Consider the following 57,671-nt stretch of genomic DNA (forward strand, 5'->3'; position numbering starts at 1 on the left):
CGTGACCTTCACGGGGCCGGTCAATGTTGTCGACTATATCGGCCGCATAGATGTGCTGGTTCTGACCAGCATCAGCGAGGCGCTTCCCCTGGTGATCCTTGAGGCCGGTGCAGCCGGAATCCCCTGCGTTGCCACCGATGTCGGGGCCTGCCGGGAAATCATCGAGGGCCGGTCCAACGAAAACAACGACATTGGCCCCGGCGGCATGGTGGCGCCGGTCGGCGCCAATGACGAGATGGCCGAGGCCATCGCCCAATTGCTCGAAGACCCCAAGCGTGCCCGCTCTTACGGCCAGCGCCTGCAACGGCGCATTAGCCAAAGCTATCGGTCCGAGGCCGTTTCGGCGGCCTATGGCGCCCTCTACGCGCGCAATTTCGCGCCCCAGTTCAAGGTGGTGGCATAATGGCCGGGATTGGTTTCTCGCTGAAAAAACTCAGCAGCCAGGACAATCTGGCTTCACGATCACTGGCCGGCGGCCATGCAATATTGATCTCGTCCGGCCCATGGATCGTCATCATGTGCGGGCTGGCGCTGCTGCATGTGCTTGGCCGGCCAATCCTCGACCCCACCGAGCTCAAGGTATTCAGCATCCTGGTCATCTACAGCTTCGCCCTGTCACTGGTGATCACCTCGCCGATCTCGCTCGAAGTCACGCTGCGCGTGTCGCGCATCCTGTTCCAGCGCCAGTTTCATGAGGTCAGGGGCGTCTATCTGGCGGCGCTGTTTATCACCACCGTGCTCTCCCTGGCCGGGGGCATGATCGTGTTCTTTGGCCTCATCCGGCTACCGCTTGGCCTTGGCCTCGCTGCCCTGATCTGCGTGATTCAGGTGTCCCACCTTTGGCTTGCCATGGCGTTCGTCGCGGCCATCAAGCAATATGCGGCGGTAACGACCGCCTTCGCCCTGGGGCTGAGTTGTTCGGTCGTCTTTGGCACGGCGGCCGCCTCGCTGGGCTATGGGTCGGACGGCATGCTGCTCGGGTTCAGCGTCGGCCTCACCATCTCCTTCTGCATTCTCAATTTCCTGATCCTCAGGACATTTCCGGGTCCCCTGATCCCCCTGTACGAATTGCCTTCCAAGCTCAGATCAATCCGCCCGACCTCGAAAGTCTTTTTGGCGGCAGGTGTTGTCAGCGCCCTGGCAGTCTGGATCGACAAGCTGATCGTCTGGAACTCGGGGGAGGCCACTGCCGTCGGCGAAGGACTGCTTTACGCCGTCCGCTACGATAGCCCCATGTTCATGGCCTATCTCTCGGTCGTGCCGGTGATGTCCATTCTGGTGGTCTGGCTGGAAACCAACTTCTTCGACAATTACCGCCATTACCGGGACATCGTGCACTCGGGCGGCACTCTGCGCCAGATCGAGGCGCAACGTGCCAGCCTGGCGCAGGACACTGTCGATACCGTATTCACGGCTTTCCTCGTCCAACTGACGATCAGCGCGGTATTGGCCGTCATCGCTCCCTTTCTCGCCAGCCTTCTCGGATTGCCCTACGACGCCATTTCGGTGCTGCGCCTGGCCTTGATCGGCGCTGCCTTTCACTTCCTGTTCCAGGCCAGCTGCGGCGTCACGCTCTTCGTCCAATACGGCAAGGCCTACCTTTGGTTGCAAGTGCTGTTCCTGGTGCTGAACGCCGCGGGCACCGCCCTCATGCTGCGCAATCCAGATTATCTGGGATTGGGCTATGTGCTCGCCGCCATGATCAGCGGCATTCTGGCCTACGCCGCGATGCGCCATACCCTGGGCACGCTCAATCGCCTCACCTTCGTCGTCAACAATCCGGCGGTCTCGGGTTGAGCCTTTACGGAACCCATCCACGAGGACTCCATGATCAACGACAATTCTGCAAATCCGGGCAGTTCCCCAGGGCCGGCCCCAGCCTCATTCCTGCCCTATCGCTCCAACGGACTGGCTATTGCGGAAGGTGTCTTGCTGCTCGGCGGGCTGGCCGCCCTGCACTATTTCGACCTTCTCCCATTCTCGACCTGGCCCGTGCACCCCTGCCTGTTCGTGGTCATGCTGCTGAGCGCCCAATACGGCGTTCAGGGCGGCGTGCTGGCGGCGCTGGGCGCCATTGCCATTTCCCATCTCGATGGCTGGCCGGTGCGACCGATGGACATGACCTATGCCGAGTATTTTCAGGCAGCCTGGGCGGAACCGCTTGCCTGGGTGATGGCCGCCCTGATGGTCGGGCTTGTGACGTCTCACCGAAATCGGCTGCTGCAGGAGCAGGCCGTCAGGCTCCACAAGGCAGCGCTGGCGGAGTCTCTCATCGCCGAGCAATACCAGGTATTGGCGCAGCGCACGCATGATCTGGAACGCAGCCTTGCTGGTCGTGCGGTTACCCCCGAGGCCGGACCTGAGAAAGAAGCCCCACAGGACAGCAAGAGCCCCCGCCGCCGACAATCCGCACGCACGCGCAAACCCGAAAGCGCTGGCCCCTGGACTGTCGACAGTCCCTGAAGCCCTTCCAGCAAAACTGGCGCCGGATTGTGGTGAAATGAGCCGGTGATCCCTGCGGCCCACCAGGACCGACCTAGGATTTCAGATCAGGCCAGATCCGTAGCGCCGTCATGCTCGCCTCGACGCGGTTGCGAACCTTGAGCTTGGCAAAGGCATTCGACAGGTGGAACTTGATCGTCCGCTCGGTTACGCCGAGCTGGTCGCCGATCTCCCGGTTGCTGAGACCACGCGCCAATAGATGCAACACCTGCGTTTCCTGCCGCGACAGGCTCGCGCTAATCGCATCGTCCTCTGGCCCTGAACTGTCCTTGAGCACGTTGAAGAGGCGGCTGACCAGGTCCTTGGGAAGATAGTTCTCGCCGCCCATGACGGAGCGGATGATGCCCCGCATCTCCGGGCCTGTCGCGCCCTTGAGCACGTAGCCTGATACTCCCGCCTCCAGGGCCTGGGTAATATCGGTCTCGTTCTCCGACGCGGTCACGATAATGATGCGGATTGGTGGGTGGGCGAGCAGGATGTCGCGGACGCGCGCAATGCCACTGTCACTCATATGCAGGTCGAGCAGCACGATGTCGGGCCGAAGCGATCGAACCAGCTCGACAGCCTCATTGGCACTATCGCCCTCCGCCACAACCGAAATATCGCCCTCTGCCGATACCGCCTGGATCAGCCCGGACCTAAACATGGGGTGATCGTCAACGACCACGACCCTGATCATATCAGCGGCAACCGGCGCCATTCAGACATTTCGTAGCCACATCTCCAATCGTGTCTTTCCATCGCCTTGCACAAAGGTGAACTTGCCACCAATACTTTGTACGCGGGCGCGAAGGCCATAAAGCCCTATGCCCAGATGGTCGGCAGGTGTGCCTTTTGGATCTTCGACATACCCATTGGTAATCGACAATTTCAGCAACCCTCCATGCAACATGGCAGTCAGGGTCGGTCCGTCGGGCAGACCATGGTGAAACGCGTTGTTGAGGCCTTCCTGGATGAAGCGATAGACGCACACCGCAACCTCGGGAGCAACATGAACCGGTTCCACCGCGCTGTCCACGGCAATGACGGCGCCGGTTCTCTGCACGTGCTGCTTGATTGCCCGTTCGACCACCTGTGATACATCGAGTTCCTCGATGTCGGGCAGCACCAAGGCCATTGCGATGGACCGAATTTCGGTCGCGGCATTGCCCAGGATTTCTTCGACATCCGCAACGATCACATTTCTCTCGGCTGCCTTGGGCAGCCGGCGGATCGCGTCGAGCCGAAGCACGGCATATCCGATGGCCTGTGCCGGACCATCGTGCAGATCGGTGCCGATTGCGCGTAAATGCTTGTCGGTCAATTGCGTGACGACACGCGACGCCTGCTGCGCCTCGGCCTTGAGTTCCCGATGGTGCGCTGCACGCGCGTGGGAGTGCGCCAGCCGCCGGGACAGCACCCGTCCCTGCCGTTCGATCTTACGGCTGCCTTCGAGCACAATGCTGAAAAGGCCAGCCATGACGACCGTTGCGACCAGCATAACAATCACCCAGCTCGACAGGGTGAGCGACCACAGATCCTGCTCAAGGTCGGTGGTCACTTCCCTCATCTGGGCCACCGCCACAATGTCTCCATCCACGCGCAGGGGAAAATGGATCTCGATATAGGCCCCCTCGAGATGATGGTGCTCATAATCGTCGGAGCTGACATCAGTGAAATCCACCGCGACCTGCCCCGAAAAGGCGCTCTGCACGGGCGGAGGAAGCGCGATCTGTTGTCCGGCAAGGCCGGCAACGTTGGAATAAAGAATGGTGCCGTCGGGCAACCAGATATCGAGATAGGGAAATTCCGAACTCAGGGGCTGCTGGCCCATAATTGCGTCGAGTTCAGCCGTTGCGCGCGCCCCCGTCTCGCCATCAGATTGCAGCGCCTGGACCCGGTCTGCCAGCATATGGTGGATGACCGCAGCCACGACCCCGCCACGGCGCGCCAGCACAATTTCGGTCAGCGCAGTGGTTGTCAGCACACCGCTCAGGATCATCGCAGCCACGGTTATGGTAGCGCCGGACAGGGCAAATTTGTTGGCAAGCGGGAGCTTGTTCCACCGCTGCAACAGACCCTTCAGACGATCGCCCCACCCGACCATCGCGAACACCCCTCTCCAGCGACTGTCTCGCCGCCTGGAGTAAATTTACGCAGGGACACAGCCCCAAACCCGGATTATTTGCCCACATGACCTGTTTGTGAAATGAAATCTGAGATTGGCCTGAAACAAGTGTTTGATCCACGCGATCCAAATGAGAAATCCCGTCAAATTTTGCTGACGGCAGGACTGTCCTAAAGTCCAGGTTTCATACCCCCATAGGTCCCACAGCCGTTCAGACCTTGATACCCTCAATTGACCCGACGTTCTGACCTGACGTTCGGCCTCCCCATTGGGCACTATCATTCCAATGTCGAGCGCTACGGCGTCCCCGCCGTGGCGTATTTGATGGCCAACCCCGAGCTGCTTTGGGAGCGCCGTTGGAGGGGGTGTCATGGTTATCCATATCAAGACCGACCTGGCGGATTGTCCGGCAATCGTTACCGGCGACGATGACGACGCTCCGGCAGCGCCCATATTCAGGCCTTTCACCGGCACACCGATGAATGACGTCCTCATGGGCACCTCGGGCGCTGACCTGGTGTTCGGTTTTGCCGGAACGGACTTCATCATCACCGGGACGGAGCAGACGCGGCACTCGCTGGACCCGGCGATGGAGACCTGCGCGGCGGCATGGGCAACGACATGATCCACAGCCGCGACAGCGACGCTCCCATCTCGGGGAATACGGCCAGGGACACCGCACCCAGGGTCCGCATCTGCCTCGCGGGCAACCATGCGCCAACGGCCCACGACTTCAATCCTTAGCCTCCAACTTCCCGGCCGGTGTCCCATCGGCCGGGGTTTTTATTCAAGTCATTTCATGGGGGGCTGAAATCATGGCATTCACATCAAAGGCATTGGCTGAGCACCACGGTGACCAGCAGCTGCGCCAGGCGTTCAAGGGGATCGCGGTCTTCCTGTTCTGGATTTCCGGCATCATCAACCTGCTGGCTCTGACCGGTTCGTTCTACATGCTGCAGATCTATGATCGCGCGCTGACCAGCGGCAGCATTCCCACACTGGCTGCCCTGTCCGTGCTGGTGATCGGGCTCTATCTCTTTCAGGGATTGTTCGACATCGTTCGCAGCCAGCTGCTGGTGCGCATCGGCGCCCGCTTTGATCGGTTGCTCGCGCCCATCGCCCACCGCGTCAGCGTGGACATGCCACGCTTCGGCTTTTCCACCGGGGAAGCCCTGGAGCGCGGACGCGATGTGGACACCATCCGCTCGTTCATGGGCAGCCAGGGGCCAGTCGCCCTTTTCGACCTGCCCTGGGTGCCGCTCTATATTCTCTTTGTCTATTTCCTGCACCCGGTTCTGGGCGCCGTCACGCTTGGTGGCGCTGTCGTCCTCACCCTTCTGACAGTGCTCACCGAACTCAAATCCCGAACGCTCGCCTTGGCAGCGCAGCAGGCCTATCTCGCGCGCAATGCCGTAGCCGACTCTAATGCCCGCAACGCCGACATCATAAAGGCAATGGGCTTTGCCGGACGCGCCGTGTCGCGCTTCAACGAGGTCAACCAGGATCACCTGACCCTGCAGACCAGGGCCAGCGACGTTGTGGGCACCTATGGCGCCATTTCCCGCGTGCTGCGCATGGTGCTGCAATCGGCCCTTCTAGGGGGCGGCGCTTATTTTACCATCCAGGGGCAAATGTCGGCCGGCGCGATTATCGCGGTCTCGGTCGCCTCATCGCGTGCGCTGGCACCGATCGACATGGCCATCGGCAATTGGAAGGGCGTCGTATCGGCCCGCCAGGCCTTCAAGCGCCTGCGCGATACCATGGTTGCCCTGGCCGGCATCACCAAGCCACTCGCCCTCCCGGCACCGACCAAATCGCTCAAGATCGACAAGATTTCGGTTGCTGCCCCCGGCACGGGACGCGTGCTGCTGACCGAAGTGGCATTCGAACTCAAGGCCGGTCAGGGCCTTGGCGTCATCGGGCCGAGCGGTGGTGGCAAGACCACCCTGGTTCGCGCCCTTACCGGCATCTGGCCTGCGCAGCGCGGCAACATCCGGTTGGACGATGCCGACCTCACCCAATGGGACGAAGACAAGATCGGCCAATATGTCGGCTACCTGCCGCAGGACGTGGCCCTGCTCGACGGTACTATTGTGGAGAACATCACGCGCCTGGCCCCGGAGCGCGACGCACGCGCCATCGTGGCCGCCACCAAGGCCGCCGGCGTGCATGAAATGATCGTGCACCTGCCCGATGGCTATGACACCCAGCTCGGGCCGATGGGCACGTCGCTTTCGGCCGGCCAACGCCAGCGCATCGGCCTGGCCCGCGCTCTCTATGGCGATCCGTTCGTGGTGATCATGGACGAACCCAATGCTTTCCTCGATGCCGAGGGCGAACAGGCGCTGAACGAGGCCATCCGGCAGATTCGCGCCCGCGGCGGCATTGCCGTGGTCGTTGCCCATCGACCGTCCATCCTGGCGGAAGTGGACATGGTCGCCGTCATTCAGAACGGCCGCCTGAGTGCCTTCGGTCCCAAGGACGAGATCGTGGCCGGCCAGCGCAAGGCCAGCGCAAAGGCGCTCAAGATCGTCGAACCCAGTCTCCAGTCTGGAGAACTGGCATGATCATTCAGGCCAACAGCACCCGGCCAGCATCCGAACAGCCCCGGGCCAGTGGCATTTGCGTCGCCAGACCGGCGAGGAACACGCAATGAGCACCATCGACCTGGCAGCCTTCTACCCGCGCGCCGCCCATTCACGCAGCAACACCAAAGTGCCGGATTTTTCGATGCGCGGGCGGGTCATCGTCGGCAGCGTCGCTGCAATTCTGTTGCTGGGCGGATTGGGGGGCTGGTCGGCGACGGCCAAGCTCTCGAGCGCCGTCATTTCCGGCGGCACGGTCCTCGTTGTCGAAAGTGTCAAAGTCATTCAGCACCTGGACGGCGGCGTGATCCGTGCCATCAACGTCAAGGAGGGCCAGTTCGTCACTGCCGGCGACGTGCTTCTGCGCCTCGACGACGTTCAAATTCGCACCGAGCAATCTATTTTGGGTTGGCAGCTTGCCGAGCTGCTGGCGCGCCAGGCCCGGCTGGTAGCCGAGCGCGACGGCGCCCAACAGATCACCTTCCCCGACGATTTCCTGATGCGCTTCCCCGAGGCAGGCCTGATCCTGCAAGGCGAGCAGCAATTGTTTGACAGCACCCGTCGCAACAGGAATTCCCAGCGTGAGCAGCTCCTGCTTCAGGTCGCGCAGCTCGAACAGGAAATTGGCGGCCTACATTCCCAGGCGGACGCCCTTGCCGATGAATTGGCCCTGGCGACTGAGGAACGCGGCCGCCTTGACTCCCTGTCGGCTCAGGCGCTGATCGAGCAGACGCGCATCAATGCTGCGGATCGGGAACTGGCCCGAATGCTCGGCTCGCAGGGGGCCCTGACCGCTAGCATCGCCCGCTCCAACGCGCGGATCAGCGAAGTGCGGCTGCAAATCCTGGCCATCGATGATCTGGCCTCCACCGAGTCGCAACGCGAGTTGCGTTCGGTCTCCGCCAATGTCGCCGAAGTGAGCGACAGACTGGCGGAGGTGACCGAACGCCTGGGCCGTACACTGATACGCGCGCCGGTCAGCGGCACCGTCAATGAGCTGGCCGTTTCAACGCTCGGCGGCGTCGTCAGCCCGGCCGAACGTCTCCTCACCATTGTGCCCGAAGATGCGGACCTCAGGATCGAGTTCAAGATCGCGGTCAATGACATCGACCAGATCCTGCTCGGCCAGGAAGCGCGGCTACGCTTCAGCGCTTTTGACCAGCGCACCACGCCCGAAATCCCCGCGCTGGTCTCAAGGATCTCGGCCGCCGCATTGACCGATCAGCAAAGCGGGAGCAGCTACTACATTGCCGAAGCCGAGGTGATCGGCGACATCGATCAGCTGGGCGAACGCGGTCTCATCCCGGGAATGCCGGTCGAGGTCTTCGTCACCACCCAGGAACAGCCGGCAATTGCCTATTTCGTCAAACCATTCACAGATCAGGTCGCCCGGGCCTTTCGTGAAGAGTAAGCAACGCTGCCCTTCAGGCTAATCAAAATTTCGACATAAGGGATAAGTGAATTTACCATTCGTTAGCAAAGTCGTAAACTGAGGGGTCTGAGGGAGTTGGGGCCGCAAGTTTCGCTGCGGAGCAAAATGTCAAAGCCGATCACAGTCGCAATTGCTGACGACCATCCAGTTTTACTTGCAGGCATGGTCTCGTTGTTCTCTAGCAGTGATAAACATCAAATCATTGGACAGGCAAGCAGTGCTGACACAAGCATGGCTTTGGTCTGCGACTATAATCCTGATGTTATCATCATGGACTTGAGCATGCCCGGCGATGTTTTTCGCACCATCGCCCAAATAGTGGCCACTGCGCCAAATACAAAGGTAATTGTTTTCACCGCTTTTTGTAGCATTGAGTCAGCCCTCAAGGCCCTCGATGCGGGCGCGACCGGTTTTGCACTTAAAGGCAGCCCCTCCTCCGAGCTGATCGAGGCCATCGATACCGTTATGGCCGGGCAATTGTTCGTCACGCGGCAATATGCCAGCCAGGTGATGAACGGCCTGCGTGAACGCGCCAGGCGGCAAGCCCTTGCCGAGGCCGTCAAGCTCAATGTCCGCGAAAAGCAGATCATTGGTCACCTGATGCAGGCCCGGACCAATCGCGAAATCGCGGCCCAGCTCAATATCAGCGAGAAAACCGTCAAGCACTACATGACCGGGCTGATGCTCAAGCTCAAGGCCCGCAACAGGGTCGAGGTCGTCATCGCATCCCGCCTCCGCCAGGATCAGCAACAAGACGCCAACGCCCTCAGCTAGCGATCACGGTCCCGCACCCCGCCGAGACGGTTCCTGGCCATATGCCAGCCATAGCGCCCGGACACCCTTTGGCCATAGCCCGCCATCGCGTGCAACTCGCGGGCGAAAGCCATTCCTCCGACTGAGGGGGCCGCCCATTCCATTATTCGACCGCGATGGCCACGTCATGAGGCCGCGATGCGACGGGCGGCAGGTCCTCAGCCCGGCCGGGATATTTGGGCCCGCGGCTCCGCATCATTTCGAGAAGACTATCCTCGTCCTGCCGCGAGATGGCGATCAGGTCATCGCGCTGCAGCACCTCAAAATTCGCGCTGTCGATCACCGCAATGGTGCCGCGACGTACAAGGGCCTGAATGCTGCGACTGACGCTTTCTACGGTCGTCCCCAGATAGGCCGCGAAGTCGCGCCGGTTGATGGGAACATGCACCACGCTGGACGGTGCGCCGTCGAGCAACTTGAGCAGCATGAACGTGCAGATGCGCTCGATAACGCTCTGGCAGGCCAGAACAAGAATGCGTTCATGCGCCTCATCGAGCTGGTGAAGATTTTCCATCAGGATGAGATGTTCCAGGATCGGGTCGGTCGACAATTGCGTCTCGAATGACGACCGGTCGAAACATGCCAGCACCACATCGCTGGCGGCCTCGATGGTGAATTCCATGGCCACCCCGAAGGCCCTGCCGAAGAAACCTGGCGCCTCAATCAGGCCGATAATATTGGATCGCCCATCAGGAAACAGAACCACCTGTTTGACAGCGCCAGAGACGACATAGCCGACAATATCCTCCATTCCCGGCTCATAGACCGTCTCCCCCTGCGAGAACCGGCGCAACCTTGCCTTTGTCTGGCGGCCCAATGCCACGTGCAGCCTGGTCAAAACTTCACGGCTTGAGACGCGTGGCTGCGACATGTTCCGACTCCCCGAGGATCTGTTGCTGATCCAAGTAAACCGGACAAAATCGCCCACAGCTATTTACGTTCGTCGGGTCAATATTCAGACAAAGGGCACCAAAAAATATACGACGTTGGTCGCCGCCGCATCAGACCTTGGTCCGTCCGCCGCCAACGCTGACTAGTCCGCCAGATCTGCTGAATCCCGCGAGAACAATCTGCGGAACATGGGTTTCAAGGCCGCGCCTCGCGCCGGCGCATCCGCACCCAACCGCCCGATAACCACCGTGGGCTTGTCGGACGTTAGAACCGGGAACACTGCGATGCGCTCGCGCACCTTTTCGACCAGTCGTTCGACGATATGACGCGGCATCACACCATCAACGATGGCAGTCCCGAATTCCATGACCGCAGACGTGTTGATGATCACATGGGCAAGGGCCACGCTGGCTTCATCGAGCCAGTCCGAAACGATGGGCTCCATGGCATCCCAGTCCCAGCTGGCGGGCCTGCCAGTTGGCAATGTCTGGCCGGCGGCGGCCATGCGCTTTTCGAGCGCCATGATCGACGCGGTCAGGTGAGCGAACTGCTGATTGCCGGCGCTGTCGCAAACCACCATTGAACCAAGATTGGCCGAATTCCCGGTGGGTCCTTCCCACAGGCGCCCGTCGGCAATCAGTCCCGCGCCGAGAAAGGTGCCAACCTGGAGGTAGGCAAGGTTGGCGGGACGCGGGGCGGGCCAGGCGGCCAACTCAGCCCAGCATCCGGCATTGCCGTCATTAAAGACGAACAGCGGCTGGCCGATTGCTGTTCCTAATTCCGCTGCCAGATCGAAATTGGTCCATGCGGAAACGACATGTTCGGGCGCCCCAACCAGGTTCGCATTCCGCGCAATGCCCGAAGGCATGGCCAATCCTATTCCCACGACGCGTCCCAGGTGTTCCTGCGGTACCAGACCCAGGAGCAGCTTGGTCAGTGATACAACCTCCGCGAGGATTTCTTCGGCGTCGGGATAGGCGTAATAACGCTTGTGCTCCCCAAGGATCTCTCCGCCAAGATTGCGGATGAGAATATGCATGTGCCGCCATCCGACTTCACAACCCACGCAATAGGCGCCGTCGGGCGACATATAGATGGGCACCGCAGGTTGGCCACGCTGACCTTTCCTGGCTTCGCCGCGACGGATGAGCCCTGCATTTTCCAACTCGCCCAGAATGCGCGAGACCGATTGCGGACCAAGTCCGGTTGCCCGTGCAATCTGCGCTGCTGAAGAGCCTGGCACCGACGCCACGACGGTGAGCACTGCGCGTTCGTTGTTCTGCCGCAGGCCCGACACCGCCATGCGGCGAGCCATCGGCTGAAATATATCTTGTTGTTCCACCCGCCCCCGCCCCGCTGGCCACGCACGATTCCGGAGCAGAACTTATGCAGCCAAGCCTGAACAAAGTGAAGCTAGTCAGTGGGCTTGGGCCGCTTTTCGCGAGAAGAAAGTCCGAGCTCGTCAATGCGCTCGATCAATTCAGCCTTCGATTTAGCGAGAAAGTCGATGATTTCATCATGATTCTCCAAGAGCTCACCCCGCTCCAGGTGCACTCGCAGAGCAAGGTCGAGCTGGCGCACGGCATTGGCCAGGCCTTCCAGTTCCATGGTCGCAGCGACCGCATTTCTCGCAGCAGCAATGGCGCGAAGGCGATTGAGACGGTCCGTAATGCCTGCAACCCTGGCGAGGATCGCACTTTCCCCCGGCATGGTCAGAATTCACTCCAGTCGCGTGCCAGATTGTCCGCGCGCGCCATAATGCGCTGCTTGGCCGGCGTCCGCTGCTCTCGCAATTGCGCCATTGGCGCACGCTCCGCGGGCCGTTGGAGCTGGAAGATGGAAACCAGCGCGTCCAGCGCGATGGCCTGACCCTCGGTCTGCTCGATGGCAGCATTGGTCTGCTCTACCAGGGCGGCATTGTGCTGGGTCATTTCGTCAAGTTGGCGAACTGCGGTTGTCACTTCGGCAATCGAGAAGGCCTGGTCCTTGCTGGCTCCGGCAATAACCCGCATGGACACGGCGTTTTGCTCGATCGTCGTCAGCACCTTGGCGAGCTGGGAGGCGGCGCCAGCAACCAGCTGCGAGCCGGCACTGACCTCGCGCGAACTCTGTTCGACCAGACCCTTCACCTCCGAGGACGATTCAGCGGCCGACTGGGCCAGACGCCTCACTTCCTGGGCCACAACGGCGAAACCTGCACCGGCTTCGCCCGCGCGCGCCGCTTCCACCGACGCATTGAGCGCCAGCAGATTGGTCTGGAAAGCGATATCGTCGATCATGCCGATAACGTTGAAAATACGCTGCGAAGAGGCACTGATACGGTCCATTGCCTGGCTGGCCTCGGTCATGGTCTGCCCGGTCTTGGTGGCTGCATCTGCAGCAACATTGGCCTGCTTCGCCGCCGCCTCAGCCGTCTCGGCATTGGCCGCCACAGTGGCCGCCAGCTGCTCCATCGCCGCAGATGTCTCTTCAATGGTTGCGGCCTGTCGGGTCGTGCGTTCCGCAAGATCATTGGCGCCCGACAGAATTTCGCCGGTGGCCGTGCGCAGGGCGGTCGAAGTCTCGCGCAAATCGCCCACAACCTCGCTGAGCTTGTCGGCCACAGCGTTGGTATCGCTCTGCAACTGGCCGAAGGCGCCGCCAAAATGGCCTTCGACCCGCTGATCGAGTTCAGCACGGGCAAGGGCCGAGAGAACCTTCGCGGAGGCGCTAAGTCCTTCCTCGACATTTTCGAGCAGGCGATTGACGTCATTTGCCAGAGTGCTGAGTTCCGCGTCGGCGAATGTCGTGGGAACCCGCTGGCTGAGGTCGCCGTCACTGGCCGCGCTCACCACGGAGCCAAACGCGGTCTGCAGTTGCGCCATCATCGCGGCGCGATCCGCCTCGCGGCGGGCGCGCTGGGTGGCCTCGGCCTCGGACAGTTCGACCACCTTCAGCCCGTTTGCCCTGAAGATATCTGCCGCCGCGGCCATGCGGCCGATCTCATCCTTGCGGTTTGAGAAGGGAATGACGCTGGTAAAGTCACCCGCGGCTACGGCTGTGAGGGCCGTTCCCATATCGCGCAGCCTGTTGGCAACGCTCTTGAGGATGACATAGGCGCCATAACCGATTGCGCCCAATGCGATGGCTGCAACGATCACCATCGACCACTTGATCGCCTGCATTGTGTCGGCTTGCACTGTAATTACCTCAACCGCTTCCCTTTCGAGCAGGGCCAAGTAGTCACTTACGGCCGTGCTGACCGGGTCGATGGCGGGATAGAGGCTGCTCTCGGCAAAATCGGCAAGGGCCTCGATGTCCCGCCTCTGCAGGATAGCGTCGACTTCGACCAGGGCCGCATCGGCAGCGGCCATGGTCGTCTGGATAACCTGCGCAAGCTCTTGTTCGGCATCGGTCAACTCCAGCGAAACATTGGCCTGCCACGTGGCGCTGATCTCGCCCCGCGCATCGGTCATGATCTTTTGTGAGTCCTGCCAGGACACTGTGCCGGCCCTGGTCTTGTGAACGTTGTCGACGATGGCGACCGCATAAGCATCGACCATGATCTTGAGCTCACGCATCGGCTGGATGTGTCGCACGAGAAGTCCGTTGGACTGAGCGCTCAAGACGCTGAGGGTAACGAAGCCGGCGCCTATCAACAGGACGATGATGGCAGACAGCATGGACAGCGAGATTATCAAACGTGTTTTCAGCGACATTGTGCCTGCGTCCCAAGCTGCCTTGTCACGCGCGAAAACCTGGGCAGCGGCAGGTGTGCGCGTGTGGAAATGAGGGGTAGTCCGGCGTGAGAAGCGAGACTGGGCAGTACGCAAGTCCATTAAATTCGTTCCACACCGCAATTTAATATACTGCGACGTTTAAGGAATGTTTACTCAGCGCCCACCAGCAGGGCATATGCCCACTATTTTTGAGACATCTTTAAAATCAAAGGATTGGATCAAATTTTACGGCTGGCGCGCGATCTCGTTAAGTGCGCAGAAAGCCTAAGTGGGACATCCCGTAGAATTCCGGTAAAGAATTTAATACAGGTTCGGCATCACTGGAGGCAGAAATGCGCGTCGTAATCGCCGAGGACAATTCCACCAATCTTGCGGTGCTGTGTGGCATTGTCGGCAAGATGGATGGGGTGACCTGCCAGGGCTATGCAGAGCCCGGCGAAGCCTTGGCATATCTGATGACCGGACCGTGCGATCTGGCCATTGTCGATTTTCTCATGCCGGGCATGAACGGGGTTGAACTGATCCAGGCCATGCGCGCCCTGCCGCAGCACCAGCATGTGCCCATCATCATGATCACCGCCGATGCGGACCGTTCGCTGAGGCTGGATGCGATCTGCAAGGGTGCGACGGACTTTCTTGCCAAGCCGGTCGACCCCATCGAACTGCGCTCCCGCGTTGCCAATCTATTGGCCCTGCGCGCCGCGCAAAATGAACTGGCCAGCCGCGCCAAATCCCTTGCTGAAGAAGTTGCCCTTGCCACCGCGCACCTGCAGCGCCGCGAAGAAGAAATTGTCTACCGGCTGGCCCGCGCCATCGAGTTCCGGGACAATGAGACCAGTGAGCATGTTGGCCGCGTTGCCGCTGTATCCCGCCTGATCGCCCAGGAGATGCAGCAGGACGAAGCTTTTGTCCGCGTTCTCTATCTGGCCGCGCCGCTACACGACGTGGGCAAGATCGGCGTCCCGGACGCCATCCTCAACAAGCCCGGCAAGCTGGACCCCGCCGAGCGCGAATTGATGCAGACCCACGCCGCCATCGGTGCAGATATCCTCGCCAATGGCGATTCCGATCTCGTGCGCATGGCGGCCGCTGTTGCCGCTGGCCACCATGAGCGGTGGGACGGAAAGGGCTATCCCCTTGGCCTTTCCGGCGCCAACATTCCGCTGGCCGCCCGCATCACCGCGGTTGCTGACGTCTTTGACGCCCTATGCAGTGAACGCAGCTACAAGCCCGCCTGGCCTATCGAATGCGCAAGGGAAGAAATTCAGCGCAGCGCCGGTTCGCATTTCGATCCCGGCTGTGTCGCCGCCTTCGACCGCGCCTGGCCGCGCATCGAAGCCCTCTACGCTTCTCCTCTCACGTCTGCGGCATAAGGAATGTCCATGCGCCTGCTCCTCATCACGCTTTCCACCGCCCTCGCCATGATCGCGCCCGGTCTGGTCCAGGCCGAACAGCTCGCTCTGCCGACCGACCCGGTCATACTCACGATCCGCGGCAATATCGCCAACACCAATATCGGTGACACCGCTGAATTCGATCTGGCGATGATCGATGCGCTCGAGCAGCACACGACAACCACCGAAACCCCCTGGTACGACGACGCCCGAAGCTTCAGTGGCCCGCTTGTTTCCGCCTTGTTCGACGCGGTGGGTGCGCAAGGTACAGTGGTTACCGTGACCGCGTTGAACGACTATTCAGCTGAAATCCCCATGAGCGATTTCCTGGACTATCCGGTGATATTTGCAACGCGGCTGGATGGAGAAACGCTATCGGTTCGCGATATGGGCCCCCTCTTCCTGATTTACCCTTTTGACGTCGCGCCCGGTCTCTACAACGAAGTGTATTTCAGTCGTTCGGTCTGGCAGATCACCTCGATCACCGTGCACTGACCCATGCCCCGCGGCATCATCAGAACCAGGCGAATGGTATCCCGGCGGGTCGGCGCCGGGATCATCATCCTTTCGGCAATGAGTGCCGTCCTGCTCGTCACCACCATTTCACTATTTGCGGACTTGCAGCAGCGGGGCGAATACACCGCCCAGAGCGTGCGCGAGGACGCCATCTGGGCAGCTTTCCAGGCCGACCGGGGCGCGGCCGCTCTGGTCGAGGCACTGCTGGACCAGGATGCCGCCGGCGTTGATGAGATCACCCTGCGTTTTGACCTTCTTTATAGCCGGATGGGTCTGCTGGGCAGCGGCAAATACGCAATAACCTTCGAGGATGCTACCGGCGTTGCGGACAATGCCAGGGCCGTCACCGACGGCATTCTCGATCTTGCGCCACATATGGAAAAGATCGCTGCAGAACCCGCGACCCTGGCGAGTCAGCGCCAGATGGTGCTGGCGTCGGCGCGCGCCATTCAGCAGGCCACCAGCAAGCTCCTGGTTGCCGCCAATGCCGCAATCAATGTCATCCGCGTGGCAGAACGCGAAGAAGCGCTCAACACATACTGGCATATCGGCGCCGCCGTGGCCGCCTTGACAATATTGTTTGTCCTGATCGTTTCGCTTCTGGCCGTCCAGTTGTGGCATATCTCCCGAAGCGGCCGCGAGGTCGAGTTGTTGAGCCGGCGCAATGCCAGCGTCGCCAGAAAAGCGCAGGCGGCCAACCAGGCCAAATCGACCTTCCTTGCCACCATGAGCCACGAGATACGGACACCACTCAACGGCATCATCGGCATGACAGAAATCCTTGAAACGACGGATCTGTCGGCAAAGCAGCGTGACCATCTCAAGGTCATCCGGCAATCTGGAGACGTCCTGCTCGACGTCATCAACGACATACTGGACTATTCCAAGCTCGAGGCGGGCGCCATGACCGTCGAGTCACGCACGTTCGACCTCACCGAGATCATGGAATCCGTCCGCAACATCATGGAGCCCCGCGCCCGCAGCGCCGGGTTGCGCATCACCTTTGACTATCCCCAGATCGCCCTGCGCACCGATGGCGGGCGATTGCGTCAGATCCTGATCAACTTCATTGGCAACGCCATCAAGTTCACGGCCTCGGGGAGCGTCACTGTCCGGGCAGATGTCAAAGGCGACCGTCTGGTCTGTTCTGTCCAGGATACCGGCCCGGGCATCACCGAAGGCGAGATGTCGCGCCTTTTCAGGGAATTCAAGCAGCTCGATGGCTCAACGACCAGGCCCCATGGCGGGACCGGCCTTGGCCTGGCAATCAGCAAGCGACTGGCCGAAGCCCTGGGGGGCGAGGTCGGCGTAACCAGCGAGCCCGGACTGGGCAGCAAGTTCTGGGTCGATCTGCCTGTCACCAATATCGGCACCAACGTTCAGGAAGCCCCCGGACCGGTTGCCGCGCCACGATCGGAAAACTGCTCGGGCGACGTCCTGGTCGTGGACGACAACGCCGTCAATCGCGCGGTTGCCGGCGGTCTGCTCGAACGAATGGGCTATAGCGTCAGCTACGCCCAGAATGGCGAGGAAGCGATAAATTGCGTCGCCGGGACCAGATATGCAGCGGTGCTCATGGACATGCAGATGCCCGTGCTCGACGGCATCGAAAGCACGAGGCGCATTCGCGCCTCTGGAAATGACGTTCCCATCATTGGCCTGTCGGCGAACGCTTTCGACTCCGACCGCGACGCATGCCTGGTCGCTGGCATGGATGCCTTCATTGCCAAGCCGGTTACCCGCGACAAGCTGGCCAGAACGCTTCGTGATTTTGCGCCAGCACGCGTGACCGAGATGGCGCCACAGGGGGTCGATCTGGACTATCAGGCTGCGCTCGTCGCAGAACTGGGCCAGGCAACCTTCGATGAACTGGTCCAGCGCTTTTGCGGCGACGCAATGGGCCTGCTCAACGAAGCCCAAGCCGCCGTCGCCAGAAACGACGAGGAAGCGCTGGACCGCGCCCTGCACACACTCAAGGGGGCCGCATCGACCCTCGGCTACCAGGCGCTGGCTGATCGGGCGGAAAAAATGCGCCATGGCGACTTTGACCAAGATCGCCTTCGCAACCTAATGCCCCTCGTCGCCTGAATGGGAACCAGACCCTCGTGAGCGGTCGGCGCTTTACGGGCCTGCCTGGTCTGCACACATCGCGTCGCTGTCCCCTTCCAACAGTTCGAGCGGAACAATCTCGCGAACGGTGCCGTACGGGTACATCTCGGCATATTCAGGCATGCTGGCCAGCAGGGATTCCGCCAGCGAGATGCCTAAGTCGCGCAGTGACAGGTGGAAACTGGTGAGCTTTGGCAAAAGAAAATGCGCCTGCGGACTGTCGCGGCCAATGATGGCGAGTTTTTCGCCGGGTGGCAGGCCCACCTCATAGAGTCCGTTATAGAAGCCCAGCGTCATCGCTTCGTTCGTCAACAAGAACCCAGTCGGGCGTTGCCCTTCCGGCATGGCGGCGATTGCGTGCGCAATGTCGTGACCACCGCGCTCATTGGGATGAGCGCGGAAGATAAGGTCTGGGTCGAACGCAATGCCGTGGCTTTCAAGCCTCTTGCGATAGGCGTCGATGAAGACGAAGCCGAGATTGGTGTCGTCCAGCGGCGCGAAAATGCCGATGCGACGATGCCCTTTGGCGACCAGACGTGACACACCCGTTTCGGCCATGCCCTCGAAATCAAGGTCGAGCCAGGGGTGGCCGACATCCGTTTCCGATCGCCCCAGGGCGATGAAAGGGATCTTGCGGCTGTGGAGGAAGTCAATGCGGTGATCGTGTCGCTTGGTGGCGGAGATGATGAGCGCATCCGCAAAGCCGCGCGCCACGACGCGCTGCATATAGGCGTCCGGGTCTTCTTCGGATGAGCAGAGCAGCGCGACCAGATCGAGTTTATGACGGGCAAAGACCGTCTGAACGCCGTCAAAGACGCTCATGAAGAAAACGTCGCCCTCGCCGGTGATCTGCGACCCGGTCTGCATCATGAAACCAACAATGCCGGTTGCCCCCTTGCGCAGGGCCCGACCGGCCTGATTAGGCACGTAGCCCATGGCGGCGGCGGCGTCCGAAACACGCTTGCGAGTCTCTTCATTGACGTCCGGCTTGCCATTAAGAGCGCGCGAAACCGTGCCGATGGAGAGATTCAGTCGCTGCGCCAACTCTCTGATGCCGGTCATTTTTACTCTTTCTTTTGGCGGCTCCGCATGAGCGCCGGAAACGTTTACGAAATCGTATTGACAGGAGCAATGCTCCAAATATAGCGTCGTAAACGTTTACGGGACTTGCAGTCCAATGCCGCAAAAGACGGCAAGGGCGATGCAAAGTCCAGTGGGAGGAATTCTTGGTCTATTCCGCGGTTCTGGCCGGATGCGGTGCCATGTCCAAAGGCTGGCTGTCGGCGCTTTCCGATCATGCCTTGCTCAAGGGGCGAGTGAAGATCGTTGGGCTCGTCGATCTGGACCGCGCCAATGCCGAAGCGCGCGCGGCCGAATTCGGCCTCAAAGACGCGCTCATCGGCACAGACCTGGATGCCGTTTTGTCTCAGACCAAGCCCGATCTCTTGTTCGACGTTGTCGTGCCGGTGGCGCGCGCAGGCCTGGTGGAAACAGGTCTTCGCCATGGCTGTCATGTGCTGACTGAGAAGCCCATGGCAACGAGCCTTGATGCAGCCAAGGCAATGGTTGCGCAGGCCAAAACTGCGGGGCGGGTGCATGCGGTGGTGCAGAACCGCCGCTTTATTTCCGGTGTCCGCCGCATTCGTCGTCTCATTGCAAGCGGAGCGCTGGGCGAGATCACGAGTCTCAATTGCGACTTCTTCATCGGCGCGCATTTCGGTGGCTTCCGCGAGGAGATGGACAATGTCCTGCTGCTCGACATGGCCATCCACACCCTCGATGCCGCCCGGTTCATGGCCGGCAAGGCGCCGCGCGCCGTCTATTGCCTCGAAACCAATCCGCGAAGGTCCTGGTATCGGCATGGCGCGGCGGCAAACGCGATCTTCGAATTCGAGGATGACGTGATTTTCAACTATCGCGGCTCATGGGCCGCTGAAGGCGCCAATACCAGTTGGGAAAGCGCCTGGCGCATCATCGGCACGAAGGGCACGCTGATGTGGGATGGCGAAGACGGCTTCGAGGCCCGTGTGGTTGCCGGCGATACCGGCTTCTTCCGGGACCTCAAGGACATCGAGGTGCCACCGCCCGCCAATGCCGACCAGACCCATGGTCATGCCAGCGTCATTGCTGAATTCCTGTCCGCTATCGAGAGCGGCCGCCCACCGGAAACGGCCGGCAGCGACAATATCAACAGCCTCGCCATGGTTCTCGCCGCTATCGAAAGCGCCCGAACCGGCCAGCGCATCACCATTTCAGTTTGAGGATATTTTGAGATGAGCGATCCCGCTAAATCCATCCGCGTCGGCACGATGATTTCCGCATCTGCCGGCAAGGCTGCCGAGCGTATCGGCGAAATTGCGGATGCCGGGTTCGAGAGTTTCGAGCCCTTCTTCTGGCAGACCACCAATGGCCAGGACATCGCTGAACTGGGCAAGCGCTGCAAGGACGCCATTGGCGATCGTGATATCACCATCTCGACCATCGGCATGTTCGGCAATCCGCTTGAAGACCAGGAGATGGACCGCCAGACCTTGCAAGGCTGGAAGGATTGCATCGACAACGCCCACCATTTTGGCGCGACCTGCGTGGCGGGCTTCACCGGCCGCATTCGCAACCGGCCCCTGCCCGAGAGTTTGCCCCAATATCGCCAGGTGTGGTCCGAATTGGCCAAGCGCGCCGCCGACAAGGGTGTGAAGATTGCCTTCGAAAACTGCGCCATGGACGGCAACTGGCAGACCGGCGACTGGAATATTGCCCACAATCCCGACGCCTGGGAGCTGATGTTCAACGAGACGCCGGACGACAATATCGGCCTCGAATGGGAGCCCTGCCACCAGATGGTCTATCTCATCGACCCGCTGCCGCAGATCCGCAAATGGGCGCACAAGATTTTCCACGTGCACGGCAAGGACGCCAGCATCCGCTGGGACGTGATCCGCGAGCACGGCATTTTCGGCAAGCATCCGTTTGTCTTCATGCGGACGCCCGGTTTTGGCGACAGCAATTGGACGGACATCATCTCCGAACTCCGCCTCGCGGGCTGGTCCGGGTCCATCGATATCGAGGGCTGGCATGACCCGGTCTATCGCGACGCGCTTGAAATGACGGGGCAAATTCACGCCCTCAACCACCTCAAGGCGGCCCGCGGCGGCAGCTATGTGAATATATAAGTATGACTATTGACCGTGATTGAGAAACCGTTTTATCAAGACTGAGAAAAGGGTTTACCAGTGAGGCATGCTGACGTGGCCAAGGCAGAGCGCATTCGCATCTACGATGTTGCCCGCGTTGCTGGCGTCAGCGTTGCCACGGCCTCGAAAGCGCTCAACGACACGGGGCGGATGACCGAGGCGACGCGCCTGCGGGTCAAGCAGACGGCCGCAGCGCTCGGCTTCCGGCCCAACGCGATGGCGCGGGCCCTGACACAGAACCGCAGCTTCACTGTGGGTCTTCTGACCAACGACACCTATGGTCGATTCACCCTGCCGGTCATGGCAGGCATCAACGAAGCGCTGGTCGACCAGGGCGTGTCGGTTTTCCTGTGCGGGATCGAAGATGATGCGGAGCTGGGCGCGGTCCATGTCAATGCCATGCTCGACAAGCAGGTCGATGGCATCATCGCCACCGGCAAGCGCATTGACCGGCAGTTGCCGGTGGATTTGTCCGGGCTGGCCGTGCCGGTCGTTTATGCCTTCACTCAGGGCCCTGAAGGCGCGGTTACCCTCGTCTCCGACGACGCGCAGGGCGCGCGCGATGCCACGCTACATCTGACTGCCGTCGGTCGGCGACGGCTCGTCCATGTCACCGGGCCGGACAGCTTCGCCTCCGTGAGGACGCGCGCCGGCGCATTCCGAGAGGTGGCTGGCGATGAGGCCCCGGTGCTGCATGGCGCCTGGTCCGAGGCCTGGGGACATGAGGCCGTCGCGCGCCTCTGGGCCGAGGGCAACCCGCCCGATGGGATTTTCTGCGGCAATGACCAGATCGCGCGCGGGGTCATTGATGCGCTGCGCGAGCGTGGCGTGTCTGTGCCGGACGCCGTCTCGGTCATCGGTTTCGACAATTGGGAAATCGTGGCAGCGGCGACGCGCCCGCCGCTCACCACAATAGACATGAACCTCAAGGAACTCGGCCGCGAGGCCGGACGCCTGATCCTGGAACTTGCCGAGGGCAAGCCAGTCGAGCCGGGTATCCGCACGCTGCCATGCAAGCTCGTGATGCGCCAATCCTGCGGGGGCGCAACGCCCGTCGCGGACAAACTGGAGGTGCATCAGGAGGTATGAGGAGTGCTGCCACAGGCATTGGCGTGCCTGTAGCAGCGAGGAAATGGCCGCAAGGGAAGAGGAAACCCGAGCGGCGCAGCGCGGCCGAGGCCGCAAGGGAGGATATAATGCAGTTTACCAAGATCAGTCTATTGGCGGGTCTCGCCTTAGGCGCATTAGTTGCGGCCACACCGGCTCAGGCAGAAGACGTGACCATCACCGTCTGGTCGATCGACGGCGCCAACCAGGTCGGCCCGTCCGATACCTTCTCGGCCGAATTCGACGCCATGGATAATGGGATCAATGTCGAGTACCGGGTTCTGCAGTTCGACGAGATCGTCAACGAGACGCTGCGCGCCTATGCCACCGGCAATGCTCCGGACATCGTCAGCCTGGACAACCCGGACTTCGCGCTCTTCTCGTCGCGCGGCGCCTTCCTCGACATCACGGACATGGCCGCACAGAGCGACATCATCAATCCGGAAGCCTATTTCGAGGGTCCGCTCAACTCGGTGAGCTGGGATGGCCGCCTCTATGGTGTGGGCAAATATACCGACACCATCGGCGTGTTCTACAACAAGGACATGTTCGCCGCGGCCGGTATCGAGAACCCGCCAAAGACCTGGGCGGAATTTGAGGACTATGCCCGCAAGCTCGCCAAACCGGCCGAAGGCGTCTACGGTGCCACCCTGTCGGCACGCGGCAACGAGGAAGGCACCTTCCAGTTCCTGCCGGTCATCCAGATGTCGGGTGGCGGCTATGAAAACGTCAACACCGAAGGCGCCCGTGAGTGGCTCTCCATGGTCAAGGGCATGATCGATGACGGCGTTTTGAGCCAGGACGTGCTTTCGCTCGGCCAGTGGGATTCGACGGGTACGTTCAACTCGGGCAATGCCGCCATGGCCATTTCTGGTCCGTGGGAAATCGACCGCATGGTCGAGGACGCAGACTTTGACTGGGGCGTGACCCTTCTGCCGACCTTCGGCGAGGGCGATGAGCGCTCTTCTGCACTGGGCGGCTTCAACCTGGGCATCATGTCGACGACCAAGCACCCCGAAGAAGCGTTCAAGGTGCTCGAATATTTCGTCAGCCAGGATGACCGGCTGTTCCCCGAGTTCGGCTACCTGCCCACCCGTGGTGACGTCGAGCTTCCAGCCTCCGGCATCGAGAAGAAAGACGCCGCGCTGGCAGTGTTCCAGGAACAGCTCAAATACGCCCAGCCGCGTGGTCCGCATCCGGAGTGGCAGAAGATCTCCAAGGCCATCTACGATGCCGAACAGGCAGCACTGACCGGCCAGATGACGCCGGATGAGGCCCTGAGCCAGGCTCAGGCCACCATCGACACGATCATCAAGAAGTAATCCTCCCCGACTGGGCCGGCCGGGGTTCGCTCCGGCCGGCATGTTCTTCAACGGTTTTGGAGGGTCCGGTGACGCGATTTCTCAACGCCCTGCGTGACGGGGTGGGCTTCGATATTTTGCTGGTCGGCGCAGCCTTGCTGTTTCTGCTTGCCCTTGCCGGCGCTCCGCTTGTCTACAACGTGCTGATGAGTTTCCAGCAGGTTGACATGTTCACCCTGGGCGTCCTGTTCCGGCCCTTTGTCGGCTTCGACAATTATGTTGCCGTGGTACAGCAGCCCGAATTCTGGATGGTGACCCGCAACACGCTGGTCTTCGTCTTCGGCTCGATGACGGGCCAATTCGTTCTCGGCTTCGCCCTGGCCCTGTTCTTTGCACAGGACTTCCCCGGCGCCTCGACCATACGAGGCCTGTTCCTGGTGTCCTGGGTCATGCCGGGCCTGGTGGTCGGCGCTATATGGAGCTGGATCCTGGCCGGCGACTTTGGCGTGCTCAATGTCATCCTCAAGTCTTTGGGCATCATCCAGAACAACGTGTTCTGGAAGTCGGACCCGAACTTTTCCATCTGGGCGGTGATCATCGCCAATATCTGGCTTGGCCTGGCTTTCAACATGCTGCTGCTCTCGGTGGGATTGGCAGCCATTCCGCGCGATCTCTACGAGGCCGCCGAGCTTGATGGTGCCAATGCCTTCCAGCGGTTCTGGACCATTACCCTGCCGATGATGCGCTCCACCATTGGTGCCGTCCTCTCGCTGGGCCTTATCGGCACGTTGCAGCAGTTCGACCTGTTCCCGGCGCTGACCGAGGGCGGCCCCGCCAACACATCCAATGTCGCCGGGTTCTGGTCCTGGCAATTGAGCTTTCAGCTCTACGATTTTGCCAAGGGGGCTACCGTGTCGGTGATGATGTTCCTGCTGGTCCTGTTCGCATCTGTCATTTATGTGCGCTCGACGCGCCACGAGGTGCGCGGATGACCAGGACCTATACGCCGTGGTTCCTGCTGGTCGTCGCCCTGGCGCTGGCCGCGGTCTACCTCTTCCCGCTCTATTGGATGTATGTGACGAGCCTCAAGACCGGCTCGGAAATCTTCGCCAATCCGCCCACATTCTGGCCCCGCGAGCCCAATCCCGACATCTATCCCGAGACCTGGGCACGGCGGACCATGCCGGTCTTTCTGCTCAATTCGGTGATCATTGCCGGCGGCATAACGGCGATCACCGTGATCCTGGGCACTGGGTGCGCCTATGTGCTGGCCCGCTACCGCAATGTTTGGATCGACATCGGCCTGTTCTGCGTGCTGATGCTGCAGGTGTTACCGGCCTCGGTCATGGTGACGCCGCTCTTCGTCGGCTTTAACCAGATTGGCCTCCTCAACTACCCCCGAACCGCCGTGGTGCTGGCCGCTGCCGCCAAGGCCATGCCCTTCTTTGTTGTTCTGGTCCGCGCCACCTTCATGAGCGTTCCGCGCGAACTTGAGGAAGCGGCCCTGGTCGACGGCAATTCGCGTGTTGGGGCGTTCTTCAGCATCGTCCTGCCGCTGGCGCGTAATGGCATCCTTGTCTGCGCCATCCTCACCTTCATGAGTGCGTTCGGCGAATACATTTATTCCAAGTCGATCATCCAAAGCCCGTCACTGCAGCCCGCCAGCGTTGGCCTCAGCGGCTTTCTCGGCCCCAATTCCACCGACTGGAGTTCGATCATGGCCTATTCGGCCATCTATGTGACGCCGATCCTTCTCGTCTTTGTCATCCTGCAGCGCCGCATCGTGTCCGGCCTTACCTCGGGAGCCCTGAAATGACCGCACAGATCGAGCTGATCGATATCGACAAGCATTATGGAAACTTCCACGCGCTCAAGAATGTGTCGCTCACCATCGACAAGGGGAGCTTTGTCGCTCTGGTTGGACCATCGGGCTGCGGCAAGTCCACGCTGTTGCGCTCTATTGCCGGGTTGGAGACGATAACCTCCGGCCGCATGACCATTGCCGGCAAGGAGATGACGGGGGTGCCGCCGCGTCATCGCGACATCGCCATGGTGTTCCAGTCCTATGCGCTCTACCCGCATATGACGGTCGAGGAGAACCTCACCTATTCCCTGCGCCTGCATGGCGTCAGCAAGGCCGACGCCAGGAAAAAGGCCGCCGAGGTGGCTGCCACCACCGGCCTCTCCGAACTCCTGTCACGCTACCCGCGCCAGCTTTCGGGCGGGCAGCGGCAACGCGTGGCCATGGGCCGGGCCATCATCCGCAATCCCAAAGCCTTCCTGTTCGACGAACCGCTGTCCAACCTTGATGCAGCCCTGCGCGTGCAGATGCGCAAGGAAATTCGCGCCCTGCATGACCGCCTTGGCGCCACTTCCGTCTACGTCACGCATGACCAGATCGAAGCCATGACCATGGCCGACTGGGTGGTGGTCATGCGCGCCGGCATCATCGAGCAGCAGGGTCGCCCGCTCGACCTTTATGACAAGCCGGTCAACCGCTTCGTCGCCGGCTTCATCGGCTCCCCCGCCATGAACTTCCTGCCCGGCCGCATTGCCGACAGCGGCAATTCGGTAGTGCTCGATGGTGGCGGCAGCTTGCCGCTGGCGCGCAACGTTGAACCGGGACGAACCGTGATTGCCGGCGTGCGCCCGGAGCACCTGCAGGTCCGTGGTGACGATGCCAACTTCCATCTCGAAGTTGGTGTGGTCGAGTCCACGGGGTCGGCAACCTATCTCACCTCGCGCGACGGCAATTTCCAATTGGTCCAGTCCGAGCGAACCCAACTCGCGTCGGGCGATCGTGTCGGCCTCGGCATCGATCCGACCCGTGTCCACCTCTTCGATCCCGAAACCGGCATCGCACTCTAAGGCAATCCAATGTCCCGTTACGCCCCCGTTCCCTTTCCGCAGGTCAAGCTCGAAGGCCAGTTCTGGCACGAGCGTCTTGACACCGTGCTCGACCGAACTGTCCCCAGCCAGCACAAGAAGCTCGCCGAAGTCGGCATCCTCGACTCGCTAAAACTGCCCAATCCGCCGCCGCCGCTGCGTTTTCCGCGCCATTCCAACGGTTTTACGGTGCAGGTGTTCTGGGACAGCGATGTCGGCAAATGGATCGAGGCGGCCAGCTATGCCCTGGCGCATCGCCGCGACGCCGATATTGAAGCCAAGATCGAGGCCGCCATCGACGATCTCGAAAAGGCCCAGGCGCCGGACGGCTATCTCAATTGCTGGTATCTCGGCCGGGAGCCTGACAAGCGCTGGACCAACCTGCGCGACAACCACGAAATGTACAATGCCGGCCATCTGCTCGAAGGGGCGGTGGCCTATTTCCAGGTGACGGGGCGCCGGCGTTTCCTCGATGTGATGGAGCGCTATCTCGACCATATCTATGCCACCTTCGGCACCGGTCCGGGCCAGCGGCGCGGCTATGATGGTCACGAGGAAATCGAGCTGGCGCTGATGAAGCTCTACTACCTCACAGGCGAGCGCAAACACCTCGATTTCGCGACCTACATGATCAATGAGCGCGGAAACCAGAAGCCGCACTATTTCGATATCGAGCGTGAGCAGCGCGAGGGTGGCGGCGACAAACGGCAGCCCTATGTCTTCCCGAATTACGAATATTCGCAGTCGCACAAGCCGGTCCGCGAGCAGGATAAGGTCGTCGGCCATGCCGTGCGGGCCATGTATCTCTATACCGCCATGGCGGACCTCGCCGCCGAGCTTAATGATGACGGTCTCAAGCGCGCCTGCGAGGTGCTCTGGGACGACGTGATGGAAACCAAGATGTATGTGACCGCGGGCCTCGGGCCGTCGGCACACAATGAAGGCTTCACCCACGATTTCGATCTGCCCAACCAGACCGCTTATGCGGAGACCTGTGCGTCTGTAGCCTTGATCTTCTGGGCGCAGCGCATGCTGCATCTCGATCTCGATGGCAAGTATGGTGACATTCTTGAACTCGCCATGTTCAACGGCGCGCTGTCTGGTCTCAGCCGCGATGGCGAACATTATTTCTACGCCAATCCGCTGGAAAGCGATGGCACGCCAACGCGCTGGGAATGGCACACCTGCCCCTGCTGCACCATGAACGTGTCGCGTCTGGTCGCGTCAGTGGGACAATACTTCCTCTCCACTGCGCCGGATGGCGTCGCCTTCCACCTCTATGGTGGAATTGCTTCGGACGTTGAGATTGCGGGAAACCGCGTCAGTCTGCGCGAAGTGTCGACCTATCCGTGGTCCGGCGACATCGCCATCCATGTCGATCCCGAAACACCCGCCGCCTTCGACGTCAAGCTGCGCATTCCGTCATGGTGCAAGGGCGCCAAGGTCGCGGTCAATGGCCAGGCCGTCGATGCCAGCGAGACAGAAAACGGCTATCTGACGATCCACCGGACCTGGCAGAAGGGCGACAGCATTGCCCTCGATCTGCCCATGCCGCCGGAGCGTCTCTACGCCCATCCGGGCGTCATCATGGATGCCGGACGCGTTGCCCTCAAGCGCGGACCGCTGGTCTACTGCCTTGAAGAAGTCGACAACCCGGGTGGTCGCGTGCAGCGCCTGAAGCTGCCACGCTCAGCGGAACTGCGTGTCGAAAACCGGCCGGACCTGTTCGACGGCATCGTCGCCCTCAAGGCCGAGGCAACGGCCCTCGACGAAAGCGACTTTCAGCAGCTTTATCGAACCACGCCGCCGCGCGAAAACACATCGAACCTCACCGCCATCCCGTATTTTCTGTGGGCCAATCGAGCGCAGGGATCAATGGTGGTCTGGGTGCCTGAAGCTCGGGAATGCTAGCCTGACAACGGCGCTTCAAGTCGTCACTGCCATATGACGACGTGATCCGCGTGCCACCGAATTCGCGCGATCGTGGATAGACATGGCAATGTACCCGAGCCCGTGTTTTTTTCGTCACGGCCCCACGCTTTGCCCGCCGCGTTCGCAACGGCGGGCATTTTGCGCATCCGTCGTCCCGCTGTTTTGACCAGTTCCAGCCTTAGCGGCTTGTGCTCCGGCGGGCCACAAGGCGAGGCGGCACGACGAAGTGCTCGACCGCTGTCCGCCCATTGATCCTCTCGATCACCAGCCGCGTCGCCTGAAGGCCCAACAATTCGCCGGACTGGTCAATGCTGGTCAGGCTGTTCTGTGCAAAGTCGCAATACATCGTATTGTCATAACCCACGATGCCGACATCTTCGGGCACCCTCAGGCCTAGCTCGGTAGCCACGCTGATGACCTCGAGGGCTATGAAATCCGTCCAACAGAAGATCGCGTCGGGTCGACGTGGGCCCTGCAGCAGGCGGCGTGCCGCGAATTGCACATCGCGCATGACCTGCGTGGCGCTTGCAATATTGATGGTGCCGCCCAGACCCGCCTCGATCATGCCGCGTCGATACCCCATTTCGCGCTCTGCCAGAATGGACGAAGGTTCGCCTTGCAGGCTCAGCATGGCGATTTTGCTGTAACCGGCAGCGACCATATGCCGAACGGCCAGAAGCGCCCCCTGCTGGTCGTTGTTATTGACCGTGTCGAAGTCCTCAGCCGAGGGGTCGTGATGACCGATAGTCACCAGTGGCTTCTTTTCGGCAATGGTGTTGAGGCTTTCACGTGATTCCGTCGAACCGATCAGGATGATGCCATCCATCTGCCGGTCGATCATGGATTCCACGACGCCCGTTTCGAGCTTTGACGATGACGAACTGATCCCCATCATCACCTGATATTGAGTGCGCTCCAGGGCATTGTTCACGCCGGTCATGATGTCGGCGAAGAACGGATTGCGCAGGTCAGGCAGAACCAGTCCGAGCGTATATGTCTGGCCGCGCATGCCCCGCGCCGAGGCCAGCGGACGGTAGCCCAGCTTGTCCATGGACGCCCGCACTTTGGCGCGCAGGGCATCGGATACGCCATAGGCGTCACGCAGCACCTTGGAAACAGCGGCAACGGACACCCCTGCATCCTCTGCCACCTCCCGGATGGTGACCCGCCCGCTCCGTCTCCCCTCGTCCCCCCGTGCCATCAAGCCCTCCCAAAACCCTGTTTTTCCAAATGATTTTGAACCGGGCTCACCGCGTTTATACGCGCGGATGCCCGCTCGATAAAGGGTATTGCCAAAAGATGAAAAACGTAGAACGATACACGTAGAACATTCTACAAGATCGCCCCAGGCGACTTTATTCGTGAGGAGATCCGCGTGACCAACGCCGCAGCCGTTCGCACCCAGGGCGCAGCACGGGCCCAGCACAATTGGACCGCGCGGATGATCCACCCGCTGGCCGATGCCGGCGTGGGAACCCCTGCCAGCTTTGTCGCCAAGACCTTCGTTATCGACACTCTCGGCGGCTCGGAAGTCCTGACGATCAGCGCTCTCGGCCTCTATCGCGCCTTCATCAACGGCAAGCGCGTCGGCAATGACATGCTGACCCCAGGCTGGACGAGCTATGACGCGCGCCTCAGCTACCAGACCTATTCCGTTGCCGACCTGCTGGTGCCCGGCGAGAACCGGATCGAAATCTGGCTGGCCGATGGCTGGCTGCGTTCGCAGATGATGTGGGGAAATTTCCCGATCTTCAACACCTGGGGCGACAAGATCGCCGCCATTGCCGAACTGCATGCAGCGCCCGGCACGGCCGAACCGGTCCTGGTGACCGACAATAGCTGGGAAAGCGGCGAACTGCCGGTCCGAAAGTCCGGGATCTATTTCGGCGAAATCTTCGACGCCCGTTTCGCGCCCAAGGCAAGTGCAGGCACCGAAGCGCTGAATTTCGACACCTCAATCCTGGTGGCCCACGAGACCACGCCAGTGCGTGAACTTGCTCCGCTCCCGGTCGCAAAAAGCTGGACCGACGCCGAGGGCCGCACGGTCTATGACTTCGCCCAGAATGCCGGTGGCAATGTTGCCATCACGGTCCGGGGCACAGCCGGTGCCAAGGTTACCGTTGAGCATGCCGAAGTGCTCGATCAGGACGGCAATTTCTACAACGGCAATTACCGTACGGCCGCCGCGCGCATCGAATATGTGCTGGCCGGCACCGGCGACGAACACTACCGCCCTTACTTCACCTTCCAGGGCTATCGCTATGCCCGCGTCACCATCGAGGGTGATGCCAAGCTGCTGGACATCATTTCGATCCCGATGAGTTCGGTGACCGAGCAGAAGGCCAGCTTCACCTCGGGCAATGCGCTGGTGAACCGTCTGTTCCTCAATACGCTCTGGAGCCAGCGCGCCAATTTCATCGAAGTGCCGACCGATTGCCCTCAGCGCGACGAGCGCCTGGGCTGGACCGGCGACGCGCAGGTTTTTGCCGGCACCGCCGCCTATCTCGGCGAAGTGCAGGGCTTCTTCCGCAAATGGGTGCGCGACCTGATGGTGGACCAGCGCGAAGACGGCGCCGTGCCCCATGTCTGCCCCGACCCGACCCGTCTCGACCCCACCAATTACCCCGGCTTCTATGGCTCGACCGGTTGGGGCGACGCCATCTGGATGGTGCCCTGGCAGCTTTACCTGCACTACGGCGACACTGCTTTCCTCGATGAAGTCCTGCCCTCCATGGTCAAGTGGGTCGACTTCGTCTGGTCGATCAGCGACGGCCCGATTGTATCGCCGCCGCGCGAATGGGGCGCCCGCGGCTTCTCCTTCGGCGACTGGCTACAGCCCAAGGGCCCAAGCGCCAAGCCACTGCCGACCATCGGCGACGACGCCGCCGCAACGCTCTATCTTTACATCGCCGCCAATGCCGTCAGCGAAATCGCACGCATCGTGGGCAAGGCCGAAATCGCCGCCCGCATGGCCACCATGGCCACCGAGGTGAAGACTGCCTTCGCCAACGAATTCATCACGCCGTCCGGCCGTCTCGCCTATGACGACCAGACCTCTTATGCGCTGGCCATCGTCCACGACCTGATCCCTGCGGACAAGTTCGAGGCGGCCAAGGGCTATTTCAGGAACAGCATCGAGCGTGCTGATCGCCGCATCGGCACGGGCTTCATCGGCACCCCTGCCCTGCTGCCGGCCCTCATAAAGATCGGTGAATGGGGTCTGGCCAGTGAAGTCTTCCTTCAGGAAGAGGTTCCCGGTTGGCTCTACCAGGTCAAGATGGGCGCAACGACCATCTGGGAGCGCTGGGACGCCATCCAGCCCGATGGCTCCATCTACAATCCGCAGATGAACTCCTACAATCACTATGCCTATGGCGCTGTGTGCCAGTGGCTGCTCGAAGGCGTCGCAGGGTTCCGCCCCGACAGGAGGGACCCGGCCTTCAGGACAATCGTTTTTGAACCGATCATCCTGCCCGACCTGTCACCGGTGAAGGCCCACCACGAGAGCCCTGCCGGTCTCATCCGGGCCGAATGGGTCATCGAGGGGGAAGCTGTCCGCTACGAGGTCGAAGTGCCCGCTGGCAGCAAGGGCGTCCTGCGCCTGGCCCCGCAGTACCGCGACGCAAAACTCGACGGCGCCAATGTCTCGACGGGTAGCGATGTCGCCCTCAACGCCGGCACGCACACCGTCACCTTCACTTACACCGCACCCAAGCGCGAGGAGCGCCAGAAGTCGCAGGTGAACGCCAACACGCCATAAGGCGCGCAACCACTTTAAACCGGCCGCAACAGCGGCCAAATGGGAGGAAGACCATGACCAAGACCAAACTTATTGCCCTTATGGGCGCCAGCACGCTGGGATTGATGCTGTCGGCAGGTGCCGTCAGCGCCCAGCAGTCGGGCTACCTGTCGATCCTCGTCGACAATGGCCCGCAGTCCATCGCCACGATGGAAGCCTGGGCCGAGGCCTACAAGGCCAAGAACCCGGACGTGACCATCGACATCGAAGTGCGCCCCGGCGGCGGCGAAGGTGACAATATCGTCAAGACCCGCCTCGCCACCGGCGCCATGGCCGACGTGTTCTCCTACAATTCGGGCTCGCTCTTCCAGGCCATCAACCCGACCCAGAACCTGCTGCCGCTGACCACCGAGCCCTTCCAGGCCGGCGTCCAGGAGAGCTTCAAGTCCGTGGTTTCGGCTGGTGGCGAAGTCTATGGCGCCCCCTTTGCCCCCGCCATGGGCGGCGGCATTTTCTACAACAAGCCGATCTATGAAGAACTTGGCCTCGAAATTCCCAAGACCTGGGAAGAGTTCATGGCCAACAACGAAAAGATCAAGGCAGCCGGCAAGGTCGCCGTGATCCAGACCTATGCCGATACCTGGACAAGCCAGCTCTTCGTGCTGTCTGACTTCTACAACGTCCTGGCCCAGGAGCCGGACTTCGCCGAAAAGTTCACCGCCAACGAAGCCAAGTTTGCCACCAGCCCGGCGGCCCTGCGCGGCTTTGAAAAGCTGCAGGAAGCGGCCGAAGCCGGCTTCTTCAACGCCGACTTTGGTGCTGCCACCTATTCTGACGGCGTGCGCATGATCGCTACCGGTGAAGGCGCGCATTACCCGATGCTGACCTTCGCCATCGGCGCCATCGCGGAAACCGTTCCAGATCACCTCAACGATGTCGGCTTCTTTGCCCAGCCCGGCGACAGCGCCGACAGCAACGGCCTGACAACCTGGATGCCGGACTCCGTCTACGTTGCCAAGAACACTGCCAGCCCGGATCTGGCCAAGGACTTCGTCGCCTTTATCGCCAGCCCCGAGGGCTGCGACGTGCGCAATGAAGCCGTTGGCGCCACCGGTCCCTACATGGTTGCCGGCTGCGAACTCCCGGCCGACGTGCCGCCCTCCGTCTCCGACATGCTGCCCTATTTCGAAGGCCAGGGTCAGAACGCCCCGGCACTCGAATTCCTCTCCCCTGTCAAGGGTCCTGCTCTCGAGCAGATCCTGGTGGAAGTTGGCACAGGTAGCCGCGACGCCGCCAGTGCAGCCGCCCTCTACGACGAGGACGTCCGCAAGCAGGCCCAGCAGCTCGGCCTTGCCGGCTGGTAAGATCTGACAATAGGTCGACCTGGAGTGCTGTTATCAGCATTCCAGGTCACTTCTTTGCGCAAGGAGGGGGAGACATGAGCGCTTCTACCATGGCCGGTTCACCCGGCCAGACCGAAACGCGGGCCATCAAGCGTTCGCCTTACCCGGGCTGGTTCTTCACCCCCGCTGCCATCGTCTATACGGTGCTGTTTCTGGCGCCGACCTTCGCCTCGCTCTATTTCAGCCTGACCCGCTGGACACTGTTCGACGCCACCTTTATCGGCCTCGACAATTTCGCGCAGTTCCTGCGCGAGCCCTTTCTCATCAAGGGCCTGATCAATACCGTCATCTACGCTGTCGTCACATCCGGTCTCAAGGTCGTCGTGGGCCTTTTGCTGGCCGTCATGCTGACCAGCCAGATCGTGGCGCGCGGCTATCTGCGCTCTGTCATCTTCTTCCCCGTCCTGGTCTCGACGGTTGGCGTCGGCATCACCTTTACCGTGCTGATGCACCCGACCCAGGGCATGATCAACGAGGGCCTGGCCATCTTCGGCATCACCGGCCCCGGCTGGCTCACCGACCCGAACCTGGCCCTCTATTCAGTGGCGCTGGTTGACGTGTGGAAGGGCGTGGGCCTGGCCACCGTCATCTACATTGCGGGCCTGGTTGCCATTCCCAGGGACTACTACGAGGCGGCCCGCATTGACGGCGCCACGCCCTGGCAGAACTTCTGGTATGTGACGCTGCCGCTTTGCCGCCCCGCCACATCCACCGTGATCACTCTCAGCTTTATCGGTGGTCTTCGCACGTTCGACCTCATCTGGGCCATGACCAAGGGCGGTCCAGGCTTTGCCTCCGACACCATCGCTTCGGTGATCTACAAGCAGTATCAGGCGGGCTTTTATGGCCTCTCGACCGCCGGCAATGTCGTGCTCTTCATCCTCATCGCCGTGCTGGTCGTGCCGTTGACCATGTTCCTCAACCGCAAGCAGGGTCACGAATGAAAAAGCGCGCTTCCATCATCGGCGGCGCAGCCGCCATTGCGGCGACCTTCGTCGTCTTCGTCATTCCCTTCATCTTCATCGTGCTGATGGCGTTCAAGGATCGGCAGCAGTCGGCCCTGCGCGACTTCTCCTGGCCCACTGGCTTCCACCTGTGGGAAAACGTCTTCGAGGTGGTCAAGACGCGCAACTGGATGATGATCACGGCCTTCATCAATTCCAGCATCATCACTGTGGTCAGCGTAACGCTGCTGGTGATCTTTGCGGCTATGGTTGGCTACGTGCTGGCGCGCCGCAGGACACGTTGGAACGGGCTCATCGAGTTCCTGATCCTGGCCGGGCTCATGGTGCCCCCCGCCGTCGTGCCCACCATCTGGCTCTTGCAGGGCCTCAAGCTCTTCGGCACGCTCCATGGCATGATCCTGGTGGAAGTGGCCTATAACCTGCCCTTCTCCATCATTCTCTACCGCGCCTTCGTATCCACCATTCCGCGCGATCTCGACGAAGCGGCCATCATCGATGGCGCCCGCCCGCTCGATGTCTTCTTCCGCGTCGTGCTGCCGCTGCTCTGGCCGGTGACCGTGACCAATATCGTGGTGCAGTCGGTCGGCATCTTCAATGACTTCACCAACCCGCTCTACTACCTGCCCGGAAATGCCAATGCGACCGTGCAGCTGACGCTCTACAATTTCCAGAGCCAGTTCAGCACGGCCTACAATCTGCTGTTCACCAATATCCTGCTCATCACCATACCGCCGCTGCTGGTCTTCCTGTTCTTCAACCGGCAGATCGTGGCCGGCATGACGGCCGGCGCCGTGAAGGGTTGAGCACACCAAATGATCTATTCCAGGGAGACCGACCATGGCCGGGCTTGAACTGAAGCAACTGCGCAAGAACTACGGGAAAGTCGAAGTCATCAAGGGCATCGACCTGACCATCGAGCACGGCGAATTCGTGGTGTTCGTGGGTCCGTCAGGCTGCGGCAAGTCGACCCTGTTGCGCATGATCGCGGGTCTCGAAGACATATCCGGCGGCGAACTCAGGATTGGCGACAAGGTTGTCAACGCGGTGGAGCCCCGGGACCGCGGCATTGCCATGGTCTTCCAGTCCTATGCGCTCTACCCGCATATGACCGTCTACGACAATGTCGGCTTCGGCCTGAAACTGGCCCGCACCCCCAAGGAGGTGCGCGACCAGAAGATCCGTGAAGCGGCTCGCATTCTGCAGATGGAGCATCTGCTTGACCGCAAGCCCAGTCAGCTTTCGGGCGGCCAGCGCCAGCGCGTCGCCATCGGCCGCGCCATTGTGCGCCAGCCGGAAGTTTTCCTCTTCGACGAGCCGCTTTCCAATCTCGATGCGGCGTTGCGTGTCGACATGCGCATGGAAATCTCCAAGCTCCACAACGACCTCGGCGCCACCATGATCTATGTGACCCACGACCAGGTCGAAGCCATGACCCTGGCCGACAAGATCGTCGTGCTCGACGGTGGTGTGGTGCAGCAGGTCGGTGCCCCGATCGAACTTTACCAACGCCCCGCCAACCTCTTCGTCGCCGGCTTTATCGGCTCGCCCAAGATGAACTTCGTCAGCGTCAGCGCGGACAGCGTCTCGGGCGATATCGCGACGGTGAGCGGCCCCGATGTCGTGGGCGTGCCTGTCACCCTGCCCTCACGTAAGGTGGCGCCAGGCGATAAACTCACGCTTGGCGTTCGTCCGCACGATCTGGTGGTCGCCGCCTCGGGCTCCATTGTCGGCCGGGTCGGTCTGGTGGAGCGACTGGGCAACGAGACCATCGTCAATCTCGAATTGCCCTCGGGCGCGTCCTGGCTTGCAGTGCTCGAAGGTGATCAGGCGCTCAAGCGCGGCGAGAGCCTGGCCCTTGATGTCGATCCAGCCAAGGCGCTGCTGTTCGACGACGCGGGCCAAGCAATACCGCGCTGACGAAACTGCACTCACCTAACTTCGATCCGCCCCGCCCACGGACAAGTGGGAGGGGACGAAGAATGTATTTCGACCGTGGGCTTTCGCAGGTAGTGCGCTGTCTGGATCAGATCATCCGGATCACCAGAATAGTCATTGTCGACGATGACGCGGCCCGAGGCTGGACCATGGGCCAGTTCGGCCGGTTTGCCATGCTCAGCTCCGGACCGGACGAATGCGAATGGCCAGGTGCGGGCGGCCTGGCAGTTCCACCGCAAAGGCAGCATCGGGTTTGCGGGGGCGAATATGGGCGCCATGGCGGGTGGGATGGTTTTCTGGGGCGGGGACGATTTTGGCGGGCTCGACCGTCATGGCCCAGGTGTCGATCAGGTCGACGTCATACTCGCCATCGTCCTGTGGCAGACCGCTGGCCCAGATCACCGGCTGATGCTCGCCGAAATAGATGATGGTTGTGTCACCGTCCCGTGCGCCCGAGATACGGTTCCAGGGAAAGCGCATCTGCGGGTCGATAGGATCAAAACCACCACGGACGCTCTCTTCCATGATCTGACGCAGGAAGCCGATCCGCTTCCAGGCCTGGCCATGCAGCTCCCCGCCCTTGGCCCACCAGATCAGGTCCTCGGGATGGCTGAAGGTCTCGCCGTGGCCGGCATAGCCACCGCGCATGGCCGTAGTCCAGAAGCGGTGCGTCAACTCCTCAGCCGAGATATTGCCCCAGCACTGGACAATATTGCCCTCGTATTCGGGCTCGTCATTGACCACCGGCTTGCCATAGGCGGCACGCCATTCCGCCGTCCGCTTCACATCCCAGTTCTGGATACAGACATGGGTGACCCAAGCCTTGCGATGATCGTAATTGGCGTCGGGGTCGCCATTGTGGATCGAACGCAGGTGGCCGTAGGGATCGTTTTCCTCGATGATGTGGAAGTAGCGATCCCACTGGTGCATGGGCTTGGCATCGAGCAGAAAGTCATATTCGTTCGCCAGCGACCACCAGACATTGTGGTAGGCCGCCAGACGCGCCGTCAGATAGGCGAAGAAGCGGTTGTCCTGCTCTTCGCTCATTGCGGAGTAGCCCCAGCGATCATAGGGATGCAGCATGATGATATCGGCCTGAATGCCCATATCACCCAGCGCCTTCACCTGATTTTCAAAGTGCCGGAAGCTCTCGGGATTGGGGCGATCGAAGTCGAGTTCGCCAGAGGCGTCGCGCTGATAGACGTCATGCAGCGGCTCGTTGACATTGTAGGGGTAGTCCTTGGGAAAAACTCCCATACGGATCTTGTTGAAACGCGCCTTGGCCAAAGTCTGCAGGGTCTTGTTCTGCTCGGCCAGCGGCTGGTGGGTCCAAGCGTAACAAGTCGTGCCGAAGCTGAGGAAGGGCGTGCCGTCGGCATGAGCAAAATGAAAGCGGTTGGCCACTTGGACCGGACCATGGTTGCCGGAGCGCGGCGCTGAAACGCTCAAGCTGCCGCTTTTGCCATTGAGATCCGCAGCGCCGGAGCGCGTTTCATAGGTCCACTCCCCGATATTGTCCGGCATGAAGCGGACCTTGTAGGTCCCCTCCCCGTCATAGAAGCCAGGCACATGGACTGACCGTCCGTGCTGGCGGAAAATGGCATGCAGGTTAACCTCGAGGAAGGGATTGCCCTCGGATGGCCCGCTCAAGGCCAGCTCAAACATGTCCCATTGTGCAATCGTGGTCATGGCTCAGCTCCTCAACCGTCAATGCGCCTGAACAGCATGGCGAGATAGGGTTTGGGCTCAAAGTAGAGCACCTCCCCCCGCTTCACACTGTCCGAGAGCCTGGTCTCGGTCATGTTCCAGGTATCGATCAGGGTCGCGGAATAGTGCTCATCGGGCGGCACTGCGACGGTCATCTCGTGCGGCTGGTTCTCGCCCATATAGGTCAGGTAGTAGCGGTGCGGCTGCCCCGCCGTGGCCCACCACGCCTGAACGCGCGACCAGCCCTCCTCGCCCGGTGGGGGCGAGAACAATTGCTGGAGCACGACATTGTCCAGGCCGCCGGCCATGGCGATGCGATAGGCGCCGGTGGATTTGACCGGATCAAGGCCTTCGTCCGGCCCCTCTTCAAGGATGCGCCTGAGGAAGGCGATGCGCGCGACGCTCTCCCCGACCAGCTTGCCGCCCTTGGCCCACCAAAGCGTTTCACTCTCGTTGTAATAGGTCTCGCCATGAGTAACGTAACCGCCATTGACGGTACCGTCCCAGAAGCGGCGAACCATCTTTTGTGGCGTGATATTGCCCCAGAGTTCGGAAATATCGCCCTCGTAGCAGCACTCATCGATCGAGACCGGCTTGCCGTATTTCTCGCGCCACAGCGACGAATTGCTCGCCGCCGATCGCTGAATGCTCGAATGGGTTATGCGCGGGTGATTGTGGTCGTAGAACGCGAAGCAATTATGCACACTGAGAAGATGATCAAAAGGATCGTTGTCGGACACGATATGGATGAACCGATCCCAGTCGGCAGGCTTCTTGCTCTGCATCAGGTCATATTCATTGGCCATGGACCACCACACATTGGGTAGCGCCGCCAAACGAGCTGTCAGGTATCTGAGATAGGCATCGTCCTGGGTCGGGGACATGCGCGAAAATCCCCAGCGATCATAGGGGTGAAAGATGATCAGATCGGCTTCAACGCCGATTTCCGCCAACTGATTGATGCGCTTTTCGAGGTGCCGGAAATAGTCCGGTTCAAAACGCTCGAAGTCGAATTCCCAGGCGCCATTGCCACCATTGAAGCTGCCATCCCAGGTGCTGGTACCCTTCTTGATCAGCGGAAAGGGATAACGGTCCGGCTCGTTCTGGTTGTAGCGGTAGTGCTTGGGGAACACGCACATCCGGATTTTGGTGAAGGGTGCTTCGGCAAGAGTTGCCAGGGTCTGTTCCTCAACGGCGTCGCCCTGCAAATTCCATACATAGGCCGTGGTGCCGATGTTGATGTAGCGCGTCCCATCGGCATGGCGGAAATGGTGGCGATTGGAGACGCGCACCGGCCCGTGATGGCCCGGCTCGGCCGCGCCGACCTCGAAACTGCCTGATGCGCCGTCCAGAGCCGGTGCATTGCTCAGTGTTTCGTATGTCCAGGTACCGGCTGCGTCGGGCAGCAGACGGAACTTGTACTGTCCGTCCCCATCATAAAAGCCGTTGACCCGCACTTCGCGCTCGCCGTGCCGGAAGATGGCCCGCAGTTGGACCTCCTGGAAGGGATTGCCAGAACTCGGCCCTTCCAGTGAGAGTTCGTAGGTGGCCCAAAGGGAGGCCGCACCGGTGGCGCTTGCTGACTTGGTCATCACTCAAATTCCAGTGTTTGAAATGGTTCAGCCGGCAGCGCGCAAACGGGGCCGCCAACGGGTTTTGGTGGTGGGAATGGATCCGAGCAGCAGTCGCGTATAGTCATGCTGTGGGTCGGACATAACCTTGCGGGCGGGCCCGAATTCGACCACGCGGCCTTTGTTCATCACGGCGACGTAGTCCGAAATGTAATAGGCCGTCGCCAGATCGTGCGTGATGTAGACAAAGCTTCGCCCCGCTTCATCGCGCAATCGCTTGAACAGGTTGATGATGATCATGCGGCGCGAGGCATCGATCATGCTGACCGGTTCATCGGCAATAATCAGTTTCGGATCGGGGATGAGGGCTCGCGCCACCGAAATGCGCTGCAATTCGCCGCCGGAGAACTGCGCGGTGTATTTTCCGCAGACGTCTTCGTAGTTGAGGCCGACGCTTTTCAGCGCCTCGGCAACGGCATTTTCCGATCGCACCGTGTCCATGCCCGCAACGCGCCGTGCGGTCTCGTGCAGGTAGGCGTCGACGGGTCGATAGCGACTGAAAGCCTCGAAAGGGTTCTGGAAGATGGGCTGAACCAGTCCCAGGAAATCCTTGCGGGACGGAATGGCCCCCTGCCCGGCGACGACTTGGTCATAGACAATCGCCCGGCCGCTGGTCGGCGTTTCCAGCCGCAGCAGCGTCTTGGCCAAGGTGGTCTTGCCGCTGCCGGATTCGCCAACCACTGCGATGACAACGGGATTGTCGCTCTCCACGGTGATGTTCACATCGTTGAGAGCCTGAATCGACTTGGACCGCATGAAACCGCCAAGTCGATAGACCTTGTTCAGCCCCTCAGTCTTGAGAATGAAAGTCATACCGAAGCTCCCTCGGACTGAGCCACGAAGTGCCCCGGCTTGACTTCGATCAGATTGGGTTCCACCCGATAAGCCCGGTCGCCACTGGCCCCGGCCTGACTGGCAAGAACCCCACGCATGCTGTCGTCGCCAATTGTGGGGAGGCTGTCGATGAGCATCCTGGTATAGGGGTGCTGGGGATCGGCGAAGACACTGTCGGTGTCGCCGTATTCCACGACCCGTCCGGCATACATGATCAGCATTTTGTGGGTGACCTGATAGTGCACCCCCATGTCGTGGGAGACAACGAGGATGGTGTTGCCCATCTCCTCTTGCAGCTCCATGAGCAGCATCAGGATGTCCTTTTGCACCACCACGTCGAGCGCCGTGGTCGGCTCGTCAGCAATGATAAGTTCGGGCTGGAAGAAGGTGGCAAGCGCAATCATCATGCGTTGCCGCATACCGCCCGACAGCTGGTGCGGATAGGAATCCATGGCCTCGGGTGGCAGGCCCAACTTGCCGATATAGGCCCGTGCCTTTTCCAACACGCGCTTCTTGTTGCTGTCGGTCCCGGGGAAGTCGATGAATTGCTCGCGGATCTTGATCACTGGATTGAGCGAGTTCATCGAGCTTTGCGGCACGTAGGAAATGGACTTGAACCATTCCTTGCGAACATTGCCGGCCGTGACCGGCTTGCCGTCGACACCCTTGAGGCCATAGTCGATGCTGCCACGCGAAATATACATGGGCGACTGAATGTCCCCATAGATTGCCTTCATCAGCGTCGACTTGCCCGAACCGGACTCGCCGGCAATGCCGACAACGCAATTATCGGGAATGGTCAGAGTAACGCCGTCAACGGCATCAATTGTTCGACTGCCGATGCGATAACTGATCTTGAGATCGTTGAGGCGGATCATGAGACACCACGCTTGGCTGCAAAGGCCTGGTTGAAGCCGGTCGAAGTCAGGAACAGACCGAGGAACAGCGTCACCGTGGCCACGATCGGCGCAACGATCCAGGGATATTGCCCGGTAAAGAGAGCGTTGTAGCTCAGGGCCCAGAAGATGATGGAGCCCAGTGTTGGCACTTCGACCTTGGAGAGGCCGATCACCGCCAGAGTGGCCTCGGTGTTGATGGCGAAGAGCACGGTGTTGATGAACCCCACGAGGATGTAGGCCGACACATAGGGGAAGATTTCCCGGACCAGCACGTCCACCGTGTTGGCGCCGGAAAAGCGCGCCATGTTGATGAATTCCCGCTCCCGCAGGGAGAGCGCCATGGAACGCACCGTTCGGGCGTCCCACGCCCAGCCGAAAATGATGATGATAACACCCACCGTGAAAAACGACGTGTTACCGCGGATCAGGGCACCTAGAATGATCAGGATGGGCAGCAGGGGAATGGTGATGAATGTATCGACGATCAGCATCACCAGCCGTTCGAATGTCCCCCCGATATAGCCCGCGCTGAGACCAACAATGGTGGCGACAATGGTCACGCCCACGGCAACCAGAATGCCGAGCTGCAGTGAATTGCGAACTGCAAACACCAGGAACCAGAAGATGTCCTGCCCCAGCGCGTTGGTGCCCAGCCAATGGGCACCGGACATGGGAAGATTGCGCATATAGGTCGCCTGGATCGATGGATCGGCGGGCGCGAAGATCGGTAGTAAGAAACTGCCCAACCCCATTACCGCGAGGATGATCAGACCCAAGGCGAGGCGGGGGTTTACGAGCCATACCAGGCCCGAGGCAAAGCTGGGTTCGGTCCCGGCAGGGGTGATGACCAAGGCGACCGGATCGGCGTTTTTGCTGTCGATGCTCATTTGTGGCGAATCCGCGGATCGAGAAGGGGATAGATGAGGTCGATGACCAGGCCCGCGGTGGCGACGGCAAGGATCGACAGGGTGATCGCGCCATAGAGCACATTGTAGTCACCGCCGGTTGCGGCCGTTCGCATGATCAGGCCGATGCCGGGGTAAGAAAAAATGATCTCGGTGAGCAGAGCTCCGTTGAAAATCATGCCCAGCGAGAGGGCCAGCGCCGTCACTTGCGGCAGTAGCGCATTACGAAACACGTAGCGCGTCATGCGCGTCCAGTTCGACGCACCCTTGAGCCTTGCATAGACGACATAGGGCTCTTCCGTGGTGGCGACAGCCAGCGCCTTCATGGAGAGAATGTTCCAGCCAAATCCGGCCAGCACCAGCGTAATCGCCGGCAGCAGCGAGTTATAGATGATCATTCCCACCTTGGGCCAGGTTATCTCGCCCACCGGAAATGTGGGCGACAGGGGGAAGATCGGGAAGATATAGGCCAGCAGCAGCAGGACCGTCACCGCCATGATGTAGTACGGGATCGGATAGAGCAGAATGCCGACGAACTCGAGGATCGAGGCAGCCCTCTTTTTGTGAAAGTAGCCGGCAACCAGCCCCACCATATTGCCCAGAAGCCATGCAATGATCGTGGCCGTCAGCAACAGACCCAAGGTCCAGGGCAGAGCCGTGGTGATCATGGTCGAGACTTCGGCCGGGTAATAGGTGAAGGACGGGCCAAAATCGAAGTCGATGACGACGCGTTTGAGATAGGACAGGTACTGGGTGAAAATATCGCCCTTGAGGCCGTAGAGCACTTCAAGATTGGCGCGCATTTCCTCGATGGCTTCCGGCGTCAGAGTGCCATTGGCGCGCGATTGAATCTGCCCGATATAGCCATCCACCGGATTGATCGGCATCAGGCGCGGCAGCATGAACGTGATTGTCAGCCCGATGAACAATACGGCGAGGTAGAGGCCGAACCGCTTGGCGACAAAGGCGATAACACCCATTGGTCAGTCCTTAACATGAGTAAGTCGCTTGCACCGTGAGCCTTCACACCCTCGAGCGTCACCCCGGCCTTCGCCGGGATGACAGCCGGTAGGTGTCGCTCCGCTATGGTGCGACGCAAGGCGGGGCAGCCAGGAGGACACAGGCCGCCCCGCAAGTCGTCATCAGCCTATTGCTGACCGGTCGGTTCGATATTGACGACCGTTTTCTTGAATGAACTCCACCAGGTGTAGGGAGCAGCGTAGAAGTTGTCCTGCTTGGGGAAGTTGGTCCAATAGGTCTTGTTGGTCGGGATAGTGGTCGGAATGTTCATCAGGTTGATCACCTGCATGTCTTCCGTCAGGTGCTGCGCGATGCTCCGGCCGTTTTCCAGGAACTGAGGGTCGTCGGTCGGCAGTTTGGCGCTATCGGCAACCAGCTCGAAAATGCGCTCGTCAGTGACGCGCATGAAATTGCCGTTGAGCGGGTCTGTTGAATCCGGCGGCAGGACGTAGCGCGCGTCAAACTGGCGCCAGGAATTCTGCCAGTTTGAATTATAGGTGCAAGACTGGGACCAGTTGATCATCAGCTCGTTGCGGGCATTGGTGTTCTGGACCGTGGTCCATTCGCCGTTGTCCACCTGGCGGGTATTGATGTTGAACCCGGCCTGGCGCCAGCTGTCGGCAATGGAGAAGCCGATGCGCTGGATAACCTTGTTCCAGTCGCCAGGAATGACGAATTCGAGCACCCAGGGCGAGCCGTCTTCGAGAGCGAAGAAGCCGTCTGCCCCCTTCTTCATGCCCACCGATTCAAGCAGCTTCGCCGCCTCAGCCGGATCATGTTTCCACCAGCCCATGCCAAAGCCCCGCTCGATATCGTCGCCGGTGGGGAGCTCAGAGGCGTCGACGCCCTGCGATGCCAGCGCTTCGGTCAGCTCAGCACCGAAATTGGTATTGTAGGGCTTGTAGCCGTCCGCCAGCGTCAGCTCTTCAAGCCAGGACTGAAGAGGGGCGTAATAGAGCGGATTGGTAATCGGCGTGTCTGCCAGCGGCAGGGCACCGGCCTTGAACTGGCCGCTCATCGACGAGATGCCGACCTGCTGCATATTGAGCGAGAGGGCCAGGGCCCAGCGCACTTCCGGTTTGTCAAATGGGGCGCGCTGCAGGTTCATGTAGACGCCGTAGGAGCAGGCGTCGTTCATGTCGTGATAGGGGAAGGTCGGCGAGAAACTCTCGATATTGGGATTGCGACCCTTGGCGGCCTGGATGGAGTCCGGGCTCATGAAGGTATCGACGTCATACTGGTTCTGAACAAAGGCAAGGGTCCGGGTTTCTTCGGCACCAAAGTCCTTGTAGAGCACATATTTGGGCTTGGGCTCGCCCAGGTTGCCCCAGCCGGAGCGTTCCCAGTCCTCGCGCAATTCCCAGAGCTGCCAGGAGCCGTTGGGATCAAATTCCTTGATCTTGTAAGGCCCAAGGGTCACCGCATTGGTGTTCTGGAAGGTTACGACATCGTCGCCCTGCGGTTCGAAAATGTGCTTGGGCACGATCACGAACTGACTGCCCCAGGTGTATACGCCCATCACTGTCTGGAAGTCATAGGAGGGGCGGCTGGTTTCGACCTCGAACGTAAAGTCGTCGATCTTCTTCCAGCTGGTGACGAAATTAGCGATCACGGCAACACGGCCGAGCTGGCTGCGATATTTGGTGTAGGTGTCGAGAGAGTAGATCACGTCGTCGGCGGTGAACTCGACGCCATCGCTCCAGTAGACCCCCTCGCGCAGCGTGACGCGGAACTGAGTGTGCTCGTCATTGAGCACTTCCACCGGTCCGGCGGCGAGTTCGGGATAGGATTGGCCCGTTGCCGTGTCCATTTCCCACAGCCAGCTCCAGCCCAGCTCGCGGAAGCCGCGCCAGATCGCATAGGCATTCATGGGGTTCTGGGCGGACGCGTTCGCGGCACGACCGTCAAAGGTCTGCACGATCAGGGTCTCGTCGCGCGGCGTGCCGACATCGGTCATCGTCTGCGCAATTGCGGTGGTTGTCAGCATGGCGCCGATAACGGACGCCACCAAAGTACGGCGAAGCCGAACCATATTCTCCTCCTGTGCCAGTCGCCAGCCCTCCAGCTGGTCAACCTACGAAACGCGAGGCGCTTCAGGAGATATGAGGGCGCGCTTTCGGCCTCACGCCCAAGCTCACGCTCGGGCACGATCAAACGAGCCGCCAGTCTTCCAAATCCTCCCGACTGCTCTCGCAGCGGTCGCAAGCTCGCATTTTTGTTTTCGATTTCTTGCGATTGCTAACGATTATGGACGAGTGCGAAGGTTGTCAATGCACTTTCGCCAACAATCGGAGGTCGAAGCATCGGCAACCCACAGCTAGCGCGCGATGATTACGTCGACACCGCGCCGTTCGAATTCAGCGCGATCACTATCCGAGATGCCATCGTCGGTAATGAGCGTGTGGACCATCTCCACCCCACCAAGGGCGGAGAACGAGACGCGGCCGATCTTGGTTGAATCGGCCAGAAGGTAGACATGCGAAGCCGCCTTGACCATGGCGCGCTTGACGTAAATGTCACCGATCGCCGGGTAGGTCAGTCCGACGTCGAAGGAGACCCCGGCCGTGGCCAGGAACAGCTTCTGCGCATAGATGCCAACGAAAAACTCAACCGATTTCTCGCCGCTCAAACTGAGCGTTGGAGCCTTGAACTGCCCCGCCGGCATGTGGACCGTGTTTGTGGGGCTGGCGCCAAGAATAAGGGCGATGTTCAGGGCATTGGTAATGATGTTAAGCTCTTGTCTGGTCTTCAGATTTTCGGCGAATTGCGTCGTCGTCGTGCCAGAGTCGATGATCAGTGTGTCATGGTCGGCCACCAGGGCCGCCGCCGCCATTCCGATTGCGCGCTTTTTGTCCATGTTCTGCACATGCTGCAGCGACATGGACTGCACCTGTTGCGGGATGGACTTGAGATAGGCGCCGCCGTGCTCGCGCGTTATGTAGCCGTCGGAATCCAGACGCTCCAGGTCCTGGCGAATAGTCGCCTCTGAAACGCCGAAGGCGCTGGACAGGTCGCGCACGCGCGCACTGCCCTCTTCTTGCAGCCACTCCAATATGCGCATGCGCCGCGGTTCGGCGAGCAATTGCGGCTGACCGGTTGCCCCATCAACACCACCACGCCGCCGGGAACCCTTCACTTTCTGCATTCTCCGCCCCACTACTTCCTGCTCAACAGCACGCGAGACATGTGCTCGCCCACCCCCGCAAGGCATAGAGCTTTCCGGCCGCAATGTCGCTGAAAAATGCGCGACGTCCGAAACCTGGAACGCAATAAAACGCAGAAATCGCAAATTTTCCTTATTGCACGAAAGCAAAACGCGCTGTAGCACTCAAAGAGGCAAAGGCGATCACATCAATCGGATGGGGGCGTATTTGCTCCGGCTCGCCAGGACCGCGATCAACGCAGCCTGACAGTTTCAATGCGGCCTGGGAGGTAGGATTGACTTCGCCCGTATCAAATTTGCGCAGTGATATTGCCGCAGAACTCCGCGCGCATGCACTTTGGATCCGGCGGCGCAGCTTCCAGATGGTCTACGAGGCTCAACTGGGGCATCCCGGCGGCGATTTCAGTGCCACGGACATTCTGGCCACCCTCTATTTCGGTGTCATGCGCTACGACCCCAGCAATCCGCGCGATCCGCAGCGTGATCGCTTCGTGATGAGCAAGGGCCATTGCACCGGCGCCTTCTATTCCGTCCTCGCCCGCGCCGGCTATTTTCCCGAAGCCGACCTGGCGACCTATATGCAGCCGCTGTCCATGCTGAATGGACATCCCAACCGCAATTATCTGCCGGGCGTCGAAACCAATACCGGCCCACTTGGCCATGGCCTGCCCGTTGCAACCGGCATCGCCATTGCCGGCCAGATCGACAAGGCGGATTTCCGCACTTTCGTGCTGACCGGCGACGGCGAATTGCAGGAAGGCAGCAACTGGGAAGCGGCGCTCACCGCCGGTCACCGCAAACTGGAAAACCTGACCGTCATCATTGATCGCAATCGCCTGCAGCAGGGCGCGGGTACCGAAGATACAGCCTCGCTCGACCCCCTGGATGACAAGTGGCGCGCCTTCGGCTGGCATGTCGAAATAGTCGACGGCCACGACCACCAGCAATTGCTCGACCTGCTTTCGGCATCGCCGAAGGGCCGCGGCAAGCCACTCTGCGTCATCGCCAATACCTTCAAGGGCAAGGGCGTGAGCTTCATGCACGACAATGTCGCATGGCATCATGGTGTGCCGAACAAAGATCAATACGAACAAGCCATGCGGGAACTTGTCTGATGAGCGCTGCTGCCCCTTCAAAGAGCGATCTATTTGACTGCCGCGACAGCTTCGCCGCCACGATTGAGGCCCTTGCTGAAGCCGATCCGCGCATCGTCACCGTCGTCAGCGACAGTGTCGGCTCTTCAAAACTCGGCGGTTTCCGCACAAAATTTCCCGACCGCATGGTCAATGTCGGCATTGCCGAACAGACCTTGGTCGCGGTCGGTGCAGGCCTGGCCAATGGCGGCAAGCTGCCCTTCGTTTCCGCGGCATCCTGCTTCATCACTGGGCGCGCGCTCGAACAGGTCAAGGCCGACATCGCTTATTCCAATGTCAATGTGAAGCTGATCGGCCAGTCCTCGGGTGTCGCCTATGGCGAGCTGGGCCCGACCCACCACTCCATCGAAGATCTCGCCTGGCTCCGTCTATTCAACAACATGAAGCTGATCGTCCCGGCCGATCCCTGGCAGACGGCGGAAGCGATCAAGGCCGCTGCCGCTTATGACGGCCCGGTCTTTGTCCGCGTCAGCCGCATGGCTGTGCCCGCGCTCGAACGCCCCGCAAATGCCGTGTTCGAGATCGGCATGGCCGAAACTCTGATTGAGGGGGTCGACGCCACCATCATCGCCAATGGCACCATGGTTCATCGCGCCGTCGCGGTTGCCAAGGCGCTCGCTGCCGAAGGCATTTCGGCCCGTGTGGTCAACATGGCGACGGTCAATCCGCTCGACGAAGCGGCCATTGCTGCTGCCACCGAAACCGGCGCCATCGTCACTGTGGAAGAGCATTCCGTGCGCGGCGGCCTGGGCGGCGCAGTCGCCGAAGTCGTCGTCGGCACAAACCCAGTGCCCATGCGCATCCTCGGCTTCCCCGGCTTCGTGCCGACCGGCTCGGCCGATTGGCTCTTCGACCATTTCGGCCTCAACGACGCCGGTATCGCCGATGCCGTTCGCCAGACCATCGCGCGGAAAAAATGACCAGCGAGTGGATCCTCGCCATCGACCAGGGCACCACCAACACCAAGGCGCTGCTGGTGGACGCCACCGGACGCGTGCATCACCAGGCATCAGTGCCCAATGTCGTCACCTATCCGCAACCCGGCTGGGCCGAGCAATCGGCCACGGCGCTGTTTGATGGCGTAAAGGCAGTCATCGCCGAAGTCGTCGCCAATGCCGGCAACGCCACGATCGCCGGCATTGGTATTTCCAACCAGCGCGAATCCATTCTGATCTGGGATGCAGCCACTGGCGAACCGATCGGTCCCGTCGTCATCTGGCAGTGCCGGCGCTCGGCCCTAATATGCGATGCGCTCCGCGCGGCGGGTCATGCCGACGCCATCGAGGCGAAAACCGGCCTCGCCCTCGACCCTCTCTTCCCGGCCGCGAAAATCGCCTGGCTTCTCGACAACATACCGGGCGCCCGCGCACGCGCCGAGAAGGGCGAACTGCGCGCCGGAACCGTCGATGCCTGGCTGCTCTGGAACCTCACCGGCGGCGCGGTTCACGCCACGGACCACTCCAACGCCTCTCGAACCCAGCTCTTCAATACCGAGGCCCTGACCTGGGACGCTGGACTTTGCGCGCTGTTCGGCGTGCCACAAAACATGCTGGCCGAGGTCAAATCCTCTGACACCCATTTCGGTGTCACCGCCCAAGGCGTCACCGCCCTCCCCGCCGGCACGCCGATCCTCGCCATGATCGGCGATTCCCATGCCGCTTTGTTTGGCCATGGCGTGCGGATACCCGGCACCGTAAAGGCCACGTACGGCACCGGCACCTCGCTGATGGCGCTGACACCCAAGCGCGTCCGGTCAACTCATGGGATTTCCAGCACCATCGCCTGGAGCCAACAGGGGAATGTGCAGCACGCGCTCGAAGGCAATATCTCCGTTTCCGGGCAAACCGCCTCTTTCGCCGCCGAACTCCTTGGCCTTGCCGACGCCGCGGCCCTTTCGGACCTGGCCGAAACCGTGCCTGACAGCAATGGCGTCGCCTTCGTGCCCGCCCTTGTCGGCCTGGGCGCCCCCTATTGGCGGGCCGATGCGCGCGGGACCATCACCGGCCTTTCTCTCGGAACCAAGCCGGCGCATCTGGCTCGTGCTGCCCTCGAAGCGATCGCCTTCCAGGTTGGCGATGTCTATTCGGCCATGGAGGCCGATATGGGCGCGCCGCTGGGCGAGTTGCGGGCCGATGGCGGCGCCTCGCGCAACCCGCTGCTGATGCAGTTCCAGTCCGACATTCTGGGCCGGCCCGTAGCTAGTGCCGCAGCGCCCGAAGTCAGTGCCCTTGGTGCTGCGGCCCTCGCCTTTTCGGCACTGGGCATCGCCATGCCGGGCGTTCCGGCCGCCGGTCATTTCGCGCCGCAGATGGAAGCGACCGAAGCCCTGAAGCATCGCCAGCGTTGGCAATCCGCGGTGACCCAGACGCTGGCCATAAGCAATCAACAGACTTCCGGAGGAAACCCATGACCACACCACGCTTCGGCGCCGGTATCTGGCATTTTGCCACCTATCTCGACCGTTACGCCACCGACGGCTATGGCGTGCCGCGCAACATCATCGAGGCAATCGACCTTGCCGGCCAGGTCAAGGACTTGTCCGTCGTCGACCTCAACTGGCCCTATTTCGGCGGTGACTATTCCAACGAGCAGATCAAGACCGCGCTTGATCGCAACAAGCTCGGCGTCATCGGCATCACCCCGGAAATCTATACCCGTGACTTCGTCAGGGGTGCCTTCACCAATCCCGATGCTGGCATTCGACGCAAGGCGCATGAACTGATCACCGCCGCCTGCGATGTCGTCCGCTTCCACAAGGCCGACTATGTGAAGCTCTGGCCAGGCCAGGACGGCTGGGACTACCCCTTCCAGGTTGACTATTCGACCCAGTGGCAACGTTCGCTGGACGGTGTCGGACAGCTCGCGAGCGAAAACCCGGACCTCAAGTTCGTCATCGAATACAAGCCGCGCGAACCGCGCGTGCGCATGAGCTTTGGCTCGGTTGCCCGCACCATTCTGGGCATCGAAAAGATCGGCTTGCCCAATGTCGGCATCCTGCTCGATTTCGGTCACGCCATCATGGGCGGCGAATCCGCGGCTGACAGCGCCCAGCTCGCCATCGACCATGGCCGCCTCTTCGGCATGGACGTCAACGATAACTACCGCTCCTGGGACGATGACCTCGTCGCCGGGAGCCTGCATCCGCTCGAACTGTTCGAGTTCTTCTACGTCCTCAAGAAGAACAATTGGAACGGCGTCTGGCAGCTCGACCAGTTCCCCTTCCGCGAAGACTCCGTCGCGACGGCCACCCACGCCATCGACTTCCTCAAGGCCGCGGCCAAAGGCCTCGACCGCCTCGACTTCGACGCGCTGCACGAAGCCCAGAGCCGCCACGACGCTATCGGCGCCATGAAGATCGCCCAGAAAGCCCTCTTCGGCGCCTTGGGAGAACAGTAATGACCACTCTCCCCCGCGAAAAGCGCGCCCGCCTGATCCTGAATACGGACGCCAAGAACGAGGCCGATGACCAGTTCACCATCGTCCACGCGCTGCTGACCCCGACCTTCGACTTCCACGGCATCATCGCCGCCCACTTCGGCGCGCACCGCTCCAAGACATCGATGGAAGACAGCCGCGTCGAGATCGATCATCTCCTCAAGCTGATGGATCTCGAAGGCCGCATCCCCGTCGCCAATGGCGCCGCAACGGCCCTGCCCGACGAGAACACCCCGGTGCCCTCGCCTGGTGCCCAGCTGATCATCGATCAGGCCATGAGCGACGATGATCGACCCCTTTATGTGGCATTCCTTGGCCCGTTGACCGATATGGCCTCGGCGCTGCTGATGGAACCCCGTCTCAATGACCGCAATGTCATCTGCGTCTGGATCGGCGGCGGCGTCTGGCCATCAGGGGGGCGCGAATTCAACCTGATGAACGATATTGCCGCGGCCAATGTGGTGATGCGCTCGAAAATCCAGGTCTGGCAGATCCCGTCCACTGTCTATCGCATGATGGCGGTGAGCTATGCCGAACTGCAGGAGCGCTGCGAGGACAAGGGGCCGATCGGCAAGTATCTGGTGGACCAGTTGATCGACTGGAACCTGCGTGTCCATCAGGGCCCGATCGAGCATCGTTCGCTCGGCGACACGCCGGCGCTATCGGTCATTCTCAACCCCATGGGCGGCGTTTCAGAATGGCGCCCGGCGCCCGAATTCTCGCCACAGATGCACTATGTGCATACCGGTCAGCACCGGCCTATCAAGGTCTATGACACCATCGACGTGCGCTACATCCTTGAAGACTTCTACGCAAAGCTGGCCCGCTTCCACAGAGGCGTTCAGGGGTTGGCCAATTTCGGCTGATGCAAGCCTTGGTGCCACAGATCTGCCCGCCGCTCGTGTGACGGCGGGCATTTTCTCATCCGCCGCCTGTCAGTGAGCGACCGGTTGGCTCCTAAACGGAGCCCGGCAAATGCCACGCCCTGGCGCTGATTGCAGTACACTGGTCACCCGTCAAAGTTCTCGGACTCGAAATTGGCCGCTCTGTAGCCGACAATCTGCCCGAGATCGTCGCGCACAGTGACCTTGATCTCTTGGGCCTTGGGATCATGCGCGGCGTCGGCGGCCATGTCCCCCAATGCGCGCTCCGCTTCCTTGAGCGCGTGGGCATTGTCTGGGAACTCGGCCCCTATCGTATCATCATCCACGCGTCCGTCCGCTTGGTGGATGTCAAAAAAGTAGGTCGGCATTTCTCGGTCTCCTGCGTGATGGGCAGTGGAAACGAGCGCGCAGACCAAGTGTTGCAATGCCGTGATCGGTGTTGATCGGCTCAGCGATCAATTCTCTCAAGCAAATGTACGACGCCGACTTTCCCAAGACCGTCATTGAGCGCTCGTGGTTCGCGATGGCAATGCTGGCAATCTCAGCAACAGAGATCTAGCACCGCTTTTGGCGCACCTGAGGCGCTGCATCTTCTCGAGACAGCGCTTCGAGCGTCACCTGCGCCAAAACACCACCGGCAGGCGAGGCCACGGCAGGCCGCGAACCTGACGGCGAGATTACAATCGATGACACCAAAATATAACTGATAATTCAATCACTTATAGGAACCACAGGGTCGAACTGCCGTTTACGGCGTGGGGCTTGCAACACAGGAACCTAACAATGCGTAAACTTTCTCTACTTGCCTTCGCCGCTGCGATGTCCACCTCGACCATGGCTATCGCTCAGGAAGAGCTCATCAGCGTCGATCTGTCCGGGATCAGCGACGCGCTGGCCACTGAACTCAACATAGAGATCGATGATGTCCCCCAGACCATCGATCTGTCCGCAGATGTGGCAGCCGCAGTTTGCGGTGTTGAAGTGGCTACTTTGGAAGACAGCTGCGTGGCCATTACGACCACGGCCGATTTGATCGCCGCCATCGAGAATGATGATGACGATGGATCAATCGATGCCAATAGCGCGCGCGAATTTGCTCCTGGCCAGCAGGATGGTCCGGCCAAGGACTATGCGCCAGGTCAGCAGGATGGCGATGCCAAGGACAGCGCGCCTGGCCAGATGAAGAAGAGTGCCGACACTGACGGTGACGACAGCGCCGAAGACGACGACAGCACCGAAGACTAAATCTGGAGGGGAGCTCGGCCCTGCGCCGGACTCCCCACCCTCGGGAGGTCCACGACATGGTATACTTGTTGTTTTTTGTGGCGTTTTGGTTGATGGCCTTGGCGGCTGGTACAGCGTTGTTGCTTCCCACGCTCAACCATGAAGAGCGGGACCGGCAGGGGAAGCCCGAAAGGGCTCATGTATTGGCCAGCGGCAAGGTGATGCTGACGCAAAGCCCGCCCAACTCGCTTCGATAAAACGAGATCTGGCCGCGGTTGAGGGCGACAATCTCGCTGGCAATGGCCAATCCCAGCCCATTTCCCGGAGTGGCCTCGTCAAGCCGCTTGCCGCGTTGACCCAGCTCACACAGCGCTTCCGCCGGCACGCCTGGACCGTCATCAGAAATTTCGATCTGCACCCTTCCATCAGTAGCTGCGCTGCGGATGGTCACCTGAGACTGCGCCCATTTGGCAGCATTTTCGAGCGTGGTACCGATCAGCTCCATCAGGTCCTGCCGATGCACATCCACTTCGTGATCCTGTGGAAGATCGGCCAACCAATGGAGCACTTCGCCCCTTCCGGTCTTCTTGAGAACGGCAATTGTCCGAAGGATGGCGCTGTTGAGCGACGCGCGCTCACGGTGCTCGCTGTTGCGGAGGCGCAGGGTGCTTAGGCGCATCTGATAATCAACGCGCTTGGACATCTCGAAGGCCAGATCATCGAGCAGGTCGGCGTCGATTTCATTACCCTTCTCCCGAACCCTCATCGCAATGCCATGAAGCGCCGCCAGTGGTGTCTTGAGCCCGTGCGCCATATCGGACGCGCGCTGGCGGGTTCGTTCCATATTCGCCTCACGCTCATCAAGAAGCGCATTCACCTCATTTGCCAGGGGCCGTATTTCGGTGGGGAAATAGCCAGGCAGACGTGCGCTGCGTCCCTGTCGCACCGCATCGACGCCCTTCCTCAGCTTGTCGAGCGGGGCGAGGCCGAGACGCAATTGGAGCCATGCAGCCAACAGAATGATCACGCCAAGCAATGCGAACAGCCGAAGGGTGTCCCACAGAAACAAGCCTGCCGCCGCATGAACGGGTCCGTGATCCTCGCCGACGCTTAGCCGGACATCCTGCCCGCCGACGTCAATGGTGCGCGTATGATAGATGATGTGCCAATCGGTCCCGTCTTCAAAATGTCCCATGGACGTTTCATCCTGGGCCACCGGAAGAACCATGTCCCACAGCGAACGCGACCGGAGCATGGTTTGTGTTCCCAGTATCTCGATCTGCCAATAGCGTCCGCCCAGCGGTGTTTCGTACCGAGGGTCAGGCAGTTGGCTGGACAGGCCTGACTGCGGCGTATCGAGGTCGATCAAGGCGATGATCCGCGTCATGGCTGCCTCGAGATCTTGCCGCAATTCGCGTTCCAGGCTCGACACGAAAAGATACTGAAGAACCACAGCTGTGGCGGCGAGCGATCCGATGACCCAGAGCGTCGTGAGTGCCATCAGCCGCAGATTGAGCGAGTGCAGCCTCAATAGCCGTCGCCCAAGGTATAGCCGAAGCCACGGCGCGTTTTGATAACATCGCGTCCCAGGCGCTTTCTCACTCGGGCGACGAGAACCTCAACCGCATTGGAGTCGCGTTCATAATCCTGGCGATAAAGGTGCTCGGTTATCTCGAGTTGCGACACGACGCGACCGCGATTGTGCAATAGATACGAGACCAGCTTGAACTCTTGGGGACTAAGGTCGAGCGGCAGACCGTCCAAAGTGACTTGCAGGGTGCGAGCGTCGAGCTCATAGGGACCAAATTCCACGCGAGAGGATGCCAGTCCGCCGCTGCGCCTGATGAGTGCGCGAAGACGCGCGACAATCTCCATTATGTGGAAGGGCTTGACGACATAGTCATCAGCGCCCGCCTCGATGCCCTCGACACGCTCTTCCCACTGTCCGCGGGCGGTCAGAATGAGCACCGGCATAAGCCTTTTGGCTCTTCGCCACCGCTTGAGCACGGTTAGGCCATCCATTTGCGGCAAGCCAAGATCCAGCACAACGGCGTCGAAGTTTTCCGTCTCGCCACGATAGAGAGCGTTGTCGCCATCCCGCTCTCGTTCGACCCTGAAACCGGATTTGCTCAACGCCAATGTCAAAGTTTCAGAAATGTGGTCATCGTCCTCGCAGAGCAGGATGCGCATCATTCACTCTCCGATGGGGCGGCCGGAACGCGCGTAAAAATATTGGACCGAGAGGCGGTCGTCCCGATCGAGCATCTTGATGGCATAGACCAACATCTGTCCGACCCTGAGCAGCTCTGCGTCAACGATTTCACCGCCATTGCGTTGCCGAACAATCTCGGCCAGATCCGACAGTGGCAGCGCTTGCCGCGTCCGCACAACAGCCAGCGCCTGATCGGGCGTCAGCGTCTGCAACGCACCATCGCCGTTTTTCACCGAAAGGCCGTGGTTATTCCCCCCTCGGGCAGTCGAACTTGCTTCGCCGTTGACTTTGCTCAGTCCACCACTCGTGCCGCCGGCCCCGATGCCATCTGATATCCCAATACCAAGACTATCGCCGCGGCCGCTGGCCGTCCCGCTGCCATTGCCTTGAGAGCTGGGCGCGGCGCTGTTTCCATTGCCCTGAGCAAGGCTTGCCTCCGCACCCGCAAGAGCAAACAGCAGTACAAGAAGGAACCGTGTGAACATCGTCGCACCTTAACCAGCCGAACCTGACAAAACGCTGACAACCAGGAAAACTGGTTCGGCTATGTGTTTGCGCGTAAACAAGTGGCGTTGAGAGCCGTCAAATGTGTAACGCCGCACACCGTCGATTTTTGGCTTGTTTCTGGCGGTGAGGCTCTTGTCTTGGCCTGGTTTCTTTCGTCGATGGCAGCCGCCATCTACGCCATCGCTACTGGCCAGGCGTTTATCGATCCTGCTTCCCTGCGGACCCAAATAAAACGGCGGCTTCCGAAACCTCGGAAACCGCCGCAAATCTTGGTGGGCCCACCAGGACTCGAACCTGGAACCAGACCGTTATGAGCGGTCGGCTCTAACCATTGAGCTATAGGCCCCCGCCCGCGTCATAGCAGGGTCGTGGCGGCTGTCAAAGGCTCTGTGCAATGCTTCCCCGCCAACCGCGCCGGCTTTCATCCGCGAGCTTGTCCTGCGCGCCGCTGTGGCACCACGCCCCGTTCTCGCGCAGGGCACCCAGCAGCCCACCCGGGCTCCACCCAAGCCTGGCGCAACAAGCGACCACCCACCCAATCTTCGCATTTCACCATACCAGCAAATGCTCTATTCTGTTCGCTAGTCGCACAAACAACGGATAGCGCCCATGCGGGACGGAGACATCATCCATGGCCTGATGCGCGGGCTAGCGGTGATCGAGTGTTTCGATGAGGAGCATGCACGAATGTCGATCACCGATGTGGCCCAGCGCACCGGGCTCGAGCGCGCCACGGCGCGGCGCTGTCTGCTCACGCTCGCCCATCTCGGCTATGCGTCCTATGACGGTAAATTCTTCCAGCTGACCCCGCGCGTGCTCAATCTGGGTCATTCTTATCTGGCGGCCACGCCGCTGCCCAGGCTGATCCAGCCCTTTTTGGAGGAACTGGCGCACGCCACCAGCGAGAGCACCTCGGCGGCCGTCCTCGAAGGCCCCGATATCCTCTATGTGGCCCGCGCGTCGACACGGCGGGTCATGTCGATCAATTTGGGCGCCGGCGCGCGCTTGCCCGCCTATTGCACCTCGATGGGGCGCACGCTCCTCGCCGCCCTGCCGGCCGATGAAGCCCAGACTATTCTCGACCGCTCCGAAATCGTCGCCTATACCGAGCGCACCAAGGCTGATATGGCCACCATCACCACCGAGCTGGCGGTAGTTGCGGCCCAGGGTTTCGCCGTTATCGACCAGGAACTCGAACTCGGGCTCTGCTCGATTGCCGTGCCGCTCTACAATGCCGCCGGCCAGGTCGTCGCCGCTATCAATATCGGTGCCCAGACTGCCCGCGCCCCCACGTCGCGGATGATTGCCCACTTCCTGCCGCTGATGCGCAAGGTCCAGGCCGAGGTCCGCCCGCTCCTCCGCTAGCCGTCCGAAAACTGTTGCACTGGGCCGCTAGAGTGGGAGCCTGGAGTCGGGGGAAAAGTCTTTCTGCGCCGTCACAACGGCTGTCACGAAGCACCCACATCCAACCGTGGTGACCAATTTTATTGATCACCATCAACAATTAAGATCGTCACAAACCAGTCATACGACTGCAATAAAACTGTCGCGAGGCGCTCCTATGGTCTG

General features: G+C 60.8%; 50 protein-coding genes and 1 tRNA gene (1 of these 51 cut by a window edge). 30 read left to right on the forward strand and 21 right to left on the reverse strand.

Going from position 1 to position 57,671, the window contains the following annotated elements; all coding sequences use genetic code 11:
* The 3 genes in view from pelF to NIM87_RS09465 are tightly spaced (at most 30 nt apart) and all read left to right on the forward strand, a layout consistent with a single transcriptional unit that may run on beyond the window.
* On the forward strand, positions 1–403 hold the 3' end of the coding sequence (gene pelF / locus NIM87_RS09455) for a GT4 family glycosyltransferase PelF (RefSeq protein ID WP_254674414.1). Its footprint begins 1,118 nt before the window's first position; only the last 403 of its 1,521 coding nucleotides appear in the window; the start codon falls outside the window, past its left edge; it ends in the stop codon at positions 401–403.
* Positions 403–1,797, forward strand: coding sequence for an exopolysaccharide Pel transporter PelG (pelG, locus tag NIM87_RS09460; protein ID WP_254674415.1), 1,395 nt, complete (start codon positions 403–405; stop codon positions 1,795–1,797). The genes pelF and pelG overlap by 1 nt, the downstream gene beginning before the upstream one ends.
* Positions 1,798–1,827: 30 nt before the next feature.
* The gene (locus NIM87_RS09465; RefSeq protein WP_254674416.1) at positions 1,828–2,463 is read left to right on the forward strand and encodes a hypothetical protein; all 636 of its coding nucleotides are present in this window, start codon (positions 1,828–1,830) and stop codon (positions 2,461–2,463) included.
* Between the two features lie 73 nt (positions 2,464–2,536).
* On the opposite strand, the gene NIM87_RS09470 is transcribed toward NIM87_RS09465, so the two are convergent.
* Together NIM87_RS09470 and NIM87_RS09475 are read right to left on the reverse strand one after the other, a co-directional pair.
* The gene (locus tag NIM87_RS09470; protein WP_254674417.1) at positions 2,537–3,202 is read right to left on the reverse strand and encodes a response regulator; all 666 of its coding nucleotides are present in this window, start codon (positions 3,200–3,202) and stop codon (positions 2,537–2,539) included.
* On the reverse strand, positions 3,203–4,588 hold the full coding sequence (locus NIM87_RS09475) for a sensor histidine kinase (RefSeq protein WP_254674418.1): 1,386 nt from the start codon (positions 4,586–4,588) through the stop codon (positions 3,203–3,205).
* Positions 4,589–4,979: 391 nt separating this feature from the next.
* Between NIM87_RS09475 and NIM87_RS09480 the strand changes: the two genes are divergently transcribed.
* From NIM87_RS09480 to NIM87_RS09495, 4 genes are all read left to right on the forward strand, one after another.
* Entirely contained in the window at positions 4,980–5,234 is a 255-nt protein-coding gene (locus NIM87_RS09480) for a hypothetical protein (RefSeq protein WP_254674419.1), read from the forward strand.
* A 190-nt stretch (positions 5,235–5,424) separates the two neighbouring features.
* Positions 5,425–7,176, forward strand: a complete 1,752-nt coding sequence (locus NIM87_RS09485; RefSeq protein ID WP_254674420.1) for a type I secretion system permease/ATPase — start codon at positions 5,425–5,427, stop codon at positions 7,174–7,176.
* Positions 7,177–7,261: 85 nt separating this feature from the next.
* The gene (locus NIM87_RS09490; RefSeq protein WP_254674421.1) at positions 7,262–8,605 is read left to right on the forward strand and encodes an HlyD family type I secretion periplasmic adaptor subunit; all 1,344 of its coding nucleotides are present in this window, start codon (positions 7,262–7,264) and stop codon (positions 8,603–8,605) included.
* 126 nt (positions 8,606–8,731) lie between these two features.
* Positions 8,732–9,400 carry a response regulator transcription factor gene (locus tag NIM87_RS09495; RefSeq protein WP_254674422.1) on the forward strand — a complete coding sequence of 223 codons (669 nt, stop codon included), beginning with the start codon at positions 8,732–8,734 and terminating at the stop codon, positions 9,398–9,400.
* A gap of 142 nt (positions 9,401–9,542) precedes the next feature.
* Here NIM87_RS09495 and NIM87_RS09500 read toward each other — a convergent pair whose 3' ends face one another.
* From NIM87_RS09500 to NIM87_RS09515, 4 genes are all read right to left on the reverse strand, one after another.
* Positions 9,543–10,310, reverse strand: a complete 768-nt coding sequence (locus NIM87_RS09500) for a Crp/Fnr family transcriptional regulator (protein WP_254674423.1) — start codon at positions 10,308–10,310, stop codon at positions 9,543–9,545.
* Positions 10,311–10,472: 162 nt separating this feature from the next.
* Positions 10,473–11,645 carry an ROK family transcriptional regulator gene (locus NIM87_RS09505; RefSeq protein ID WP_254674424.1) on the reverse strand — a complete coding sequence of 391 codons (1,173 nt, stop codon included), beginning with the start codon at positions 11,643–11,645 and terminating at the stop codon, positions 10,473–10,475.
* A gap of 98 nt (positions 11,646–11,743) precedes the next feature.
* Positions 11,744–12,040, reverse strand: coding sequence for a hypothetical protein (locus NIM87_RS09510; RefSeq protein WP_254674425.1), 297 nt, complete (start codon positions 12,038–12,040; stop codon positions 11,744–11,746).
* 2 nt (positions 12,041–12,042) lie between these two features.
* Complete coding sequence (locus NIM87_RS09515; RefSeq protein WP_254674426.1) at positions 12,043–14,028, reverse strand: methyl-accepting chemotaxis protein; 1,986 nt, start codon at positions 14,026–14,028, stop codon at positions 12,043–12,045.
* A gap of 353 nt (positions 14,029–14,381) precedes the next feature.
* Between NIM87_RS09515 and NIM87_RS09520 the strand changes: the two genes are divergently transcribed.
* The 3 genes from NIM87_RS09520 to NIM87_RS09530 are packed head-to-tail and all read left to right on the forward strand — an operon-like array spanning position 14,382 to position 18,047.
* Positions 14,382–15,422: an HD domain-containing phosphohydrolase gene (locus tag NIM87_RS09520; protein ID WP_254674427.1), complete on the forward strand. Its 1,041-nt coding sequence runs from the start codon at positions 14,382–14,384 to the stop codon at positions 15,420–15,422.
* Between the two features lie 9 nt (positions 15,423–15,431).
* Positions 15,432–15,938 carry a putative pterin-binding protein gene (locus NIM87_RS09525; RefSeq protein ID WP_254674428.1) on the forward strand — a complete coding sequence of 169 codons (507 nt, stop codon included), beginning with the start codon at positions 15,432–15,434 and terminating at the stop codon, positions 15,936–15,938.
* A gap of 33 nt (positions 15,939–15,971) precedes the next feature.
* On the forward strand, positions 15,972–18,047 hold the full coding sequence (locus NIM87_RS09530; RefSeq protein WP_254674429.1) for an ATP-binding protein: 2,076 nt from the start codon (positions 15,972–15,974) through the stop codon (positions 18,045–18,047).
* Positions 18,048–18,080: 33 nt separating this feature from the next.
* Here NIM87_RS09530 and NIM87_RS09535 read toward each other — a convergent pair whose 3' ends face one another.
* The gene (locus tag NIM87_RS09535) at positions 18,081–19,130 is read right to left on the reverse strand and encodes a LacI family DNA-binding transcriptional regulator (RefSeq protein ID WP_254674799.1); all 1,050 of its coding nucleotides are present in this window, start codon (positions 19,128–19,130) and stop codon (positions 18,081–18,083) included.
* Between the two features lie 164 nt (positions 19,131–19,294).
* Here NIM87_RS09535 and NIM87_RS09540 point away from each other — a divergent pair, with 164 nt between their 5' ends.
* The 8 genes from NIM87_RS09540 to NIM87_RS09575 all read left to right on the forward strand — a co-directional run bounded on the left by NIM87_RS09540 (position 19,295) and on the right by NIM87_RS09575 (position 28,464).
* Positions 19,295–20,329, forward strand: coding sequence for a Gfo/Idh/MocA family protein (locus tag NIM87_RS09540; RefSeq protein WP_254674430.1), 1,035 nt, complete (start codon positions 19,295–19,297; stop codon positions 20,327–20,329).
* A gap of 12 nt (positions 20,330–20,341) precedes the next feature.
* The gene (locus tag NIM87_RS09545; RefSeq protein ID WP_254674431.1) at positions 20,342–21,238 is read left to right on the forward strand and encodes a sugar phosphate isomerase/epimerase family protein; all 897 of its coding nucleotides are present in this window, start codon (positions 20,342–20,344) and stop codon (positions 21,236–21,238) included.
* A 60-nt stretch (positions 21,239–21,298) separates the two neighbouring features.
* The gene (locus tag NIM87_RS09550; RefSeq protein ID WP_254674432.1) at positions 21,299–22,348 is read left to right on the forward strand and encodes a LacI family DNA-binding transcriptional regulator; all 1,050 of its coding nucleotides are present in this window, start codon (positions 21,299–21,301) and stop codon (positions 22,346–22,348) included.
* A gap of 107 nt (positions 22,349–22,455) precedes the next feature.
* The gene (locus NIM87_RS09555) at positions 22,456–23,688 is read left to right on the forward strand and encodes an ABC transporter substrate-binding protein (RefSeq protein ID WP_254674433.1); all 1,233 of its coding nucleotides are present in this window, start codon (positions 22,456–22,458) and stop codon (positions 23,686–23,688) included.
* A gap of 68 nt (positions 23,689–23,756) precedes the next feature.
* Positions 23,757–24,659, forward strand: a complete 903-nt coding sequence (locus tag NIM87_RS09560; protein ID WP_254674434.1) for a carbohydrate ABC transporter permease — start codon at positions 23,757–23,759, stop codon at positions 24,657–24,659.
* Positions 24,656–25,483, forward strand: coding sequence for a carbohydrate ABC transporter permease (locus NIM87_RS09565; protein WP_254674435.1), 828 nt, complete (start codon positions 24,656–24,658; stop codon positions 25,481–25,483). The genes NIM87_RS09560 and NIM87_RS09565 overlap by 4 nt, the downstream gene beginning before the upstream one ends.
* Positions 25,480–26,535 (forward strand): ABC transporter ATP-binding protein, encoded by a 1,056-nt coding sequence (locus tag NIM87_RS09570; RefSeq protein WP_254674436.1) that lies wholly within the window; start codon positions 25,480–25,482, stop codon positions 26,533–26,535. The genes NIM87_RS09565 and NIM87_RS09570 overlap by 4 nt, the downstream gene beginning before the upstream one ends.
* A 9-nt stretch (positions 26,536–26,544) precedes the next feature.
* The gene (locus NIM87_RS09575) at positions 26,545–28,464 is read left to right on the forward strand and encodes a glycoside hydrolase family 127 protein (protein WP_254674437.1); all 1,920 of its coding nucleotides are present in this window, start codon (positions 26,545–26,547) and stop codon (positions 28,462–28,464) included.
* 199 nt (positions 28,465–28,663) lie between these two features.
* Here NIM87_RS09575 and NIM87_RS09580 read toward each other — a convergent pair whose 3' ends face one another.
* Entirely contained in the window at positions 28,664–29,686 is a 1,023-nt protein-coding gene (locus NIM87_RS09580; protein WP_269467987.1) for a LacI family DNA-binding transcriptional regulator, read from the reverse strand.
* Positions 29,687–29,926: 240 nt separating this feature from the next.
* Here NIM87_RS09580 and NIM87_RS09585 point away from each other — a divergent pair, with 240 nt between their 5' ends.
* From NIM87_RS09585 to NIM87_RS09605, 5 genes are all read left to right on the forward strand, one after another.
* Entirely contained in the window at positions 29,927–32,245 is a 2,319-nt protein-coding gene (locus NIM87_RS09585; protein WP_254674800.1) for an alpha-L-rhamnosidase, read from the forward strand.
* Positions 32,246–32,298: 53 nt separating this feature from the next.
* On the forward strand, positions 32,299–33,588 hold the full coding sequence (locus NIM87_RS09590) for an ABC transporter substrate-binding protein (RefSeq protein WP_408640063.1): 1,290 nt from the start codon (positions 32,299–32,301) through the stop codon (positions 33,586–33,588).
* Between the two features lie 74 nt (positions 33,589–33,662).
* Positions 33,663–34,571 (forward strand): carbohydrate ABC transporter permease, encoded by a 909-nt coding sequence (locus NIM87_RS09595; RefSeq protein ID WP_254674439.1) that lies wholly within the window; start codon positions 33,663–33,665, stop codon positions 34,569–34,571.
* Complete coding sequence (locus NIM87_RS09600) at positions 34,568–35,395, forward strand: carbohydrate ABC transporter permease (RefSeq protein WP_254674440.1); 828 nt, start codon at positions 34,568–34,570, stop codon at positions 35,393–35,395. Before NIM87_RS09595 ends, NIM87_RS09600 begins: the two co-directional genes overlap by 4 nt.
* Before the next feature lie 34 nt (positions 35,396–35,429).
* Positions 35,430–36,509, forward strand: coding sequence for an ABC transporter ATP-binding protein (locus tag NIM87_RS09605; protein ID WP_254674441.1), 1,080 nt, complete (start codon positions 35,430–35,432; stop codon positions 36,507–36,509).
* 195 nt (positions 36,510–36,704) lie between these two features.
* Here the strand turns inward: NIM87_RS09605 and NIM87_RS09610 are convergent, their stop codons facing one another.
* The 8 genes from NIM87_RS09610 to NIM87_RS09645 form a co-directional block, all read right to left on the reverse strand.
* The gene (locus NIM87_RS09610) at positions 36,705–38,216 is read right to left on the reverse strand and encodes a DUF5060 domain-containing protein (RefSeq protein WP_254674442.1); all 1,512 of its coding nucleotides are present in this window, start codon (positions 38,214–38,216) and stop codon (positions 36,705–36,707) included.
* A gap of 11 nt (positions 38,217–38,227) precedes the next feature.
* Complete coding sequence (locus tag NIM87_RS09615; protein ID WP_254674443.1) at positions 38,228–39,826, reverse strand: DUF5060 domain-containing protein; 1,599 nt, start codon at positions 39,824–39,826, stop codon at positions 38,228–38,230.
* A 27-nt stretch (positions 39,827–39,853) separates the two neighbouring features.
* On the reverse strand, positions 39,854–40,678 hold the full coding sequence (locus NIM87_RS09620; RefSeq protein ID WP_254674444.1) for an ABC transporter ATP-binding protein: 825 nt from the start codon (positions 40,676–40,678) through the stop codon (positions 39,854–39,856).
* Complete coding sequence (locus NIM87_RS09625; protein WP_254674445.1) at positions 40,675–41,577, reverse strand: ABC transporter ATP-binding protein; 903 nt, start codon at positions 41,575–41,577, stop codon at positions 40,675–40,677. The genes NIM87_RS09620 and NIM87_RS09625 overlap by 4 nt, the downstream gene beginning before the upstream one ends.
* The gene (locus tag NIM87_RS09630) at positions 41,574–42,485 is read right to left on the reverse strand and encodes an ABC transporter permease (RefSeq protein ID WP_254674446.1); all 912 of its coding nucleotides are present in this window, start codon (positions 42,483–42,485) and stop codon (positions 41,574–41,576) included. The genes NIM87_RS09625 and NIM87_RS09630 overlap by 4 nt, the downstream gene beginning before the upstream one ends.
* Complete coding sequence (locus NIM87_RS09635; protein ID WP_254674447.1) at positions 42,482–43,483, reverse strand: ABC transporter permease; 1,002 nt, start codon at positions 43,481–43,483, stop codon at positions 42,482–42,484. The genes NIM87_RS09630 and NIM87_RS09635 overlap by 4 nt, the downstream gene beginning before the upstream one ends.
* A 167-nt stretch (positions 43,484–43,650) precedes the next feature.
* Positions 43,651–45,555 carry an ABC transporter substrate-binding protein gene (locus tag NIM87_RS09640; protein WP_254674448.1) on the reverse strand — a complete coding sequence of 635 codons (1,905 nt, stop codon included), beginning with the start codon at positions 45,553–45,555 and terminating at the stop codon, positions 43,651–43,653.
* Positions 45,556–45,840: 285 nt separating this feature from the next.
* A complete protein-coding gene (locus tag NIM87_RS09645) occupies positions 45,841–46,812 on the reverse strand; it encodes a DeoR/GlpR family DNA-binding transcription regulator (RefSeq protein ID WP_254674449.1) in 972 nt (323 codons plus the stop codon).
* A gap of 236 nt (positions 46,813–47,048) precedes the next feature.
* On the opposite strand from NIM87_RS09645, the gene NIM87_RS09650 reads away from it, so the two are divergent.
* Genes NIM87_RS09650 through NIM87_RS09670 form a run of 5 tightly spaced genes read left to right on the forward strand, consistent with a single transcriptional unit; the run spans position 47,049 to position 52,141 of the window.
* The gene (locus NIM87_RS09650; RefSeq protein WP_254674802.1) at positions 47,049–47,801 is read left to right on the forward strand and encodes a transketolase; all 753 of its coding nucleotides are present in this window, start codon (positions 47,049–47,051) and stop codon (positions 47,799–47,801) included.
* Positions 47,801–48,760 carry a transketolase family protein gene (locus NIM87_RS09655; protein ID WP_254674450.1) on the forward strand — a complete coding sequence of 320 codons (960 nt, stop codon included), beginning with the start codon at positions 47,801–47,803 and terminating at the stop codon, positions 48,758–48,760. Before NIM87_RS09650 ends, NIM87_RS09655 begins: the two co-directional genes overlap by 1 nt.
* A complete protein-coding gene (locus NIM87_RS09660) occupies positions 48,757–50,250 on the forward strand; it encodes an FGGY family carbohydrate kinase (RefSeq protein WP_254674451.1) in 1,494 nt (497 codons plus the stop codon). The genes NIM87_RS09655 and NIM87_RS09660 overlap by 4 nt, the downstream gene beginning before the upstream one ends.
* The gene (locus NIM87_RS09665; RefSeq protein WP_254674452.1) at positions 50,247–51,236 is read left to right on the forward strand and encodes a sugar phosphate isomerase/epimerase family protein; all 990 of its coding nucleotides are present in this window, start codon (positions 50,247–50,249) and stop codon (positions 51,234–51,236) included. The genes NIM87_RS09660 and NIM87_RS09665 overlap by 4 nt, the downstream gene beginning before the upstream one ends.
* A complete protein-coding gene (locus NIM87_RS09670) occupies positions 51,236–52,141 on the forward strand; it encodes a nucleoside hydrolase (RefSeq protein ID WP_254674453.1) in 906 nt (301 codons plus the stop codon). The genes NIM87_RS09665 and NIM87_RS09670 overlap by 1 nt, the downstream gene beginning before the upstream one ends.
* A gap of 143 nt (positions 52,142–52,284) precedes the next feature.
* Here the strand turns inward: NIM87_RS09670 and NIM87_RS09675 are convergent, their stop codons facing one another.
* The gene (locus tag NIM87_RS09675) at positions 52,285–52,527 is read right to left on the reverse strand and encodes a DUF6894 family protein (RefSeq protein ID WP_254674454.1); all 243 of its coding nucleotides are present in this window, start codon (positions 52,525–52,527) and stop codon (positions 52,285–52,287) included.
* A 415-nt stretch (positions 52,528–52,942) separates the two neighbouring features.
* Between NIM87_RS09675 and NIM87_RS09680 the strand changes: the two genes are divergently transcribed.
* Positions 52,943–53,404, forward strand: a complete 462-nt coding sequence (locus NIM87_RS09680; RefSeq protein ID WP_254674455.1) for a hypothetical protein — start codon at positions 52,943–52,945, stop codon at positions 53,402–53,404.
* Between the two features lie 175 nt (positions 53,405–53,579).
* Here NIM87_RS09680 and NIM87_RS09685 read toward each other — a convergent pair whose 3' ends face one another.
* The 4 genes from NIM87_RS09685 to NIM87_RS09700 all read right to left on the reverse strand — a co-directional run bounded on the left by NIM87_RS09685 (position 53,580) and on the right by NIM87_RS09700 (position 56,448).
* Complete coding sequence (locus NIM87_RS09685) at positions 53,580–54,914, reverse strand: sensor histidine kinase (RefSeq protein ID WP_254674456.1); 1,335 nt, start codon at positions 54,912–54,914, stop codon at positions 53,580–53,582.
* Positions 54,911–55,573, reverse strand: a complete 663-nt coding sequence (locus NIM87_RS09690) for a response regulator transcription factor (RefSeq protein WP_254674803.1) — start codon at positions 55,571–55,573, stop codon at positions 54,911–54,913. Before NIM87_RS09690 ends, NIM87_RS09685 begins: the two co-directional genes overlap by 4 nt.
* Positions 55,574–55,576: 3 nt before the next feature.
* The gene (locus tag NIM87_RS09695) at positions 55,577–55,828 is read right to left on the reverse strand and encodes a PepSY domain-containing protein (protein ID WP_254674457.1); all 252 of its coding nucleotides are present in this window, start codon (positions 55,826–55,828) and stop codon (positions 55,577–55,579) included.
* Between the two features lie 544 nt (positions 55,829–56,372).
* Positions 56,373–56,448, reverse strand: a tRNA-Ile gene (locus NIM87_RS09700).
* Between the two features lie 263 nt (positions 56,449–56,711).
* Between NIM87_RS09700 and NIM87_RS09705 the strand changes: the two genes are divergently transcribed.
* The gene (locus tag NIM87_RS09705) at positions 56,712–57,467 is read left to right on the forward strand and encodes an IclR family transcriptional regulator domain-containing protein (RefSeq protein ID WP_254674458.1); all 756 of its coding nucleotides are present in this window, start codon (positions 56,712–56,714) and stop codon (positions 57,465–57,467) included.
* Positions 57,468–57,671: the final 204 nt, after the last annotated feature.

The organism is Devosia ureilytica (genome assembly GCF_024273195.1).
Lineage (GTDB): Bacteria > Pseudomonadota > Alphaproteobacteria > Rhizobiales > Devosiaceae > Devosia > Devosia ureilytica.

Bases quoted from the DNA above. Each gene is read 5' to 3' on its own strand.
- NIM87_RS09555 (WP_254674433.1), top strand. From the start codon at position 22,456: ATGCAGTTTACCAAGATCAGTCTATTGGCGGGTCTCGCCTTAGGCGCA.
- NIM87_RS09660 (WP_254674451.1), top strand. From the start codon at position 48,757: ATGACCAGCGAGTGGATCCTCGCCATCGACCAGGGCACCACCAACACC.
- NIM87_RS09675 (WP_254674454.1), bottom strand. From the start codon at position 52,527: ATGCCGACCTACTTTTTTGACATCCACCAAGCGGACGGACGCGTGGAT.
- NIM87_RS09635 (WP_254674447.1), bottom strand. From the start codon at position 43,483: ATGGGTGTTATCGCCTTTGTCGCCAAGCGGTTCGGCCTCTACCTCGCC.
- NIM87_RS09490 (WP_254674421.1), top strand. From the start codon at position 7,262: ATGAGCACCATCGACCTGGCAGCCTTCTACCCGCGCGCCGCCCATTCA.
- NIM87_RS09655 (WP_254674450.1), top strand. From the start codon at position 47,801: ATGAGCGCTGCTGCCCCTTCAAAGAGCGATCTATTTGACTGCCGCGAC.
- NIM87_RS09515 (WP_254674426.1), bottom strand. From the start codon at position 14,028: ATGTCGCTGAAAACACGTTTGATAATCTCGCTGTCCATGCTGTCTGCC.
- NIM87_RS09625 (WP_254674445.1), bottom strand. From the start codon at position 41,577: ATGATCCGCCTCAACGATCTCAAGATCAGTTATCGCATCGGCAGTCGA.
- NIM87_RS09565 (WP_254674435.1), top strand. From the start codon at position 24,656: ATGACCAGGACCTATACGCCGTGGTTCCTGCTGGTCGTCGCCCTGGCG.
- NIM87_RS09585 (WP_254674800.1), top strand. From the start codon at position 29,927: ATGATCCACCCGCTGGCCGATGCCGGCGTGGGAACCCCTGCCAGCTTT.
- NIM87_RS09605 (WP_254674441.1), top strand. From the start codon at position 35,430: ATGGCCGGGCTTGAACTGAAGCAACTGCGCAAGAACTACGGGAAAGTC.
- pelG (WP_254674415.1), top strand. From the start codon at position 403: ATGGCCGGGATTGGTTTCTCGCTGAAAAAACTCAGCAGCCAGGACAAT.
- NIM87_RS09690 (WP_254674803.1), bottom strand. From the start codon at position 55,573: ATGCGCATCCTGCTCTGCGAGGACGATGACCACATTTCTGAAACTTTG.
- NIM87_RS09650 (WP_254674802.1), top strand. From the start codon at position 47,049: ATGGTCTACGAGGCTCAACTGGGGCATCCCGGCGGCGATTTCAGTGCC.
- NIM87_RS09705 (WP_254674458.1), top strand. From the start codon at position 56,712: ATGCGGGACGGAGACATCATCCATGGCCTGATGCGCGGGCTAGCGGTG.
- NIM87_RS09665 (WP_254674452.1), top strand. From the start codon at position 50,247: ATGACCACACCACGCTTCGGCGCCGGTATCTGGCATTTTGCCACCTAT.
- NIM87_RS09535 (WP_254674799.1), bottom strand. From the start codon at position 19,130: ATGACCGGCATCAGAGAGTTGGCGCAGCGACTGAATCTCTCCATCGGC.
- NIM87_RS09500 (WP_254674423.1), bottom strand. From the start codon at position 10,310: ATGTCGCAGCCACGCGTCTCAAGCCGTGAAGTTTTGACCAGGCTGCAC.
- NIM87_RS09670 (WP_254674453.1), top strand. From the start codon at position 51,236: ATGACCACTCTCCCCCGCGAAAAGCGCGCCCGCCTGATCCTGAATACG.
- NIM87_RS09495 (WP_254674422.1), top strand. From the start codon at position 8,732: ATGTCAAAGCCGATCACAGTCGCAATTGCTGACGACCATCCAGTTTTA.
- NIM87_RS09615 (WP_254674443.1), bottom strand. From the start codon at position 39,826: ATGACCAAGTCAGCAAGCGCCACCGGTGCGGCCTCCCTTTGGGCCACC.
- NIM87_RS09530 (WP_254674429.1), top strand. From the start codon at position 15,972: ATGGTATCCCGGCGGGTCGGCGCCGGGATCATCATCCTTTCGGCAATG.
- NIM87_RS09570 (WP_254674436.1), top strand. From the start codon at position 25,480: ATGACCGCACAGATCGAGCTGATCGATATCGACAAGCATTATGGAAAC.
- NIM87_RS09475 (WP_254674418.1), bottom strand. From the start codon at position 4,588: ATGGTCGGGTGGGGCGATCGTCTGAAGGGTCTGTTGCAGCGGTGGAAC.
- NIM87_RS09620 (WP_254674444.1), bottom strand. From the start codon at position 40,678: ATGACTTTCATTCTCAAGACTGAGGGGCTGAACAAGGTCTATCGACTT.
- NIM87_RS09470 (WP_254674417.1), bottom strand. From the start codon at position 3,202: ATGGCGCCGGTTGCCGCTGATATGATCAGGGTCGTGGTCGTTGACGAT.
- NIM87_RS09545 (WP_254674431.1), top strand. From the start codon at position 20,342: ATGAGCGATCCCGCTAAATCCATCCGCGTCGGCACGATGATTTCCGCA.
- NIM87_RS09595 (WP_254674439.1), top strand. From the start codon at position 33,663: ATGAGCGCTTCTACCATGGCCGGTTCACCCGGCCAGACCGAAACGCGG.
- NIM87_RS09600 (WP_254674440.1), top strand. From the start codon at position 34,568: ATGAAAAAGCGCGCTTCCATCATCGGCGGCGCAGCCGCCATTGCGGCG.
- NIM87_RS09480 (WP_254674419.1), top strand. From the start codon at position 4,980: ATGGTTATCCATATCAAGACCGACCTGGCGGATTGTCCGGCAATCGTT.
- NIM87_RS09590 (WP_408640063.1), top strand. From the start codon at position 32,299: ATGACCAAGACCAAACTTATTGCCCTTATGGGCGCCAGCACGCTGGGA.
- NIM87_RS09680 (WP_254674455.1), top strand. From the start codon at position 52,943: ATGCGTAAACTTTCTCTACTTGCCTTCGCCGCTGCGATGTCCACCTCG.
- NIM87_RS09525 (WP_254674428.1), top strand. From the start codon at position 15,432: ATGCGCCTGCTCCTCATCACGCTTTCCACCGCCCTCGCCATGATCGCG.
- NIM87_RS09580 (WP_269467987.1), bottom strand. From the start codon at position 29,686: ATGGCACGGGGGGACGAGGGGAGACGGAGCGGGCGGGTCACCATCCGG.
- NIM87_RS09610 (WP_254674442.1), bottom strand. From the start codon at position 38,216: ATGACCACGATTGCACAATGGGACATGTTTGAGCTGGCCTTGAGCGGG.
- NIM87_RS09640 (WP_254674448.1), bottom strand. From the start codon at position 45,555: ATGGTTCGGCTTCGCCGTACTTTGGTGGCGTCCGTTATCGGCGCCATG.
- NIM87_RS09520 (WP_254674427.1), top strand. From the start codon at position 14,382: ATGCGCGTCGTAATCGCCGAGGACAATTCCACCAATCTTGCGGTGCTG.
- NIM87_RS09575 (WP_254674437.1), top strand. From the start codon at position 26,545: ATGTCCCGTTACGCCCCCGTTCCCTTTCCGCAGGTCAAGCTCGAAGGC.
- NIM87_RS09485 (WP_254674420.1), top strand. From the start codon at position 5,425: ATGGCATTCACATCAAAGGCATTGGCTGAGCACCACGGTGACCAGCAG.
- NIM87_RS09465 (WP_254674416.1), top strand. From the start codon at position 1,828: ATGATCAACGACAATTCTGCAAATCCGGGCAGTTCCCCAGGGCCGGCC.
- NIM87_RS09510 (WP_254674425.1), bottom strand. From the start codon at position 12,040: ATGCCGGGGGAAAGTGCGATCCTCGCCAGGGTTGCAGGCATTACGGAC.
- NIM87_RS09505 (WP_254674424.1), bottom strand. From the start codon at position 11,645: ATGGCTCGCCGCATGGCGGTGTCGGGCCTGCGGCAGAACAACGAACGC.
- NIM87_RS09630 (WP_254674446.1), bottom strand. From the start codon at position 42,485: ATGAGCATCGACAGCAAAAACGCCGATCCGGTCGCCTTGGTCATCACC.